Here is a 57671-nt window from a genome sequence, read left to right as displayed (position 1 = left end):
GGCTGCGCGTCGCCAGAATTGCTGGACGGCAAGAATCGCTTTGTGAATAAATGGCGCGTTCGCCAGCGAAGCTGCCGCGCGATTTATCGCTTCAATTCGAAGATGCTGTCGATCTCGACCGGGATGCCCATCGGCAACGTATGCACGCCGAGCGCGCTTCGAGCGGGAAGCCTGTCTTGTCCGAACAATGTCAGCAAGAGGTCGCTGGCGCCGTTGGCCACTTGCGGATGTTGCGTGAACGACTGTTCGGCGCGCACGTAGACCGTCAGCCGGCTGCATCGCTCGATGTTGTCCAGACCGCAGGCTTGATCGACGCAAGCCAGGATCATCAGCATCGTCAGATGCGCCGCGTGGCGCGCCGTTTCGACAGACATGTCGCCGCCGACCATTCCGACGATTGGCTTGCCGTTTTCGAAAGGCCCGAGACCGGAAACATAGACCTGACTGCCCGCAATCGACACCGTTCGATAGGAGCCGAGCGGCGCGATGGGCGCCGGCAGTTCGATCCCCGCTTGTGCAAGGCGTTCGGATACGTTCATGTTCGGCTCACCGTGATGTGATCAAAACACTAGCGTAACCCGGTCAATATCCTCGGCTATCGCGATCGCGATTTGTATTTCCAGAAGGGCGGCCCGTCCTGCGCGTCACTGCTTCGCTCCGATTCCCTCGATGCGCCACAACTGCGTCTCGAGGCGGGGGCCTGTCTCGGGCTTGAACCAGCTCATGTCCTGGATGTGGGAACTCGTAACGTAGAGGGTCCCGTCGGGGCCCTCGGAGAACGTATCGGGCCAGCGCAGCCGCTTGTCCTGCACGAGGGTCGTGATGCGATCCCCGTCACGGACTCTGACTGCGTCCTGCTCGATCGCGCTCAGATAAAGTCGCCCGCGCTCATCGATCCAAAGACCGTCGGTCGGCTCCGTCTCGGCGACACGCTCCACGCGCGCTTCGAGGTCCTTCTCCGACAGACGCGGGTTCTGCAATGCGTTTGTCGCGATGCGATAGAGCGTGCGACCGGTCAGTGCTTTCCAGTAGAGCGTGCGCCCATCGCGCGAAAGCGCGAGGCTGTCGGCGGCAAATTCGACTCCGCGTCCGTCGGGTCGGCGTAGCGGCTGCCCGTCGATCCTGACGACCACGTCCTTTTCCGGCTGCGTGCTCGGATGGCCGCCGAGCACGCGCCTGGCCTTGCCGGTCTGCAGATCCACGACCACGAGCGCTCCCTTGGCCCCGGCATCGGTCAGGTAGGCATAGTGACCATCCGGCGAAAACCGCACATCGTTCAGATAGCTTCCCTGAGGCGCGACGCTCTCGTCGAAGCGGATCACCTGCGCGACCTGGTTCGCCTTGAGGTCGATCTTGACGAGCTTGGGTCCGCCCGGCACGAGCGATGCCGTGGCTGGCGCGGCCGGATCGACGACCCAAAGATTGCCGTGTGCATCGGTCACGACGCTCTGGACGCACACGAAATGATCTCCGGCGGACATCTGGTTCTTCTTCTCGTTGCGCCATGCATTCCACTCGTCGTCCGGGTAGGGTTTGATCTGGCCGTCGCGCGTCACTTCTGCAACCGAGACCGGCGCATCTTCTGTCCAGCGCGGAAAATTGACGAAGATGCGCCCATCCTTCGAAACGGTCACGCCCGTAACCTGGTGCTCGAATTTTGCGACCTGTTGCAGTTGTGGCGTATCGGATGTAGGCCCCGCGTGCTGCTGTGCGATGGATGCATTGGCGAGAAGCGTCATCGCCACGATGGCGGACGCGGCTGCGATTCGGATCATGGTCGTTTCCTTTGCATGGCGGCACTCGGGATGCGCGGCGAATTTACGGCGCGAACACGGCGCGGACGCAGCCGTCGGTCTTGTGCTTGAACATGTCGTAGCCGCGTGGCCCGTCCTCCAGCGAGAAGCGGTGAGTGGCGAGGTAAGCAGGGTTCAGCTCGCCTTTCTGCGCGTGCGAGAGCAGCCGATCCATATAGGCTTGCCCGTGCTGCTGCGCGCTGCGCACCGTCATGCCCTTGTTCATGATGGCGCCCATCGGGAACTTGTCGATCAGCCCGTAGACGCCGAGCACCGACAGCGTGCCGCCTTTGCGGCAGGCCATCACGGCCTCGCGCAGCGCCTGGCCGCGGTCCGTCTCCAGACGCAGCGCCTGTTTGACGCGGTCATACGCGTATTGCGGCCCGGTGCCGTGCGCTTCCATTCCTACCGCGTCGATGCACGCGTCGGGGCCGCGCCCGCCGGTCATCTCCATGAGCGTTTCGAGGACGCTGTCGACCGCCGTATAGTCGATCGTCTCGGAGCCGGCGTGCTCGCGCGCCATCTGCAAGCGCTCGGGAAAGCGGTCGATCGCGATGACGCGCTCCGCGCCCATCAGACGCGCGCTTTGCTGCGCCATCAGCCCTACGCCGCCGCAGCCCCAGACCGCGACCGTGTCGCCCGGCTGGATGTTGCAGAAGTCGGCGCCCATGTAGCCGGTCGGCGCCGCATCGGAGAGGAACAGCGCCGTATCGTCCGCGACGCCGTCAGGGACTTTGAAGCAGTCGTTGTCGGCAAACGGTACGCGCACGTATTGCGCGTGCGCGCCCGCATAGCCGCCGAACGCGTGCGTGTAGCCGTAGATGCCTGCGGTCGTATGTCCGCCCAGAAGGGGTGCCTGTAGCTCGGGCTTGGGATGCGTGTTGTCGCACAACGAGTAGAGCGAGTGCTGGCAATACCAGCATTGCCCGCAAACGATGAATGAAGGAACCACGACGCGGTCGCCCTTTGCGAGGCGCTTCACCTCGGGGCCGATCTCCTCGATCACGCCCATGAACTCGTGGCCGATGACATCGCCCGACTTCATCGTCGGGATGTAGCCGTCGATGAAGTGAAGATCCGAGCCGCAAGTCGTCGACAGACTGACGCGCAGGATCGCGTCGCGGGGATTGATGATCTCCGGGTCTTTCACAGTCCCGACGCGCAGGTCGTTTACCCCGTTCCAGTACAGTGCTCGCATGTTCACTCTCCTTAACGCGTGGTTGCGCGAGCAGCGGGCTGCCGCTCAGTGGTGGGAATCTCGCCGGTCTCGACGAGGCTCTTGAAGCGCCGCAGCGCGTTGTCCGCGACCAGATTCAGCGGCGTGGTCCCGAGAAGTTGCAGCAGGCCTTCACCGAGCGCGCCGCCGGGCGGGTCGAACCGGACGTGCAGCGTCGCCACGGTGCCGCGGTCGTTCGGGGCGGCGTCGAAGCGGACGGATCCCTCGTTCGGAATGGCGGCGCCAGGCAGCGAGCGCCAGCCGACGCCTCCGCCGGGGCCGTCGACGATCTCCGATTCCCATTGGTAGGCGCGACCGAGCGGCGTCCTTATTTCCCAGCGCATGCGGCCGTCGCCCGCCGGGTGCAACGTCGCGAAGCCTGCCACGAGTTGCGGGAGCGTCCCGGGCGCAAGCCAGAGCCGACGAAGCTCGTCCGCAGTCTTGCCGATGGTGATTGCGCGCTCCACCTCCGGCGTCGCGCCGGCGGTCCCACTTCGCCCCTTGTTGTCTGCCCGTCCGCGATGGAGCGGGACACCGTACCCGGCACTCGCCGCTGCCATGCCCGCGCAGGCAGTGAGCGCGAGAGCCACGGCGCCTTTCTTTCGTCCGGCGAGTCCGGACACGATCAAGGCCGCGCTGAGCGCGACGGGGATCCAGCCAATGCCCTGCATGGCTTCTCCGGCCGACACGCCCGAAGAATGGCCGCCGCGCCTCAGTGATTCGCGCGGCCGGATAGCAAGAATGTTGCTTGCCATAACAAATGCTCCAAAGGTTACTGATCGCCGTGGTGCCCGCTGCGCTGTTCGTACCGTGCAGCGGGATCGACGAGACATGTTGGCGACGCTCGAGCCCATTGCACGCGTGGCAATGATTGAGCGATGAGCCCGAGCGCTCATGCAACCACGATCGCTGCGTCGCTTCGCTAACCTCCCGGATGCAAGACCACCTTGGTCCAGCCGTGGTCGCGCACGTCGAAGTGCTGATAGGCGTCAGGCGCCTGGTCGAGTTTCAACTCATGCGACACGATGAACGATGGCTTCGCGCGGCCCGCGTGTATCAGATCGCGCAATTGCCGGTTGTATGCCTTGACGTTGCACTGGCCCGTGGCGATGTGCTGCCCCTTGAACCAGCACTTGCCCCAGTCGAACGCGATCTGACCTTTCTTCGCCAGTTCGTCGTGCGCGCCCGGATCCTCGGGAATGAACACGCCCACCACGCCGATCCCGCCGGTGAACTTGACCGACGACACGAGGTTGTTCATCGTGAGATTGGGGTTCTCGTGGCGTTGCGGAGCCGGATCGTGGCACTGGTAGCCAACGCATTCGCATCCCACGTCCGCGCCCATGCCTTGGGTGAGATCCATGACCCGCTGCACCGGATCTTCCTTCGAATAATCGATCGCGATCGCGCCGATGGACTCCGCGAGCTTGAGCCGGTCGGGATGGCAATCGACCACCATGACGCTGCGGGCGCCCTTGATCATCGCCGAGTGCGCGGCCATCAGACCGACGGGGCCGGAGCCGTAGATCACCACGGCGTCGCCGGGCCTCATGCCGGCGAGTTCGGTCGCGTGCCAGCCGGTCGGGAAGATGTCGGCGCACATCACGTAGTCGGTCTGCTTCTGCTGGGCGTCAGGCGGCAGCTTCAAGGACATGAAGTCGGCCCAAGGCACCCGGAGATATTCGGCCTGTCCGCCCGGCCACGGACCCATGTCCGCAAAGCCGAATGCGCCGCCGGCGATTCCCGGCTGGTTCGCGCTCAGGCAAAACGCCGTGAGGCCGCGCTCGCAGTTCATGCAGTGGCCACAACTTACATTGAATGGCAGGCACACCCAGTCGCCGGGCTTGATCCGCTCCACGGCAGGCCCGACCTCCTGAACGACGCCCAGATTTTCATGACCGAAGATGCGGCCTTGCTCGAAGTCGGTTCGGCCCTCGTACATATGCAGATCGGAACCGCAGATGTTGGTACTGGTGATTCTGACGATGGCGTCGGTCGGACGCTCGATCTTGGGATCCGGAACATTCTCGACCGTAACTTCACGAGGACCGCGATACACAACGGCTTTCATATGTTTCTCCCGAGAGTTCAACTGCGAAGAGCCTGAGCCGCGAAACCTTCGGCGGCTGTCGGCGTCGACAAACCCGCAGACCCACCTGCGGTACGTCCCTCTCTCATGCAGACCGGCACTTTGCAGACAGCGTCTGCTATTGCTGGTTGAAGCCGGACAATCTATCGCCATCCTAAATAGTGAGTGCCATGCGCTTCCGGATTCTTGGTGACGGTGCGCGATGTAAGGGCAGCTATCCGCGTGCCCGATTCGGGTCGACAGAGGCGACTCGCGGATGAGCATCGAGATCCAGTGCGATTGATACGGCTATCTAATCGATGCGTGGGGGTGACGTGTAATCGCGTAGTCGCGGAGAACTTGCACCGGGCTGCAGATCTTGCAAGAGCGGCCTGGTTCGAGAACCGGAAGGGTCGCTATTCGGTCAGTTGACTCGCGGGCTTAACCTGCATCGCCGGTCGTTTGTCGAAGCGATTGTCCATGACAAAAAAGCTCGGCGCGCCCGCAGATCGGACACGGCAGCGCATAAGGACACTCATTGACATGGACACCGATGCAGGACCAGCGACTCCCGATTCCCGGCCGGCGTCGATGGCCCGATGGCCAACCAACGATGCGGGCAAGACAGCATGCGTTGAACGGAACGTCGAATGCTGTTTGCGTGGCGGTTGCCGCGTTGCTGTGAAGCGAAGAGGATGCCGCGCGATACAACCGCTCACTCACAATGGAGGCTAGCGATGAGAGCGCTCATCTGGGAAGGCAAGAAGGACATCCGGTGCGAGTCGGTTCCGGACCCGGTCATAGAACATCCCCGCGATGCGATCATTAAGGTAACGACATGTGCCATCTGCGGCTCGGACTTGCATCTGTTCGATGGGTTCATGCCCGGCATGGAATCCGGCGACATCATGGGCCACGAATTCATGGGCGAGGTGGTGGAAGTCGGCAACGCGAATAGCATGCTGAAGATCGGCGATCGGGTCGTCGTTCCCTTCACGATCATCTGCGGCGAATGCGAACAGTGCAAGCGCGGCAACTTTTCCGTCTGTGAGCGGAGCAATCGGAACCAGGACGTCGCGAACAAGGTGTTCGGCCACACGACTGCGGGCTTGTTCGGCTATACGCATCTCACAGGCGGCTATCCGGGCGGTCAGGCCGAATACGTGCGCGTACCGTATGCGGACAGAACGCACGTGAAGATTCCCGACGGCCTCACCGACGAGCAGGTGCTCTTCCTCGGCGACATCTTTCCGACCGGCTGGCAGGCGGCGGCTCAGTGCGACATCGAGCCGACAGACACCGTTGCGATCTGGGGGGCAGGGCCCGTCGGCCAGATGACGATTCGCAGCGCCGTTCTGCTCGGCGCGAAGCAGGTGATTGCAATCGACCGGGTGCCCGAGCGTCTCGCCATGGCACGTGCGGGCGGGGCCACGGTCATCAACTTCGAAGAAGAGAGCGTCCTCGAGCGCTTGGCCGATCTCACACAAGGCAAGGGCCCCGAGAAGTGCATCGACGCGGTCGGCATGGAGTCGCATGCGACGCGCTCATTCGATTCCCTGTACGACCGGGCGAAGCAGGCCGTGATGTTGGAAACGGACCGGCCGCACGTATTGCGGGAGATGATCTACGTCTGCCGTCCGGCGGGCACGCTGTCGGTTCCAGGCGTGTACGGCGGTCTCATCGACAAGATTCCGTTCGGCGCTTCCATGAACAAGGGGCTGACATGGCGCATGGGCCAAACACATGTGAACCGCTGGACGGACGACCTGTTGCGGCGCATTCAGGAAGGGCAGATTGATCCGTCGTTCGTCATCACGCACACGGTGCCGCTCGATCAAGGACCCGAGATGTACAAGACATTCCGCGACAAGGAAGATGGCTGCATCAAGGTCGTGCTGAAGCCTTAGTCGGGAAGACGGCGGCTTGCCTGAATCCGCTGGTGCGGACGTTCCGCCGCGACCGTTGAAACGGTCGCACGATCATGGACGGAAGCACCCCGAATGTCACTGCCGCAAGCCGCCTTCTTCTATGGCGCGGCGACCGCACTGTCGACGGCTTGAGTCAGTTGCGCGATATCGACCGGCTTCGTGAAGTGAAAATCGAATCCGGCGTCTGTTGTGCGCGCCCGGTCCTGTTGCTGACCCCAGCCGGTGACGGCAATGAGCGTCACGTCGTGCGTCGAGGGCGTTGCCCGTATGCGGCGCGCGACGTCGAGCCCGCTCATGCCCGGCAAGCCGAGGTCGAGCAAGATCACGTTCGGGTTGTATTCGCCGAGGAGTTCGATCGCCTCTTCGCCGGAATAGACTGTTCGTACATCGTGTCCCTGCATCTCCAGAAACGCCGTCATTGCGTCCGCTGCATCGACGTTGTCGTCGACGACCAGGATCCGGCGCTTCGGGGCCGACGCGTGAACGGCAAGCGCAGCGCGTGTTGGCGCCGGCATAGGCAACACGCGCGACGTCGCGGGCAGATGAATGGCAAAGCAGCTCCCCCGATCCTTTCCGCCACTCGACGCGGTGAGTCGGCCTCCATGCAGCTCGATGAGCGATTTGGACAGCGCGAGTCCGATGCCAAGACCGCCCTGCCGATGCTGATCTCGATTGACCTGGGAAAACATCGCGAAGATCGCCGACAGTTTGTCCGGCTCGATGCCGATACCGTTGTCCGTGACCGACAGGACGATCTCGGCGTCGTCAGCCGTCGCCGCGAGTTCGATGCGCCCGCCCGGTGGCGTGTACTTCGCCGCGTTCATCAGCAGGTTGGCCAGCACTTGCGCGAGCCGGAGCCGGTCCGCCTCGATATGCAATGGTCTGACGGGCGGCTTGATGACGAGCTCGTGCCCCTTGCCTGCGAGGATCGGTCTCGCGATTTCGACCGCTTCGTCGACGACTTCGCGCATCGCCACGGCCTCTTTGCGCAGCTTGAGCGCGCCGCGCGTGATGCGCGACACGTCCAGCAAGTCGTCGAGCAGAAGCGCCATCGCGGCCGACTGCCGGCGCAGCACGCTGATGCACCAGATCCTGCGCTCTTCCGTCAAGTTCGGCTGTTCGAGTATCTCCGCGACGTGTCGGATCGGCGCGAGCGGATTACGCAATTCATGTGCGAGCGTCGCGAGAAACTCGTCCTTGCGGCGGTCAGCCTCCGAAAGGGCCTGTTCGGCCCGCACGCGTGGCGTCACGTCTCCGAACCACGCCACGACCGAACCGTCCAGAGACGCCGCGACGACGTGAAACCACTGCTCGCCGTTTTCACCCGATACGCGTATGTCGAAGGCCTCTCTTCCCGGGCGCTGGGCGAGCGGTGTGAGCCGCTCGAGCAGCATGTTCGCCTCCCACCCGGCCGGACGCACATATGCCGTGGAACTGCCGATCACGACTGCGGCGTTCTGATTGAAAAGCTGGGCGGCCGCCTTGTTCAGATAGTCCCATCGAAACTCGGCGATGCGGCCCTCGCGAACGACCGGGGTCAGGATGACGAACGGGACGCCTGCGCTGTCCAGGGCCACGTCGAACCGGTGTCGCGCCTGGCGCTCGACCTGCAGAAGGCGATCCGTGGCCTCCTGCGTAGCGGCTTCGGCGCTTCCTGCACGCCGCGCCACCTTGGCGAGTTGCTGCCCGGCCGCCACCAGAAATGCCCCGACCAACGCGTATGCCACCAGCACGATGCGGTCGTCGTGTTGCAGAACGGCCAGACTGCCGACGGGCGGCATCCAGAGCGCGCCGAAGGCCATGCCGCTCACGAGAAGCAGCGATCCCGACCACGCGCCGAACAGCACCGTGATCAACGGAAGCGTCGCGCTGAAGAAGAGGAATGTCAGCCGTCCGTGGGCAACCATCGTCAGCGCCTGCTGAGCTGTCACGATAACGGCGGTAGCTGCAATACCGAAGACCAGGCGCTGTTTCGGTGGATATTGGGCGATGCGTACGATCATGGTCGTGACTCGATTGGGCTGGTTGTTATCCTGTCCACTGTGCAGTCTTTGTTCCTATCTTCTCGCGACTTGCAGAGCGTTGGAATCCGCTGCCGGCGGAACTCGGTGCCCCTCGCTCGGTCAGCGAGTCGGGTCCGAGTCGCCAACAAAAAAGCGCCGACTCCATTACGGGGGCGGCGCTTGAAAGTCCGTCAAAGAAGCGAGATTCCGACGAACCTGAGAGACCTGAATTCTAGGCAGAAAGGTCCACCGGTTCTAATAGCATCGCGTGATGGCTCGGATAAAACTTTCTTATATCGGGATTACACAGGATGACTCTTGCCTTTCTTTTTGGTGCCTTGGCTCGGCACGACGAAGCCGGCCCGCCACCCGCCATCACCGCAGCGGCGCGATCCCGTCCGCGACGCCGGCTGGCATGCAGATATGCTTGAGCTCGGTGAAATCCGCAAGGGCATCATAGCCATGAAGCCGTCCCAGCCCGCTTTGACGATAGCCGCCGGTTTCCGCCTCGGCGAATAGCTTGTTGTGATCGTTGATCCACACCGTCCCGTTGCGCAGCGCCCGCGCCATGCGAAACGCGCGCGGACCATCGTTCGTCCACACGCTCGCGGAGAGGCCGAAAACCGTATCGTTGGCTTTCAGAATCGCTTCCTGCTCGTTCTCGAACACCTCCAGCGTGACGAACGGACCGAATATCTCGTCCTGACAGAAGAACGCCTTGGGGTCGGCATGCTCGACGAGCGTCGGCGACAGAAACGCATGTCCCGATGGAGCACCGCGCAGCAGCAAGCGATCGGCAGTCGCGCACGCACGTTCGATCGTGTGCTCGACGGAATCGCGCGTGGCGGCGTCGATGAGCGCGCCGATATCCGTCGCCGGATCGATGCCCGGCCCCACCTTCAGCGACGCGAGCGCCGACGCGAGCTTCTCGCGCATGTCCGCCGCCCGCGACGCATGAACCAGCACGCGGCGCGCCGCGGTGCATTGCTGACCCGAGATGATCGTCGCGGCCCGCGCGAGACGCGGCGCGATGGCGTCGATATCCGCATCGCCGAACACGACGCAGCACGACTTGCCGCCGAGTTCGAGCGACAGCTTCTTGATGCTGTCCGCCGCCGCGACCATGATCTTCTTGCCCGTCGCGGTCGATCCCGTAAAGCTGAGGACATCGACGCCGTGTGAATCCGCGAGCCGCTCGCTCGCCGCATATCCGCGCTCGTTGACGAGATTCACGGCGCCCTTGGGCAACGCGGTGAGCTCGAAGCAGCGCATCATCGCGGCCGTCACGAGCGAAGTCTGGGCGGCGGGCTTGACGATCGCCGTGCAACCGGCCGCCAGCGCGGGCGCGAGCGAGCGCACGAGCAACACGGCGGGCGCGTTCCACGGCACGATGATCGCGACGACGCCGGCCGCTTCGCGCAGCATCGTCGATATCGTGCCGGGCTCAGGCTCCAGCACATGCCCGGCGATATGGCGCGCAAGACCCGCGTAATAGCGCACCTCCGAGATGGCGCCCGCGATCTCGCCACGCGACTGCGCGATCGTCTTGCCGTTCTCGCGCGTGAGCAGCGTCGCGAGCGACTCGCGCTCGTGGTCCAGCGCCGCGGCCCACGCCAGCAGCACGTCCTGACGCAAACGCGCGTCCTGCGCCCACGTCGTGCGATCGAACACATGTCGCGCGGCGGCGATGGCTGCGTCGGCTTCGTGCGCGCCGCCGTCGGCATATTGGCCGATGGCTTCCCCCGTCGCGGGGTCGATGCTGTCGAGCGTCGGCCTGCCGGTCCATTCGCCGGCGATCCAGTGTCGTGCGTTCATGCGGAGCTTTCCTTGATTAAGGGGGAGGGTTCGTCACCCGAAAAGTTCGACGCCCGATGCAACTCGTCGCCGATGATCGCGATGAGCGCTTCGGCCGCCGCGCTCAACGGGCGGCGCGGATGGCTCACGCAGAGAATGTGTCGCACGATGCGCGGCGCAAGAATCGGACATGCGCGCAACGTGCCGTGCCGCGCGGCCCGCTCGACGACGATGCGCGGCAGGATCGTCGCGAAGCGCGTATTTTCGACGAGCTTGAGAATGGTCGACAGCACGTCGATCTCGAAGCGCGGCGCAAGCAGGATGTCTTCGTGCTGCGCGGCGCTGTCGAGCACGCCGCGCAGACCGTGGCGCTTGGTCGGCAGCACGAGTTCCAGTTCCGGCAGTTGCGCGAGTTCGATCGCGTGCGGCAGATCCGGTCCATGCGTCGCACTGGTGGCGAGCACCATCTCTTCGTCGAGCAGCGGGCGCGAGTCGAGCGAAAGACGCGCGCGCGGCTTGTTGATGATGGCGGCATCGAGCTGGCCGCCCGCGACCCAGTCGATGAAGGTGGCGCTGTAGCCATCGGCGACGGTGACTTCGACATCCGGGTAACGCGCGTGAAAGCGCGACAGCGAATCCGCGAGCACGCTCTCCGTCACCGATGCGATCAACCCTATGCCGACATGTCCCGTGACCACTTCGTCGCGCTGCACGAGTTGCTGCCGCGCGTGGGCCAGGTCCCGCATGATCGGCAAGAACAGGCGGTACATCAGCCGTCCCGCGGCGGTCGGCGCCATGCCGTGCGCGCCGCGCTCGAAAAGCTGCTGATGCAATTCGTCCTCGAGCTTCGCGATCTGCATGCTGAGCGCGGGCTGCACGATGTTGAGACGCTTGGCCGCGCGCGTGACCGAGCCGTCCTCGAACAGCGCGATGAAGTACTGGATTTGCTTGAGGTCCATGTTCCGTGGGGTATCAGCGATGCTAATAGGCGACCGCACCGTTATCAGACTGCTTCGATGGACCGCGCCGGGCGTTTGTTCAGGCTTGCTGCTCAAGCGCCCATTCGCGCGTGCTCCATTGATACGTGACCGTAACAACCGTGTCATCCGGGCTAGCACCGATATAAGCACGAATGATTCGGCGCATCAATAAACAGTATTAGCCGTTATGGGGCGATCTCGCTACGCTTCATCCAATGCGCTGGCTTTGGCAGGCGCGCCCAGATGGAGACGCTGATGAACACACGCGATGCCGCAACGAACGGCAATCCCGCATTCTCGTGGGCCCCGGATCGCACCGATACCGGCTCCCTTTCGCTGCGCGACTGGCTCGCGCATCTTGCGCGGACCGGCCGCGTCGCGACGATCGACAAGCCCGTTGCGCTCGAACATGAACTCGCTGCCATCGCCAAGCGCCTCGACGGCACGCAGGCGGCGTTCTTCACGCAGCCGGGCGGTCACGCGGTGCCTGTCGTCAGCGGCTTCATGGCGAAGCGTGCATGGATCGCGGAAGCGATGGGCGTCGACGAAACCGAACTGCTCGCCCGCTTCTCGGCTGCTGCTGCTGCGCCGCTTCCATCGAAACGCGTCGAGCGCGAAAACGCGCCGTGCCAGCAAGTCGTGCATACGAACGGCATCGACCTGCACGCGCTGTTGCCGATTCCGACGCATAGCGAACACGACAACGGCCCGTACATCACCGCGGGTCTCGTGATTGCACGCAATCCGCGGACCGGCGTGCAGAACGTTTCGATCAACCGCATTCAGGTGCATGGCCGCGACCGCATGGCGATCCTGCTGCTGCCGCGCCACCTCTATGCCTTTCAGCGCGCGGCGGAAGAAGCCGGCGATGCGCTGGATGTCGCCGTAGCCATCGGCGTCGATCCGCTCACGATGCTCGCTTCGCAAGCGATCACGCCGATCGATCACGACGAGCTGGAGATCGCGGGTGCGCTGCATGGCGCGCCGCTGCCCGTCGTCGCGTGCGTGACGAACGGCGTGCATGTGCCGGCGTTCGCGGAGATCGTGATCGAAGGGCGCATTCTGCCGGACGTGCGCGAGCCGGAAGGACCGTTCGGCGAATTCCCGAAGTACTACAGTGCAAAGGAAGCGCGCGAAGTCATCGAAGTGACGGCGGTGACGCATCGGCTCGATCCGGTCTTTCATACGATCGTGCCCGCCGAGATGGAGCATCTGCTGCTCGGTGCGATTCCGCGCGAAGCGACGTTGCTCGCGCACCTTCAACGCAGCCATCCCAACGTGAAGGACGTGCATCTTTCGGTGGGCGGCGTGTGCCGTTATCACCTGTGGGTGCAGTTCGACAAGAAGCGCGAAGGCGAAGCGAAGAACGTGATCCTATGCGCGTTCGGCGCGCATTACGACATCAAGCAAGTGGTCGTAGTCGATCCCGATGTGAACGTGCACGATCCCGCCGAAATCGAATGGGCCATCGCGACGCGTTTTCAGGCGGACCGCGATCTCGTCGTGATCGCGGGCGCGCAGGGTTCGCCGCTCGATCCGTCGACGACTGTCGGCCAGCCCGCCGATGCGCCCGCGCATCTGCAAGGCATGAGCACGAAGATGGGCCTCGATGCGACGCGCCCCGTCGTCTATGCCGAGCACGTCTTTACGCGCGTGCGCATTCCCGGACAGGACGCAGTCGATCTGGACGCGCTCGTCGCCGCCGACAACAGCGCACTGGACGCCTACCTGGCGCGCAATCATGGCTGAGCAGAAGAAGCGCCTCGTCGTCGGCATTTCCGGCGCGAGCGGCGCGGTGATCGGCGTGCGCCTGCTCGCTGCGTTGCGGCGGCTCGGCACGCACGAGACGCATCTGATCGTGTCGGCATCGGGCGCGGTGACGGCGGCGCAGGAACTCGGGCTGACGCGCGGCGACATCGACCAGCTCGCCGACGTCGTCCACAACGTGCGCGATATCGGCGCGTCGGTCGCAAGCGGATCGTATGTCAGCGACGGCATGGTGATTGCACCGTGTTCGATGAAGACGCTCGCGGCCGTCGCCAACGGCTTCGCCGACAACCTGCTCACGCGCGCCGCCGACGTGATGCTCAAGGAACGCCGCCGCCTCGTGCTCGTCGCGCGCGAAACGCCGCTCAATCTCGCGCATCTGCGCAACATGACGCTCGCCACCGAAATGGGCGCGATCGTGATGCCGCCGGTGCCCGCGTTCTACGCGCATCCGAAGAGCATCGACGATGTGGTCGATCACACGGTCGGGCGCATTCTCGATCTCTTCGGCATCGAGCATCAGGAGATCGCGCGACGCTGGAGCGGCCTCGCCGATGCATTCGGCCGCCGCGCGCAAGATGAGGAATGATGCGATGAATCAGCGCGATACCGCCTTCGCAGATATCAATGCACGCGTCGCCGACGACGCCGTTGCCACGCCGCAGCGCCACGTCGGCCGCGCCATGCAGCGCCTCGAAGATCCGGCGATTCTCACGGGCCGCGGCCGTTACGGCGATGACATTGCCGTGAAACCAGGCACGCTGCACGCCGCGATCCTGCGCTCGCCGCACGCTCATGCCGACATCGTTTCTATCGACACGGACGCCTCGTTGAAGCTGCACGGCGTGCATGCGGTGCTCACGCGCGACGATCTGCGTGCGTGGTCGCGTCCGTTCGTCGTCGGCGTGAAATCGCCGATGGAACAGTGGGCGCTCGCCATGGACCGCGTGCGCTATGTGGGCGAGCCGGTCGCGGTCGCCATCGCGGATTCGCGTGCCCTCGCGGAAGACGCGCTCGATCTCATCAAGGTCGAATACGCGACGCTCGATCCGGTCACGTCGATCGAGCAGTCGGTGCGGGACGACGCGCCGTTGCTGCACGAGCGCGTCGGCAGCAACGTCGTCAGCGACCGGCATTTCCGCTACGGCGAGCCGGAAGCGGCGTTCGAGAACGCGCCGCATCGCGTGAAGCTCGTCGCGCAGTATCCGCGCAACACCTGCGCGCCGATCGAGTGCGGCGTCGTGATCGCCGAATATCTGTCCGGCGACGAAGGCTACGACGTCACGTCGAACTTCATGGGGCCGTTCTCGCTGCACGCTGTCATGGCGATGGCGCTGAACGTGCCCGCGAACCGTCTGCGTCACAAGGCTCCGCGCGACTCGGGCGGCAGCTTCGGCGTGAAGCAGGCCGTGTTTCCGTATGTCGTGCTGATGTGCCTCGCGTCGCGCAAGGCGGGCGCGCCGGTGAAATGGGTCGAGGACCGGCTGGAGCACCTGAGCGCGGCGACCTCCGCGACGGCGCGCCTCTCGACCATCGAGGCGGCGGTGCAAAGCGATGGCCGCATCGTCGCGCTGTCCTACGACCAGCTCGAAGACGTCGGCGGTTACGTGCGCGCGCCGGAGCCCGCGACGTTCTACCGGATGCACGGCTGTCTGACGGGCGCGTATGCGATCCCGAATCTGCTCGTGCGCAATCGGGTCGTGCTCACGAACAAGACGCCGACCGGCCTCGTGCGCGGCTTCGGCGGACCGCAGGTGTACTTCGCGCTGGAGCGGCTGATTCAGCGCATTGCCATCGAACTGAAGCTCGACGTGCTCGACGTGTATCGCCGCAACTTCGTTCCCGCCGATGCGTTTCCGTATCGCGCGGCGGCCGGCGCGCTGCTCGATTCAGGCAACTATCAGGAAGCGCTGCGCCGCTCGATCGACGAAGGCGGCTACGCCGAACTCGTCGCACGCCGCGATGCCGCGCGCAGGGAAGGGCGGCTCTTCGGCATCGGCTTCGCGGCGATCGTGGAGCCGTCGGTATCGAACATGGGCTACATCACGACCGTCATGCCCGCCGACGCGCGCCGCAAGGCCGGGCCGAAGAACGGCGCGATCGCGAGCGCCACAGTCAGCGTCGATCTGCTGGGCGGCGTCGTCGTGACGATCGCATCGACGCCCGCGGGGCAGGGGCACATGACGGTGTGCGCGCAAGTCGTCGCCGATGTGCTCGGGCTGGACCCGAAGGACATCGTCGTCAACGTCGAATTCGATACGCACAAGGACGCGTGGTCCGTCGCGGCGGGCAACTATTCGAGCCGCTTCGCGGGCGCGGTGGCGGGCACGGTGCATCTGGCCGCCACGCGCGTGCGCGAGAAGCTGTCGCGCGTGCTCGCGAAGCAGTTCGGCTGCTCGCCCGACGAGATCCGCTTCGAAGGCGCGCGCATCTTTCCTGTGCACGCCGAGGATCGCGCGCTGCCGTTCGCGCGCGCCGCGAGCAATGCGCCGCACTGGGCGCCCGCGCTCCTGCCCGAAGGCGAGGAGCCGGGCCTGCGCGAGACTGTGTTCTGGTCGCCGCCGCACATGGACGCGCCCGACGAGGCCGACCGCATCAACACGTCGGCGGCGTATGGCTTCGCGTTCGACATGTGCGGCGTCGAAGTGGACCGTGCGACCGGGCGCGTGCGGATCGACCGTTATGTCACCGTGCACGATGCCGGCACGATCCTCAATCCCGCGCTCGCCGATGGCCAGATTCGCGGCGCCTTCGCGCAGGGCGTCGGCGCGGCGCTGATGGAGGAGTTCCGCTACGGCGCGGACGGCAGCTTCCAGTCCGGCACGCTCGCCGACTATCTGATGCCGACGACCTGCGAAGTGCCCGATCCGGTGATCGTGCATCTGGAGACGCCGTCGCCGTTCACGCCGCTCGGCGCGAAAGGGCTCGGCGAAGGCAACAACATGAGCACGCCGCCGTGCATCGCGAACGCGGTGGCCGATGCGCTCGGCGTCGAAGACATTCGCTTGCCGCTCACGCCGTCCAGGGTCATGGCGATGATCGGCATCGACGATCCGGAGCCGTCGCGCCCCGAATATCGCGAAGCGCCGGCGGCGAAGCCCGCGACGCCGGGCGGCGGACGCGCACTGACGGCGCAGGGAAGCGTCGATCTGCCCGCGACGCCGGAAGCCGTGTTCGCCGTGCTGCTCGATCCGAAGGCGCTCGCTAACGTGATTCCGGGCTGTCATGCGCTCGAAGAAACCGCGCCGAACCAGTATCGCGCGGACGTGACCGTGGGCGTCGGCCTCATCAAGGCACGTTTCGAGGCGCGCATCGGCTTGTCGGAGATCGACGCGCCGCATCGTCTGCGGCTGGCGGGCGCGGGCACGTCGCCGCTCGGCAGCGCGCGCGGCAGCGGTCTCGTCGAACTGAAGCCGCAAGGCAGCGGCACGCGGCTCACGTACGACTACGAAGCGCAGGTGTCGGGCAAGGTCGCCGCGGTCGGCGGCCGCATGCTCGAAGGCGCGACGAAGGTCGTGCTGAATCAATTGTTCGAATCGCTCGGGCGGCAGGCGGCGGGCAAGCCCGTGCAGACGCGCGGATCGTGGCTCGCGAGATTCCTCGCACGTTTCAGGAGGCGCGCATGAAGCCCGTAGCGTTCGATTATCTGCGCGCGCCGACCACGCAGGACGCGCTCGACGCCCTTGCGCAATACGGCGAGGACGCGCGCGTGCTGGCGGGCGGACAGTCGCTGATGGCCGTGCTCAACATGCGGCTCGCGCAGCCGAAGATGCTCGTCGATATATCCCGCACCGCCGAACTCAGTGCCGTGCGCATCGACGAGAAAGCGGGGCGGCTCGTCGTGAGTGCGGCCGCGACGCAAGGCAGCGTCGAATGGCGCGCGACGCTCGCAGAAGAAGTGCCGCTGCTCGCGATGGCCTTTCCGCATATCTCGCATTTTCAGATCCGCAATCGCGGAACGGTGTGCGGATCGATCGCACATGCGGACCCGAGCGCGGAACTGCCGCTCGTGCTCTCGGCGCTCGGCGGCGACGTGATGCTGCGCTCGAAGAAGAAGCGGCGCACGCTCGCCGCGCAGGATTTCTTTCAGGGCATGTTGATGACCGCGCGCCAGCCGGACGAACTCGTCGAAGCGGTGCGCTTTCCGCTGCGAAAAGCTGGCGAGCGCTACGCGTTCAGCGAATTCTCCGGGCGTCACGGCGATTTCGCGATCGTCGCGTGCGCGGCGGTCGTATCGGACGATGCGATTCGCATCGCGGTGGGCGGCGTCGCCGACAGGCCCGTGGTCGAAAGCTGGCCGCGTCTCGCAGGCGACGACCTGCGCGGCGCACTGAACGATTTGAGCTGGAAACTGAACGCGCAGGACGACGCGCATATCAGCGCGAAATATCGCCGGAATCTGGTCCGGCAACTCGGATGGCGTGTGATCGAGGAGGCGAAGTGAGCGACATGTCGGCAAACATCATGCGGCGGGACGAACGGCAGCGCATCGCGCTGACGCTCAACGGCCGCGAACGCAGCGGCCATTGCGAGCCGCGCGAACTGCTGTCGGATTTCATCCGGCACGAACTGGGCGCGACCGGCACGCACGTCGGCTGCGAACACGGCGTCTGCGGCGCATGCACCGTGCACGTCGATGGCGTCGCGGCGCGCGCGTGCCTGATGCTCGCGGTGCAGGCGGACGGACGGCGTATCGATACCGTCGAAGGTCTCGCGCCCGAGCAGACGCTCGGCGACCTGCAGCAGGCGTTCCAGCGGCATCACGCCTTGCAGTGCGGCTTCTGCACGGCGGGCATCCTCATGTCGTGCGCGGATTATCTGCAACGCGTGCCGAATCCGACCGAGGAGCAAGTGCGCGAAATGCTGTCGGGGCATATCTGCCGCTGTACGGGCTACACGCCGATCGTGGCGGCGGTGCTCGACGTGGCGGCGCGCCGCCGGACGCAAGCGGACACGAGCGAGGTCGAACATGCTTGATCTCGGCCGCACCTTTCTGCAAAGCGTCGAGCGCAGTCCGAACGCGCTCGCGCTCGTCGATGGCGAACTGCAACTGACCTATGCACAGTGGCATCGCGTGATCCTGAATGTCGCCGATGGCCTGCGCGCGCTCGGTCTCGAACGCGGCGACCGGCTGCTCGTCGTGCTGCAGAACCGCTGGGAAATGGCGACGCTGCATTGGGCGGGACAATTCGCCGGCATCGTGATCGTGCCGCTCAACTGGCGCGCGAAGCCGGACGAACTCGACTATTGCGTGACCGATGCCGGCGTGAAGGCGATCGTCTACGAGCCCGTTTGCGCCGATGCCGTCATCCAGAGTCCGGCTGCGCAGAACGTGCCGCGCATCGGCCTCGACGATGCGCCCGGCCGCAACCTGGGCTTCGATGCGCTCGTTGCCGACCGCAGCGAAGCGCGCCACGACGCGACGACGCGCGCCACCGCCGACGACATCTCGCTGATCCTCTACACGTCCGGCACCACCGGCAAGGCCAAGGGCGTGCCGCGGCGTCATCGTCACGAACGCGCGGGCGCGCTCGCGCATGTCGCGCAGAACCTGTATCGGCGGGGCGAGAGAACGCTCGGCGTGATGCCGCTCTATCACACGATGGGCGTGCGCTCGCTGCTCGCGATGGCGCTCGTCGACGGCCTGTTCGTCTGCGTGCGCCGCTGGAACGCGAAGCTCGCGCTCGAATCCATCGCCGCGCACGGGCTCACGTGCCTCTACCTCGTGCCGACGCTCTATCACGACCTGCTCGCCGACAAGACGTTCGCGGCCACGGACACGTCGTCGGTCAGGAAGCTCGGTTTCGCGGGCGCGCCGATGAACGACGGCCTGCTCAAGCGCCTGTCCGCCGCCTTCGAGCCGGAACTCTTCGTCAATCACTATGGCTCGTCCGAGGTCTATACGTTCAGCATCGATCAGGACGCGACGAAGAAGCCCGGCAGCGCGGGGCGCGCGGGCATCAACACGCGGCTGCGCGTCGTGAAGCTGGATGCCGTATCGCCCGATCAGATCGCCGCTGCCGGCGAGGAAGGCCAGATCATCGCGGACCTGCTCGGCGACGAGGCTTTCGAAGGCTACTGGAATCGCCCGGACGCGAATGCGAAGTCGCTGCGCGAAGGCTGGTACTTCACCGGCGACACCGGCTACTTCGATGCCGACGGCGACCTGTACGTCACCGGCCGCGTCGACGACATGATCATCAGCGGCGGAGAAAACATCTCGCCCGTGGATATCGAATCGGTGCTGTCGCTGCATCCGGCCGTCGACGAAGTCGCGGTCGCGGGCGTCAAGGACGAGCGATGGGGCCAGCGCGTCGTCGCGTTCATCAAGCGCCGCGAGTTCGTCGATGCAGAAGCGCTCGACGGCTGGTGCCGTCAGTCCGATCTCGTCAACTTCAAGCGGCCGCGCGAATACGTGTTCGTCGACGACATACCGAAGTCTCCGGTCGGCAAGATCCTGCGCCGCAAGCTGCAGGCCGGCGAATACGCGAGCGAGACCCACGCAACCTCTACAGAGACCACCAAGGAGTAACCGAACATGAGCGATTTGAACCATCGCGGCCAGACGCTGCTGCAAGACCTGGACGGCTTTTCAGTCGAGATCGACGCCGCCCGCGAGCGCGCCGACATCATCCTGCATCGCCCGCCGTTCAACGTCATTTCGATGCACGCCCGCGACCAGTTGCGCGCTGCATTCGAGGCGCTCGACGAGGACGACCGCGTGCGCGTGATCGTCGTGCGCGCCAGGGGCGAGCACTTCTCGAGCGGCGGCGACATCAAGGGCTTTCTCGAGGCATCGCCGGAACATGTGTCGAAGCTCGCGTGGAATATCGCGGCGCCCGCGCGCTGCTCGAAGCCGGTCATCGCGGCCAATCGCGGATTCTGCTTCGGCGTGGGCTTCGAGTTGTCTCTCGCGTGCGATTTCCGCATCGTCACCGATACGACGTTCTATGCGCTGCCGGAGCAGAAGCTCGGGCAGATTCCCGGCTCGGGCGGCTCGGCGCGCTTGCAGTCGATGGTCGGCATCGGCCGCACGAAGGACATTGTGATGCGCTCGCGCCGCATTCCCGGCAAGCAGGCGTACGAATGGGGCATCGCGGTGGACTGCGTGGCCGACGCGGAACTCGAATCGGCGACGGATGCGCTCGTCGACGAACTGCGCGCGTTCTCGCCGCTGGCACAGCGCACGGCGAAGAAGCTGCTGAACGACTCGGAAGACGCGCCGCTTTCGATCGCGATCGAACTCGAAGGCCATTGCTATAGCCGCCTGCGCTCGTCAGACGATTTCCGCGAAGGCGTCGAAGCGTTCCACGGCAAGCGCAAGCCGGTGTTTCGCGGGTCCTGATCCCGCGCTTTTCACAATAAAAGGAGACAGGCGATGGAGCGCTTCGATGTCGTGATCGTGGGCGGCGGCTCGGCGGGATGCGTGCTGGCGCATCGGCTGTCGGCGGTGCCGTCGCTGCGCGTCGCGCTGATCGAGGCGGGCGCGGATACGCCGCCCGGCGCCGTGCCCGAGGCCATTCTCGACAGCTATCCGATGCCGGTCTTCTGCGGCGATACCTACATCTGGCCCGACCTGAAAGCGAAGGCCACGAAGGATGCCGCGCCGCGCGTGTACGAGCAGGGCCGCGTGATGGGCGGCGGCTCGAGCATCAACGTGCAGTCGGCCAATCGCGGCCTGCCGCGCGATTACGACGAATGGGCCGCGAACGGCGCCGATGGCTGGGCGTGGCGCGACGTGCTGCCGTACTTTCGCAAGCTCGAACGCGACGTGAACTTTCCCGGCGGCGAGATGCACGGCAGCGACGGCCCGGTGCCGATCCGCCGCATCATGCCCGACGACTGGCCGGCGTTCTGCCACGCGTTCGCAAAGGGTCTGCGCGAGAACGGGGTTGCGCAGTTGCAGGACCAGAATGGCGAGTTCGGCGACGGGTTCTTTCCCGGCGCGTTCTCCAATATCGACGATCGGCGCGTGTCCACGGCCATCGCCTATCTCGACGAGGCCACGCGCAGGCGTCCGAATCTCGCGGTCTACGCGAAGCTGCGCGTGGAACGCATCGTGATGGACGGCGCGACGGCGCGCGGTGTCGTCGCGATTGCGGAGAACGGCGAGCGCGTTCAGTTCGATGCGGACGAAGTCGTGCTGAGCGCGGGCGCGCTGCAGTCGCCGGCGATGCTGATGCGCGCGGGCATCGGCGATGCGCGCGAGCTCGCGGCGCTCGGCATCGCGTGCGAAGTGGACTTGCCGGGCGTCGGACGCAATCTGCAGGATCATCCGTCGCTGACGTTCTGTCATTTTCTCGAGCCGCGCTTTCGCATGCCGCTCGCACGACGCCGCGCCAGCATGATGGCCGCGCGTCTGAGTTCCGGCGTCGCGGACTGCGATGCCTCGGACCTGTATCTGTCGAGCGCGACGCGTGCGGCGTGGCATGCGCTCGGCAACCGGCTCGGACTCTTCTTTCTGTGGTGCAACCGGCCGTATTCGCGTGGCCGCGTGCAGCTCGCATCGCCCGATGCGGCCGCCGCGCCGCGCGTCGATCTCAATCTGCTCGACGACGAACGCGATGTGCAGCGCCTCGCCGCGGGCGTGCGGATGCTGGCGAGCGTGGTCCACGCATCGGGACTCGGGCGCAGTTCGCGCCACTTCTTTCCGGCGGCGTTTTCTGCGCGCGTGAAGGCGCTGAGCCGGGTCGGCGAGGGCAATGCGCGCCTCACGTCCGTTCTCGGCGTGCTGCTCGATGCGCCCGCGCCGGTGCGCCGTTTCCTCATCGAACGCTTCTTCACGCGCGGACTGAAGATGGACGCGCTGCTCGCCGACGACCGCGCGCTCGCCGCGTTCATCCGCGCGAACGTGTTCGGCGTGTGGCACGCGAGCGGCACATGCCGCATGGGCGGCGCGGAGGATCGCGATGCCGTCACGGATACCGAAGGGCGCGTGCACGGCGCGCGCGGCTTGCGCGTCGTGGATGCATCGCTGATGCCGAGGCTGCCATCGGCCAATACGAACATACCGACCATCATGATCGCCGAGAAGATCGCCGACGCGATGGTCGCGCAGCGAAGCGCGAGCATGGCACCGCCGCTCGCCGCCGCGTACTGACACTGCTCGAGCAATTTCGTTTTTCAATCGTAACAAGAGCACGCATCCATAAAAGCGTGCCTGCGGTAATCCAAAGGAGATACACATGTCCGTAGCAGCGCAAGACGGAGCCGCCGTGCTTCCGGCAAATCAGCGGCAGATCATGGGTGCAGTGATGGCGTCGTGCATCGGCTGGGCCCTCGATCTGTTCGACTTGTTCGTGTTGTTGTATGTGGCGCCGGTTGTCGGGCGTCTGTTCTTCCCGTCCGAACACGCGATGCTCTCGCTCGCGGCGGTCTACGCTTCATTCGCGGTGACGCTGCTGATGCGTCCGCTCGGCTCCGCGCTCTTCGGCTCGTATGCGGATCGTCGCGGCCGCAAGGGCGCCATGATCTTCGCGGTCGTCGGCGTCGGGTTGTCCACTGCGGCTTTCGGCGCGCTGCCGACGGTCGCGCAGGCCGGCATCGTCGCGCCGATCCTCTTCCTGCTGCTGCGTCTCGTGCAGGGCGTGTTCGTCGGCGGCGTGGTGGCGTCGACGCATACGATCGGCACCGAATCGGTCGCGCCGAAATATCGCGGCGCGGTGTCGGGGCTGATCGGCGGCGGCGGCGCGGGACTCGGCGCGCTTCTGGCATCGCTCACCTTTCTCGCGATGTCCGCGCTCTTTCCCGGCGATGCCTTCGACGTGTGGGGCTGGCGCTGCATGTTCTTCACCGGGATCGTGAGTTCGGTGCTCGGTCTCTTCGTCTTCAACAGTCTCGAAGAGTCGCCGCTGTGGAAGAAGCTCGCCGCCGAAAAAGCTGCGAAGGCCGCGGCGAATACCGAGCGCGCAAAGGCCGAAGTCGTGCGCTCGCCGATCCGCACGCTGTTCTCGCGCGAGTACCGCGGCGTGTTGTTCGTGAATCTCCTGCTGACCATCGGCGGCGGCAGCGGCTACTACCTCACGTCGGGCTATCTGCCGACGTTCCTCAAGGTCGTGAGCCACGCGCCGAACGGGGCGGCCGCCGCGATCCTGATGATCTGCAGCGTGGCGGTGGTGATCGCATCGGTTTTGGCGGGGCATCTCAGCACGTTCATCGGGCGCAAGGGCGCGTTCATCTGGATCGGCATCATCCGGCTCGTCGCCTTGCCCGGCCTCTTTCTGCTGTTGCCGACGGCAGAAAGCATCACGATGATCGGCGTCTATGCGGTGTTGTTGTCCGCGCTCGGCAGCGCCGGTTACGCGCCCATACTGATCTTCCTGAACGAGCGCTTTCCGACCGCGATTCGCGCGACCGGAACGGGCCTCTCGTGGAACATCGGCTTCGCGATCGGCGGGATGATGCCGACCTTCGTCTCGCTCGTCGCGAAGGATGCGAGCCAGTTGCCGTCGACGCTCGCGATTTTCGTCGGCGCGATCAGCGTGATCTTTCTCGTCGGCGCGTTCGTGGTGCCGGAGACGCTCGGCAAGCTCGAGAACGGCAACGCGGGCAGTCCTTCGTGACCTTCACGGCGCGCGTCATTCCGGCGCGCGCGTCGTCACGCGTCCGATCTCCTCGGCGATGATCGCGATCAATGCCTCGGCGGCCGGCCCGATCGGCCGCTTCGGATGCGTCACCTGAATGATGTGGCGCACGATGGGCGGCGCCGAGATCGTGCGTATGCGCAAGCGGCCTTCGTCCGCTTGCGCCTGCACCACGACGCGCGGCAGGATCGTCGCGACGCTGCTCTGCTCGACGAACTGCACGATGGTACTCAGCAGATCGATCTCGAACTTCGGCTGGATGACGACATCGGCCGCCATCAGGGCGGCATCGAGCGCGCCGCGCAGACCGTTGCGCCGCGTAGGCAACACGAGCTCGATGTCCGGCTGCCCGGTCAGATCGATCGTGCCGGGAAGCTCGGGGCCGTGCAGCGCGCTCGTCACCAGCACCATTTCTTCGACGAGCAACGGCTTGACGTCCAGCATCAGGCGTCCGCGCGGCTTGTTGATGATGGCCGCATCGAGCCGGCCCGATTCGACGGCGTCGATCAGTTGCGCGCTGAAGCCATCGGCGACGGATACTTCGACTTGCGGGAAAAGCGCATCGAAGCGGGCGAGCGATTCGGGCAATACGCTCTGCGCTTCCGACGAGACCATCCCAAGCGACACGCGGCCCGTCACGATGACATCGCGACGGCTCAGGTGCTCCCTTGCGTGGTCGATGTCGCGCAGGATCGGCGTGTAGAGGCGGTACATCAATCGTGCGGCTTCGGTGGGCGCCATGCCGTGCGGCCCGCGCTCGAAGAGCTTCTGCCGGATCTCGGATTCGAGTTTGGCGACCTGCATGCTGAGCGCCGGCTGCGCAATGTTCAGCCGCTTTGCGGCACGCGTGACGGTGCCTTCCTCGAAAAGCGCGATGAAGTACTGAATCTGCTTCAGTTCCATGAGACGGGGTGTGCGGGACGGTCCGTGAACATAGTACCGCGCGCCGTCTTTCAGGGGGCGGCGTCGCGTCGCCAACCGGAGAATCGAGTCGCCGGTTGCCTGCAACGAGACCGCCCCGGCCGCCGTCAGCTCATCGCGATGACGGCGATCTCCACCAGCAACGCAGGCGACGCGAGCTTCGCTTCCACGGTCGCACGCGTCGGCGCGCAGCCTTCGGGAACCCACGCATCCCACACTTCGTTCATGCCCGCGAAATCACGCGCGATATCCGACAGCCACACTTGCGCCGACACGAGACGGGTCTTGTCGATGCCCGCCTTGTCCAGGAAGCCATCGATCTTTTCGAGCACCTTTGCCGTCTGCAGCTTGATATCGGGCGTCTGATCCGCGGACGTCTGCCCGCCGATGAACACGAGTCCCGCCGCCTTCACGACGCGGCTCATGCGCTGATTGGTGTCGATGCGAACGATATCGCTCATTACTTGTTCTCCTTACGAAAGGGTTGGGGAATACGGATCAGTGCGTGACGAGCGGCAACGCATCGGCGGCTGCCGACGTGGCGCGCGCATGGAAACGGTCGATGGCGAATGCATCGAGCGACAGCGACGGCTCGCCGTCGAGCATGAGTTCGGAGACGAGCTTGCCGCAGCCCGGCCCGAGCTGAAAGCCGCTGCCGCAATAGCCGAACGAGTAGTACAAATTCGACGCCGTGCGGCTTGCCGAAATCACCGGCAGTTCGTCTTCGGTAAATGCTTCGACGCCCGCCCACGCGCGATTCACGCCGAGATGACGCAGATGCGGAAAAAGATCCGTGACCGTCTGCGCGCTTTTCACGAGGCGCATGAAATCGACTTCGCCGTGACGGTTCGCCAGTTCCGCGATGCCGATCAGCTTGCCGCCGATCACGACCGTGCCGTTGTCGAATTGCTTGAAGGACAGCGGACGGCCCGTCGCGCCGAGCGTCGCGCGGCAGAAGGGCGCGACCCGGTGCGTGACCATCAGCATCAGGCCTTCGGGATGCACGGGCACCGGCTCGCCCGCCTGCTTCGACAACTCGCCGGACCACGCGCCCGACGCGATGAGCATCTTCTGCGCGCCGAACGTGCCGCGCGGCGTCTGCGCGAACCATCGCTCGCCGCGCTGTTCGATGCGTCTCACCGGCGTGCCTTCCAGAAAGCGCACGCCCAGACGTTGCGCCGCGAGCCTGAAGGCAGTCGTCGTGCGGTACGGCAACGCGTAGCCATCGCGCTCGACCCAGATGCCGCCGGTCACGTGCCTCGCGAGCGCCGGTTCCAGTTCGAGCACGGTTTCGCGATCGATGATCTTCTCGTGCGTGAAGCCATGCGACGCCAAAAGCGCGACGCGTTCGCGGCAGGTTTCGAGCTCGGCTTCCGTTTCCGCGATCTTCAGTTGCCCCGACGGCACGAAGCCGCCATCCTCGCCCAGCAGATCGGTCATGCCGTGCCATATTTCGCGCGACATCAGCGCGAGCGGAATTTCGGGCAGCGGACGCCCGAGCGTGCGCACGCCGCCCGCGTTGACGCCCGACGAATGACGCGCCACGTAATCCGCTTCGAGCACGATGACTTTCACGCCGCGCTTCGCCAGATGCAACGCGCTGCTGGTGCCGTGCAGACCGCCGCCGACGACGATCACATCGGCTTCGCTGATTTCATTCACCGGCGAGTTCTCCGAGCGTGAGCGGTTTGATCGGCGGGCGAATGCGGTAATAGCCGACCTCGGCAGGCGACACGCGCCGCGCATCCGCGATGACTTCCGTCACCGTCAGCCCGCACATGCGGCCTTGGCACGGTCCCATGCCGCAGCGCCCGAACGACTTCGCCTGGTTCGGCCCGACGCAGCCCAGCTCGACGAACTTGCGCAACTCGCCCGCGGTGACTTCCTCGCATCGGCAGACGATGGTTTCGTTCTTCGGAATGCGGTTCACATCGCGCGGACGATACAGCGAATCGAGGAACGGACGGATGCGCAGAGCGCCCGCGAGATCGCGCCTGAGCGCCATCGCTTCGAGATCGCGCTTGCGGGTATCGATCGCGCCGAGTTGCGCCGCCACCGCGACGCCCGCGAGCGCGCCCTGCAAGGCCGCCGCCTGCGCGCCGCCGATCCCCGCGCCGTCACCCGCGACGAAGATGCCGGGCACGTCGAGCTCGCCCCATGCGTCGGTCTTCGGCGTGAAGCAGAGTTGCGCGTTATCCCAGCGATGCGTCGCGCGCAACGCCTGCGTGAACTGCGTATTCGGCACGACGCCCTGATGCAGCAGAATCACGTCCGCTTCGATGCGGTGCGCCGCGCCCTGCGTCGTGAAGCCGAGCGCGCTCGCATGCTCCACGCCGTCGGCGCCGGTGCGCGATTCGACGCGCAGGTCGTCGGCGGCCTCGAACATCGGCACGCCCGCTTCGCGCAGCGTGCGCATCAACTGCAGTCCTTTGCTGAGATACGGCCACGCGCGCAAGGCCGACAGCATGTGACGCTTCGCGCGCCAGCGGTCTTCGTGGCGCGTCGTGTCGACGAGCGCGCGAATCGGCACGCCCGCGCGGATGTACTGCCAGCCGAGCAGATAGAGAAGCGGTCCGCATCCCGCGAGAATCGGCGGCGCGGCAGGCACTTCGCCCGCGCTCTTGAGCAGGATTTGCGCGGCGCCCGCCGTCAGCACGCCGGGCAGCGTCCAGCCGGGAATCGGGAAAGGCCGCTCCATCGCGCCGCTCGCGAGAATCACGCGCTGGGCGTCGAAGCTGCCGATCCTGCCGTCCTTCAGATAGTTGATGCCGCGCTCGCGCGTGACCTGCCACACGGTCGCGCCCGTCAGATGCCGCGCGCCCGATGCCGCGAACGCCTGGGCGATCGCGCCGCCCGCCGCGTAATCGGGACCGAGAATCTCCTTGCGGCGCGCGTCCGCCCGGCCGATGCCGCGATAGATCTGTCCGCCGGCGGCGTCCTGTTCGTCGATCAACACGGTCTTGAGGCCCGCGCGCGCGGCACGCGTCGCGGCGCTCATGCCCGCGGGACCGGCGCCGATCACGACGACATCGACAGCTTCGGCATGCGACGAAACGAGTTCAGCGGCCATGTGCGTTCTCCAGCGATGCGTCAGCGGTATCGGTGCCGATCGAAGGGGGCAGATCGCGCGCGCCTTCCTGCGACCGGATGCGCATGCCGGCTTTCACTTCGACCATGCAGCTCTGGCGGCTCGGCACGCCGTCGATCTCGACGAGGCATTCGAAGCACGCGCCCATCATGCAGTAAGGCGCGCGAGGTGCGCCCGAAACCGGCGTCGCGCGAAACCGCGACACGCCCGCCGCGAGCAAAGCCGCCGCGACGGAGCGTCCGCCTTGCACGGTTAGCGCCCGGTCGTTGAAGAAGATGTCGATGCTCGCGCCGTCCGCGCCCGGCAGCGGCTTGAAAAGCGTAGGTGTCGATGAAGTCATGTCGTGCGTGCTCAATGTGCGGAGATGAGTTCTTTGGCGTGCTCGAAGCGGCGCGCGGAGAAGGTGGGCAGTTCGTCGGGAACCGGTGCGCCGAGAATCCACGGGGCGACGCGCATGGCGTGCGCGGCGGCGAGCGTCACGCCGCTGTGGCAGGTCACGACGAACGCGCCGGGATGCCGCTCCGACTGGTCATAGACGGGAAAGCCGTCGGGGCTGTAGACGCGCAACGCGGCCCACATGCGGACGAGGCGCACATGCTCCAGCAGCGGGAAGGCGCGCACCGCACGCCGGGCGATATCGGCGAGGACGGGCGTGGTCGTGAAATCGTCGAAGCCCACTTCTTCCATCGAATCGCCGAATTGCAGGCTGCCTTCGTCGGTCTGACGCACGTTGAGCGTCGGATAGTGCAGGAACGGTGCGACGCGCTCGCTTACCAGCACTTGTCCGCGATTGGGCGCGACCGGCGCATTCAGCCCGACGAACGGTGCGAGCGTGCGATTGCCGAGACCCGCCGCCAGCACCACGCGTCCCGCGCGATACGTGCCGCGCTTGCCCTGCACGACGAAGCCGTTCGCTTCGGGCACGATGCGCTCGGCGCGCTCGCCGGAAACGAGGCGCACGCCGCGCGTCTGCATCGACGTATGAAGGCCGCGCAGCAGTTTCAGCGGATTCACATGGCCGTCCATCGGCGTATAGCTCGCGCCGATCACCTTCGGCCCGACTTGCGGAATGCGCTCGCGCACTTCGGCGCCGGTGAGGATCTGATACGGGTAATCGCCGAGTTCGGCTTGCAGCGTCGAAAGGCGCTTTTCGCGGTCGGCGAGTTCGGCGTCGTTGAAGCAGAAGTGGAAGCCGCCGGGCTGGCGCAGCGCCACATCGACGCCCGATTCGGCGTGAAGCGACTCCGCGAGCGCAGGCCAGCGCACCGCCGACGAACGCGACCAGCGCGCATACGGCGACAGGCCGTAGCCCTTGCCCTGAATCCACACGAGGCCGAAGTTGCCGCGCGAGGCACGCAAGCCGCCGTCGTCTTCATCGAGCACGGTCACGCGCGCGCCTTCGCGGGCGAGACCATAGGCGACGGCGGATCCGACGAGGCCGCCGCCGAGAACGAGTACGTCGGGACTAGCAGAAGTCATCGGGCTTCTCCGATCAGAATACGGTCGAGTCCGACCATGCGGTCGAGCAGAATCATCAGGAGCACCGTGCCGACGATCAGCACCGCCGAGACGCTCGCGACCAGCGGATCGATCGTCTGCGCGATCTGGTTGTACATGGCGACCGGCAGCGTCGTGGTGCCGGGCGTGGCGACGAAAATCGTCATCGTCAGTTCGTCGAAGCTCTGGATGAAGGACAGCACCCAGCCGCCCGCGACGCCGGTGCGGATCATCGGCAACACGACGCGGCGAAACGCGGTGAAGCGGCTCGCGCCACAGGACAGCGCCGCGCGTTCGGCATCGCGGTCCAGGCCGACCGCCGACGAGAGCGCGAGCCGCAGCGCATACGGCAGTACGATCACCACATGCGCGCACACGAGCGACCAGAACGATCCCGACAGGTTCAGCATCGACAGGAAGCGCAGGAACGCGATGCCGAGCACGACGGCGGGAATCATCATCGGCGAGAGGAAGAAGCTCGTGAGCGCGGCGCGGCCGGGAAAGCGGTAACGCGCGATCGCCAGCGCGGCCGGCACGGCGAGCAGTACGCCGATGGTCGCCGCCGCGAACGCGAGCTTGATCGACAGCCAGAACGCCGACACGATGTCGCCGTTCTCGATGATCGCGTGGAACCAGCGCAACGATGCGCCGTCGAAGGGCATCGAAATGAAGCCCTTGTCGGTGAACGAGACGAGCATCACCATGACGAGCGGCGCGAGAATGAAAGTCAGGAAAAGCGCGTTGAATACGAGCGCGAGCGGGCCGTTCTGCTTCATGTGCGTGTCCTCGCGGTCAGTCGAAAATGTGCTTGAAGCGGCGCTCGGCGAGACGGCTGCATCCCATCACGATGGCCACGTTCGCGATCAGCAGCAACACGGCGATGCTCGCGCCGAGCGGCCAGTTCAGCGTGCCGAGAAACTCGTCGTAGGCGGCGGTCGCGACCACCTTGAGCCGCCGTCCGCCAATGAGCGCGGGCGTAGCGAACGCCGACGCCGACAGCGCGAAGACGATGATCGATCCCGACAGCACGCCCGGCATGATCTGCGGCAGCACCACGCGGCGAAACACCTTGAGCGGCGATCCGCCGAGCGAGCGGCCCGCCCATTCCACTTGCGGGTCGAGCTTCTGCATGTTGGCCCAGACGGACATCACCATGAACGGCACCAGCACGTGCGTCAGCGCGATGATCATGCCGGTCATCGTGAAGACGAGGCGGATGGGTTCCTCGGTGATATGCAGGGCTTGCAGCACGTTATTGAGCACGCCGTTGTTGCCGAGCAGAATCTGCCAGCCGAGCGTGCGCACGACGACCGAGATCAGCAGCGGCCCGAGCACGATCAGCAGACACAGCGATTGCCACGGCTTCTTCATGCGCGCGAGGATGATCGTCTCCGGCACGCCGAGCACGATCGACAGGAGCGTCACGCCCGTTGCGAGGCCCGCCGTGCGCAGAAAGATCGTGCCGTAGTACGGGTCGCTCACGACTTCCCAATAGTTCGACAGCGTGAACGCGCTGGTGATGCCGGCCGTATCGCTGAAAACGCGGAAGGAGAGGACGAGCGTGAGGATCAAGGGCACCAGCAGCAGGCCGGTGAACAGCAGCAGCGCGGGGCCGGACAAGAGCCACGGCGCAGCGCCGGGGCGAGCGTCGTCAAGCGTGGCCATGCAGCGTCTCCTTGCCGTCTTGCGTGAGCACGCGCAGGTCGTCGTCGGTCCAGTCGAGACCCACTTCGTCGCCTTCTTGCGGCGGCGGCGCGCCGTGGTTCGGCTGCGCGATGCGCAACTTGCCGAGCGCCGTCTCCACTTCGAGCAGCCATTGATTGCCGATGAACACACGCGTCGCGATACGTCCTCTGATGCGCGCATCGCCGTTGGCGAGATGCACTTTCTCCGGGCGAATATAGACATTCACCGCGCCATCGACGTGACGGCCTTCGTGCGGCACATGCAGTTCCGTCCCGGCGACGTTCACGACCGCGCAACGCGGATTGCGCTGCAGCACTTCGCCCGCGAACGCATTCGTGCGGCCGAGAAAGGTCGAAGCGAAGGGCGTCGCCGGACGCTCGTACGCATCGTAGGGCGTGGAGAGTTGCGCGATCTTGCCGCCATGCATCACCGCGATGCGGTCGCTCATGGTCATCGCTTCGACCTGATCGTGCGTGACGAGGATCGTCGTGATGCCGAGACGCTTCTGGATCGCGCGCAATTCGATGTGCATTTCCTCGCGCAGCTTCGCGTCCAGATTGGACATCGGCTCGTCGAGCAGCAACAGTTCCGGCTGCATGGCGATGGCGCGCGCAATCGCCACGCGCTGCCGCTGCCCGCCCGACAGTTCCTTCGGATAGCGATGCCCGAGGCCCTTGAGCCGCACCAGAGCGAGCGCCTCCTCGATGCGCTCTTCGCGCTCGCGGCGCTTCACCTTGCGCATCTCCAGCCCGAAGCCGACGTTGCCCGCCACCGTCATGTGAGGAAACAGCGCGTAGCTTTGAAACACCACGCCGATGCCGCGCTTCTCCGGGCGCTCGTTGGTGATGTCGCGGCCATCGAGCAGGATGCGGCCGCTCGTCGGCGTGACGAAGCCCGCGACCATCTGCAGTGTCGTGGTCTTGCCGCAGCCGGACGGACCGAGCAGCGAGAGAAATTCGCCGCGTTCGACGGACAGATCGACATGTTCGATCGCCGTGAAATCGCTGTAGCGTTTGGAGATGCCCTGAAGCGTCAGGAATGCCATGCGCGTGACTCCTTCGACAGATGCGGATGCGCGGCTTTAGCGCTCGACCGAACGGTTCCAGCGTTCCGTCCATTCCGTGCGATGCTGGTTGATCGTCGCCCAGTCGACGGCGGTGAGCTTCGACACCTGCTCGGGACCGTAAGGCACGCGCGCGGCGACTTCCGGCGCGAGCTTCACGGTCTTGTTGACCGGCCCGAGACCGATGTTCTGCGCTTGCAGCAGTTGCACTTCGGGCGTCAGCAAGTATTGAACGAATTCCTGCGACAGCTTGGGCTGCGCGTTTTCCGCGAGCACGCACGCCGCCACTTGCAGCGCGACCGCGCCTTCCTTCGGATAGACGAACTTGAGCGGAAACCCGGTGTTCTGCAACGCGACCGCGCGACCGCTGCCGTAGGGCGCGAGAATCACGTCGCCGGATTGCATCTGGCCATCCATTTCGCCGGGCGTCGGGGCCCACGAGAGCACATTGGGCGCGACTTGCTTGGTCATCGCCGTGAAGCCGGGGTCGATGTTCTTCTCGCCGCCGCCCGAGAGACGCGCGAGCATCACGAGGGTATGCAGGCCGTAAGTGTTGGTGATCGGCGGAACGCCGAGCTTGCCCTTGATGCGCGCATCGGTGAGCACTTTCCACGAGTCCGGCGGCGGCAGGCCGGCCTTCTTGAACGCTTCTTCGTTATAGCCGATGCCCGTCGCCACCATGCCGACGCCGATCGCCGTCGGGCCGAGTTTCGCGAGCGGATACACGTCGTTCATGATGGGCGCGTCGTCGAGCTTCGCGCACAGGTTCATCTGCATGGCCTGATACATCGGGCCGTCGTCCATCACCGCGACATTGATCTGCTGATGGCCCTTTTGCGCCTGCAACTTCGCGAGCGTGTCGCTCGAATTGCCCGCCACATAGACGACCTTCACGTTGTGCGCCTTCTCGAACGCCGGAATGATTTTCTGCCGATACAACTGTTCGTTCGAACCGCCGACATTGGCGACGTACAGCGTCGTGTCGGCCTGCGCGAGCATCGGCGCGGCAACGGCCGCCGAGAACGCGAGAGCGGCGATGACGCGACGTGCGGGAAGAGCGGACGGACGGCGATGCAACGCTTTTTTCATGACGAGGATCTCCATTGCGGGGGCGTGGGCGGGTGGGATTTGGAAGACATCTGGCCCATCGACGGATCGAGTGTCGCGCTGTCAATTCATATCGTCCAATACAAATAAAATACCTACCTATACATGGTTGATATACATTTCATCGTGTCATGGTGACTACTTAAGGGAAAGCGCGCATGAACCTGAAGCACATCGAGGCGTTTCGCGCGGTCATGGTTTCCGGGTCGATGACGGCCGCGGCCAAGGCACTCTTCACATCGCAGCCGAACGTCAGCCGGCTCATTTCGCAACTCGAACGCGACACCGGTTTGCAGCTTTTCCAGCGCAGCGGCGTGCGTCTGATTCCGACCAGCGAAGGCACCGCGTTCTTTCGTGAAGTGGAGCGCGCGTTCGTCGGCTTGCAGGGTCTTGCGAATGCGGCGGCGCAGATCCGCAATCTCGGCAGCGGGCGGTTGCGCATCGCGGCGATGCCATCGGCCGGCATGACGCTCGTGCCCCATGCGATCAAGCGATTTCATGCGCTGTTTCCCGACGTGACGGTCTCGCTGCATGTCAATACGTCGGGGACGGTGAATCACTGGACGGCATCGCGCTTTTGCGATCTCGGGGTCGCGGTGTATGTGAGCGAAGCGTCCGATTGCGAGGTCGAGCAGTTATCGAACGTGGCCGCCGTGTGTGTGATGCCGGCGAATCATCGGCTCGCGGCGAAGCGCAACATTCGGCCGAAGGATCTCGAAGGCGAATCGTTCATCTCGCTCTGTCACGGCGATGGCACGCGCGCCGTGATGGATGAAGTCTTTCAGCGCGCGGGCGTGCAGCGCGTGCTGGCCATCGAGGCGCAATACACGGCCATGTGCTGCGAGATGGTTCGGCACGGCATGGGCGTGACGCTCGCGCATCCGATCGTGGCGCGAGACTTCGTCGGACCGGACATCGTCATCCGGCCGTTTCAGCCGGTCACGCGCTTTCCGACGTATCTGCTGTTTCCGCCGCATCGGCCGCGTGAGCGGCTTGCATCCGCGTTCGTGGAGGTCCTGCGCGAGCTGCACGACGAACTGCTCGATGGGATCGTCTAGCCGTCGAACGGTGCTCATCGGCTCGGCGTATTCACCGCAATCCTTTCACGAAGTACGCGGTCGCCTTTCGCAAGAATCTCGATACGGGGTCTTGCACTGTCCGGCCACGCCGTGACGGCGTTTGGCTCCGCGGCACGCGGCATGCTGGCAATCAGCATTCCAGAAAGGAGATTCCATGAACACCACACCGACTGCGACGGCCCTGGACGTGGGCGCGCCGCATGCGCAGCGCGTCGCCTGTACGCTCTCGATCAACGGCGGGACGCAGACCTTCGACATCGAGCCGTGGACGACGCTGCTCGATCTTCTGCGCGAGCGGTGCCAGCTCACCGGCACGAAAAAGGGCTGCGACCACGGGCAGTGTGGCGCTTGCACCGCGCTCGTCGATGGCCAGCGCATCAATACGTGTCTCGCGCTCGCCGTTTCATACGACGGCGCGGAAATCACGACAATCGAAGGGCTCGCGAGCGGCGACACGCTGCATCCGATGCAGCAGGCGTTCATCGACTGTGACGCGTTCCAGTGCGGCTACTGTACGCCGGGCCAGATCTGCTCGGCGGTCGGCATGCTCGCGGAAGGACATGCACACGACGCCGCGGAAGTGCGCGAGGCGATGAGCGGAAACATCTGTCGATGCGGCGCGTATCCGAACATCGTGCAGGCGATTCTGCAAGTATCGAGCGCGAACGGCGTCGATGAGACCGCCGTCGAGAACGGGGAGACGCACTCATGAACCGGTTCTCCTACACGCGCGCGAACGATGTCTCCGCGGCGCTCGAAGCGCACCGCGCACCGTCGGCGCCGTTTCTCGCGGGCGGCACCAATCTCGTCGATCTCATCAAGGAAGGCGTCGCGCGTCCCGAGCGGCTCGTCGATATCCGCCGCCTGCCGATAGCGGCGATTCAGCCGAGCGCGGACGGTGGCATCGAAATCGGCGCGCTCGCCACGAACAGCGCCGTGGCCTACGACGAACGCATCCAGTCGCGCTACCCGCTGCTGTCGAAGGCGATTCTGTCCGGCGCTTCGGCGCAGATTCGCAATGTCGCGACGGTCGGCGGCAATCTCCTGCAGCGCACGCGTTGTCACTATTTCTACGACACCGCCACGCCATGCAACAAGCGCCGGCCCGGCAGCGGCTGCGGCGCGATGAATGGCGTCAACCGCATTCATGCCATTCTCGGCGCGAGCGAGCATTGCATCGCCGTTCATCCGTCCGATATGTGCGTGGCGCTCGCCGCGCTCGACGCCTCCGTGCGCGTGACAGGCGGCGAAGGCGAGCGCGTCGTGCCGTTCGACGCGTTTCACCGGCTTCCCGGCGATGCGCCGCATATCGATACGAACCTGCGCGACGACGAGATCATCGTCGCTGTCACGTTGCCCGCCGAGGGCTTCGCCGATCGCTACGCCTACGTCAAGGTACGCGACCGCGCGTCGTTCGCGTTCGCGCTGGTGTCGGTCGCGCTCGCGCTCAAGCTCGACGGCACGCGCATCGAAGCGGTCCGCTGCGCGCTCGGCGGCGTGGCGCACAAGCCGTGGCGCGATCGCGATGCCGAAGCCGCGTTGCGGGGCAAGACGCTCGACGCTACGACGGTGCGCGATTTCGCGAGCGCGATGATGCGCGACGCGCGCGGCCTGCCCGGCAACGCATTCAAGATCGAACTGACCGCGCGCGCCATCGAGCGCGCTTTCGAGCAGGCATCGGGGATCAGCCTCGCCGCCAGAGAGGACGACGCATCATGAACTTTCCAAACGAACTGGAACGCATCGCCGAACGGGGCGCGCATGTCAGCGGCAAGCCCGTCAGCCGGGTCGACGGCAGGAAGAAGGTGACGGGCGAGGCCCGCTACGCAGCCGAATTTTTTTCCGATGCAATGACCTACGGCTTCGTGCTCCCGAGCCGCATCGCGAGCGGGCGCATCGTGTCGATCGAGTCGCGGCGCGCGCTGGAATTGCCGGGCGTGCTGATGGTGCTCACGCACGAGAACCGGCCCGAACTGCCGCTGCGCGACGCGGCGTGGCAGGACCAGTCCGCGCCGGGCGGCATGCCGTTTCGGCCGCTCTGGGACGACCGCATCTGGTACAGCGGCCAGCCGGTCGCGCTCGTCGTCGCGGAAAGCCATGAACTGGCGCGTCATGCCGCTTCGCTGATCGAAGTCACCTACGAGCGAAGCAGCCACTGCACGGATCTGCGCGAGGTGGAAGCCGAGAGCTATCCGCCATCGACCGAAAAGGGCGGCTTCGAGCCTCCGCCGCCGCCTCGCGGCGATGCCGACGGCGCGCTTGCCGCAGCCGCCGTGAAAATCGACAGCCGCTATTCGACGCCGGCCGAGTATCACAACCCGATCGAATTGCACGGCTGCACGGTGATTCCCGAAGCCTCCGGCAAGTTCGTCGTGTACGAGAAGACGCAGGGCGTGCTCAACACGAAGCAGTATCTGACGAAGCTCTTCGGCTTCGACGACGACGCGCTCGAAGTCGTCTCGCCGTTCGTCGGCGGCGCGTTCGGCTCGGCGCTGCGTCCGCAATATCATCTGCCGCTTGCCGTCATGGCCGCGCGCGATCTGAAGCGGCCCGTGCGTCTCGTGCTGACGCGGCAGCAGATGTTCACCTTCGCGCATCGGCCGATGAGCCTGCAACGCGTCGCGCTCGCCGCGAATCGCGACGGCAAACTGCAGGCGGTCATCCACGAGGCGGTGTCGGAAACCTCGCAATACGAGGACTATTGCGATGTCATGGTGAACTGGGCCGGACAGCTCTACGCGTGCGACAACGTGCGGATGGACTACAAGGTGAGCAAGCTCGACGTGCCGACGCCCGCCGACATGCGCGCGCCGGGCGCAGCGCAGGGGCTCTTTCCGCTCGAAATGGCGATGGACGAGCTCGCCGAGGCGCTCGACATGGACCCGCTGAAGTTGCGCCTCATCAACTACGCGGAGCGCGACGGGAACAAGAACCTGCCGTTCTCCAGCAAGGCGCTGCGTCAGTGCTTCGAAGAAGGCGCCGCGCGCTTCGGCTGGGACAGGCGCCCGCTCGCGCCGCGTTCGATGCGCGAGGGTAACGAGCTCGTCGGCTGGGGCATGGCGACGGGCATCTGGGACGCGATGCAGAACGAGGCTTCCGCGCTCGCGCAAATCGGGGCGGACGGACGTGTCGTCGTGGCGAGCGCCACGGCGGACATCGGCACCGGCACCTACACGGTGATGACGCAACTCGCCGCCGATGCGCTCGGCGTGCCGCTCGAGCACGTCGATTTTCGTTTGGGCGACAGCCGTCTGCCGAAGGCGCCGCTCGAAGGCGGATCGTGGACAGTGTCATCGGTCGGCAGCGCGGTGCACGCGGCCTGTACGCGTTTGCGCGGGAAGCTGACGGCGCTCGCGGCGGAACACGGCGGCGATGCGTTCGCTCGCGCGCAGCCCGACACGATGCAACTCGACGGCGAATACGTCGTTTGCGGCGAGGGCAAGGCGCAACGCGTGTCGCTGCGGGAACTGATGACGCGCGCCGGCCTCGACACGCTCGACGCGCAGGTAACGGTCACGCCGCACGACAGGCAGCAGTCGTATTCCATTGCCACGCACTCGGCGGTATTCGTCGAAGCGCGCGTCGATGCCGCGCTCGGCACGGTGCGCGTGACGCGCGTGGTCAGCGCGGTGGCGGCAGGACGCATCGTCAATCCGAAGACGGCGGCGAGTCAGATATCGGGCGGCGTGGTTTGGGGCATCAGCATGGCGTTGCACGAGCACGGGCAGTTCGACCACGAGCTCGGCCGGCAGATGAACCACAACCTGTCCGAATACCACGTACCGGTGAACGCGGACATCCACGACATAGATGTGTTCTTCGTCGACGAGCATGACGACATCGTGAATCCGCTCGGCGCGAAGGGCGTGGGGGAGATCGGCGTGGTCGGCGTCGCGGCGGCGGTCGCCAACGCGATCTGGCATGCGACGGGCAAACGCGTACGGGATTTGCCGATCACGCTGGAGACAGTCTTCGCATGATTGGCAGGCCGGCGATCCTCGCATGGCAGAAACCGCCGCGAAGCCGCTTTCTGCAGACAATTGTGCGACGGCGCACGTCAGGCCGGTGCGCCGAGCGTTAAGTTAGCGCTTCCAAAACTGATGCGTCCCAGCGCCGCGGTGGTCCGCGATGTCTCGGGGCAACGGACATGGCCCTCGTCAAGATCACCGCCCGCGAACTGCAAATTGGTACGCCGCTTCCGTTCGCCGTGTATTCCGCAGCCGGCAAGCTCCTTTTGGCGCGAGGATATCGGGTTCAGTCGGAGAGCCAGCGCGACCGGATTCTGGCGGCCGGGGGCTTGCGCAGCGAGGATGCGGTGACGAGTGCATCGAGCGAAAGCGCACCCCGGCCAGCCGGAATACTCATCTCGACTGCCAAACATGAAGAGGAATCGGGCGAGGCCATCCTCGACGAGCCCATAGCGAACACTGGAATGCTGCCGAAGACGCTGGACAGCATCCAGGTGACGGTCGACGGAAGCGGAACGCTTCGTTGTCAGACCGACTTCGTTGGTTCCATTACCGGCCGCGCGCTGCTCGTGACCGCTACGGACGGACACGAGTTGTTCGAAACCGGCGCCGAGGTCGCTTGCAGTGCGCTCAGAGGGCGTCACATCCATCAGTTTCGCAGCACCGTGATCGGACGAAGCGAGACGCCGGTACGCGTCATCTATCTCGCATGGCCCGAGTCCGTGAAGACTCAGGTCGTGCGCAACCATGTGCGCGTTTCGACGGAGATGCCGGGACGGCTCATTAGAAACGACTGTATCGCCGCCGGGTTCGACATTTCGGTCACGAACGTGAGTCTGGGCGGAGTCGCCTTCCGTGCCTCCGACGCCCTCGTCAACGTCGCCGAACACTTCCGGTTAGGACTGCGCCTGCGCGCCGGAGGTAAGTCTCACGCGGTCGTGTTCAACTGCATCGCGCGCAATGTCAGGCGCGTCGACGGCGGCGTCCTGATAGGCGCCGAGTTCAGCAGCCAACAGGCGGATACCATGGCGCTTCTGAGGCATCACATGTTCGAAGCCGCAACGGGCAGTGCGGCGCAGTTGCGCTGAACACGACGCGAATCGCGGAGCGCCGCCGACATCGACGTATCGCGCCGCCTGGGTCATCGATGAATGATGCGCGTCGCCCGAAACGGCCGACGAGCCTTGCCGCTCGTTCGCATCGGCATGAAACCAATGCAGGGCTTTTCGGTCGACCCTATGTCGATCGATAACGCGCGTCACTGCGCACGTACCTGGAAAGGCGAACCATTCACATCATGGACAAAAGAGCACTCATCATCGGAGCCACCGGCATCGTCGGCGGCAATCTGGCCGACCATCTGCTCGCATCCGGCGACTGGCACATCACCGGACTCTCGCGCGGACGTTCCGCCTTGCGTGACGGTGTCGAATCGATTACGGCGGATCTCACATCGGCCGAATCGGTGCAGCGCGCGTTGAGCGGGAAGCAATTCACGCATGTGTTTTTCACGGCATGGTCGCGACAGGCGACGGAGCAGGAAAATATCCGCGTCAACGGCGCGATGGTTCGTCATGTACTCGAGGCGCTCGGACCTTCCGGCACGCTGAAGCACGCTGCGCTCGTCACAGGGCTCAAGCACTATCTGGGGCCGTTCGAAGCCTATGCGAAGGGCAGCGTGCCGCTGACGCCGTTTCGCGAGGAGCAGGGGCGGCAGGACGTCGATAACTTCTACTACGAGCAGGAGGATCGACTGTTCGACGCCGCCAGGCAGTTCGGTTTCGGCTGGAGCGTTCATCGTCCGCATACGGTCATCGGCTTCGCGGTCGGTAATGCGATGAACATGGGCGTGACACTCGCGGTGTACGCGACGCTCTGCAAGGCGAGCGGCGCGCCGTTCATATTTCCCGGGTCCGCAGCCCAATGGAACGGCCTTACCGACATGACGGATGCCCGCCTGCTGGCGCGTCATCTGGAATGGGCGGCGACGTCACCGAACGCCCGCGACGAAGCATTTAACGTGGTCAACGGCGACGTGTTCCGTTGGAAGTGGATGTGGTCGCTCGTCGCGAATTACTTCGGAATGGAGCCGGTGGAATTCGACGGCACGATGCGTCCGCTCGAAGATCGCATGCAGGATGCGGGCGAGGCGTGGCGTGAAATCGCCGCGCGCCACCATCTTGCCGAAGCCGATATCGGCAAGCTCGCGTCCTGGTGGCACACGGACGCCGATCTGGGGCGGCCCATGGAGGTGCTCACCGATATGAGCAAGAGCCGTAAGGCAGGCTTTCTCGACTATCAAAGCACGCCCGACTCTTTCATTGCGCTATTCGATCGTTTGAAGACGCTTCGCATCATTCCCAGCTGAAGCGTCCGATATGCCGGACGTCTCGTCGTCCGGTACAAAACCGCACCGAGCGTCCTGGTACTTTCCCTTACCGAATAGCTCAGTCCACATCTGAATTGCCATAGGCAATATCGCTATTGCATTCATTGCATTGCCAGAGTGTGCGCGGAATCGTATCTTCGTCTCCATTCGAGGAGACATGTATGAAGATCGCATTTCTGGGCGCGGGCGCGCTGGGCTGCGCCATCGGCGCCGCGTTGACCGAAGGGGGTCACGAGACGTGGCTCGTCGACAAGTTCGCGGCGCACGTAGAGGCCATGTCCCGCGACGGCCTGCAAGTCGACGACGAACGCGGCACGCGCCGCGTCAAGGTGCGCGCGACGATGAACCCCGCCGACGTCGGGCCGGTGGACGTCGTGATCGTACTGGTCAAATCCTTCCACACCGATTCGGCGATGCGCGGCGCGCTCGACCTCATCGGCCCCGAGACCCTCGTGCTGTCCCTTCAGAACGGCCTCGGTCACGAAGACGTGCTGAGCGATATCGTCGGACGCGAGCGCGTGCTTGCGGGCAAGACCTACGTCGGTGGCGTGTTGCGCGCACCGGGACACATCCAGTCCGGCGTAACCGGAAAGATCACCATCATCGGCGAACTCGACGGCCGCGTGACGCCTCGCGCCCAAGCCGTGGCGGAAGCGTTCGACAGCGCGGGGCTCACGACCACGGTCAGCGACAACATCCTCGGCACGATGTGGGACAAGCTGCTGATCAACGTCGCGACCGGTGCCATCACAGGCATCACGCGTTTGACGTATGGGCAGCTTTACAGCGAACCGGTGCTGAAGGCGACCTCGCTTGCCGCCATCGAGGAAGCGATGGCCGCGGCGAAGGCGGCCGGTATCGAACTTTCCATCACGCGTGCGGAAGACGCCTGGAACATGGCCGCCGAAGGACTGCCGGCCGCGTTCAAGACCTCCATGCTGCAAAGCCTGGAGAAGTCGTCCGTCACCGAAATCGACTTCATCAACGGCGCGGTCGTGCGATGGGGCGAACGGCTCGGCGTGCCGACGCCGGTGAATTCGACGCTCGTGGCGTGCATAAAAGGCATCGAGCGTGGCATGACCGACCGCCAGAATGAGGAGCGCGCGGCATGAGCGCAACCAAAGCCTATCTCGAACACGTCGCGATCTGGGTGAAGGATATCCACTGGCACATTCGCTTCTTCGAAGAAGTGCTCGGCATGACCATGCGCGAAGTGGACGGCCCGCGCGACGAGCCGCGTCAGTACTGGACACTCGGCGGACTCCAGTTCATCAGCGATCCGACTTACGACGGTCCCGAAGGCCGGCTCGCGCATCTGGGCGTGATGTGCGAGGACCTCGAAGCCGCGCTCGCCGCCGCGCAGCCGTTCGGCGTCACGGAGATGACGCAGGGCCGCAACTGGCTGCGTCTGCCCGACGGGCTCGCCGTCGAACTCATTCAGGCAAGACCCGCCACATGCGTCGCGCAGGCGCTGTCGATCAATCCACGCGCGGACGCGTGAGCATGAGCACCATCAACATCACCGAGAAATACTGGGACGATGCGCAGGAAGGCGACGCGTGCGTCAGCCCGACCTACACCGTCACGAAGGAACGCATTCTCGCTTACGCCGATCTCACGGGCGACCATACGCCGGTGCATGTCGACGAGGACTATGCCAACGCGAGCCACTTCGGGTCGATCGTCGCGCATGGCCTGTTCGGGCTGTCGATCGCCGATGGCCTCAAGACACAGAGCGACTATCGCTTCCTGCCGGGCATGTCGCTCGGCTGGACGTGGGACTTCGTGCTGCCGATCAAGGTCAACGACGTGCTGCATGTGAAGTTTCGCGTGACGTCCATGCGCGCGAGCAAGAGCCGTCCGGGCTGGGGCATCGTCGTGTTGCCGTCCGAACTGATCAACCAGAACGGCGAAGTCGTTCAACGCGGCGAGCATCGTCTGATGGTCCCGCGCCGTCCGGGAGCCTACTGATGCAAGCCCGTCCCCTCGAAGGCTTTCGCGTCGTCGACTACAGCCACTTTCTCGCCGGTCCCTATGTCGGACGCTGTCTCGCCGCGCTCGGCGCCGAAGTCATCAAAGTCGAGCGTCCCGGCAGCGGCGATGCAGGCCGCCAGCACGCGACGATCCTCGACGACCAGCAAAGCGCCTACTTCCTCCAGTTGAACATGGGCAAGCGCGGCGTGAGCGTCGACATGAAAGATCCGCGGGGCAAGGCGTTCATGCAGCGCCTGTGCGATTCGGCGGATGTGTTCATCGAGAACTATCGCCCCGGTGCGCTGGATAAGCTCGGCCTCGGCTATGCCGCGCTCTCCGAGCGCAATCCGGGTCTCGTCTATTGCTCGATCTCGGCGTATGGTCACACGGGTCCGGACGCGCATCGCGCAGGCTTTGGGCTGATCGCGGAAGCGAAGAGCGGCATCATGCAGATGATCGGCAACCCGGGGGAACCACCGCCGCTCATGCGGATTTCGCTCGGCGACATGTACACCGGCATTCATGCGGTGGCCGCGATCAACGCTGCCTTGCTCGGCCGCGTGAAGAGCGGACGCGGCCAGCATATCGACATGGCGCTGTACGATACGCTGTTCTCGATGCACGAATATGCCGTCCAGTGCTACACGATGCAGGGCGTGGTCCCCGAGCAGACCGGCCATGACATGCCGACATCGACTTTATACGGCGTGTTCCGCGCAAACGATGGCGACCTGGTCATCGCCGCGCAGGTCGACGAGTCGTGGAAGCGCTTCGCCGCGGCCGTCGAGCAAAATGGCGGCCCCGCGGGCTTCGCGACCGATGCGCGGCTGCACAGCCTGAACGGGCGCAATGCGAACCGCGAGGCCATTCTCGCGGTCGTGAAGCCGTGGGTCGCTGCACGCAACGTCGCCGATGTGCTCGCGCTGCTGGACAGCGTCGATGTGCCTTGCGCGAAGGTGCAACGCATCGACGAGGTCGTGGCCGATCCGCAGATCGTCGCGCGCGGCATGGTGATCGAACAGGAGCATCCGCGTCTGGGCACGCTGCGTCTGCCGAACCTGCCGTTTCGCTTCTCGGACTGCGATACGTCGATTCGCGAGGTCGGCCCCGATCTCGGGCAACACAACGAGGAAGTCGCGCGGTCGCTGGGCTTCAGCGCGGCCGAGATCGATGCGATGCAGACCGACGGCGTGCTGTTCTCGAAGCCGGGGGCATGATGAGCGATCGATACGCGGTCATCGGCAATCCGATCGGGCACACGAAGTCGCCGTTGATCCACGGCTTCTTCGCGCAAGAGACCGGCCAGGACATGAGCTATGGGGCCATCGAAGGGCCTGTGGAACCTGCCAGCGGCTTCTCCGATAGCGTCAAGCGCTTCATTGCAGCGGGCGGCCGCGGCATGAACGTGACCGCGCCGTTCAAACTCGCTGCATTCGCCATGTCCGATGAGCGCAGCGAACGAGCGCAGCTCTCGGGCGCGGTCAACGCGATGAAGTTCGAGGGCGGCCGAATCATCGCCGAAAACTTCGATGGCGTCGGACTCGTGCGCGACATCGAAGTCAACCTGCATCAGCCGATGGTCGGCAAGCGCGTGCTGATCCTCGGCGCGGGCGGCGCTGCGCGCGGCGCGCTGCTGCCGTTCGTCGCGGCACGGCCTGCCGAGCTCGTCGTCGCCAACCGGCATGTGGACAAGGCGCGTGCGCTTGTCGAACAGGTCGCCCGATCGAACACTGCTGGCGGATCGCTCACCGCGTGCGGGTATGCGGACCTGGCGGCACTGGGGCGCTTCGACCTCGTCATCAACGCGACATCCGCGAGCCTGACCGGGCAACTGCCGCCGGTGCCAGCGAGTGTCTTCAGCGCCGGCGGAAGCGCCTATGAACTCGCTTACGGGAAGGGGCTCACGCCTTTCTTGCGGCTGGCGCGCGATGCAGGGGTGGAAAGTATCGCTGACGGCGTGGGCATGCTGGTCGAGCAGGCTGCGGAGGCGTTCGCGTGGTGGCGGGGCGTGCGTCCAGAAACGCGCGCGCTCATCGAGCGGCTGACCGTTCCGCTCGATTGATCCGGCGAAAAGAGGCGCAGCGGTCGAGAAGACATCGGTGGAATGAACATTAACGGTCTGCAATTTGACTCGGACGAAAGAATGAAAACGTTTCTTATGCTGCATGGTGTCAACCACAACATGTTCGGCAAGCGAGATCCCGTTCAGTACGGCACGGCCACGCTCGCCGACATCGATGAGAAATTGCAGGCGCTCGCGAATCAACTCGGCGTAACGGTCGAAAGCTATCAGAGCAACAGCGAGGGCGACATGTGCGAACGCATCCATCAGGCGTTTGCCGACAAGGTCGATGGCGTGCTCATCAATGCGGGCGCATGGACGCATTACAGTTACGGCATCCGCGATGCACTCGCCATTCTGACCGTGCCCGTCGTGGAGATTCATATGTCGAACATCCATGCACGCGAGGCTTTCCGTCATCATTCGGTGTTCGCGGAAATCGTCAAGGGGCAGATATGCGGGTTCGGTATCGAAAGCTATTCCCTTGGTCTGCGCGCGGCGGTGTCCGCGGCAGCGTGACAAACAAAGTCAGGTCCGGTGTGCGTCATCTCTGATGCAATGGTCACAAGAGCGACATTGCGTTCTACAATGGATGCATGACCACGCCCGATCTGCCCGACCTCAAGCTGCTTCAGCTCTTCGATCTGCTCTATGACGTTCGCAGCGTCACGCGTGCAGCGGAGCAGCTTGGACAGGCCCAACCGACCGTTAGCATCTGGCTCGCGCGCTTGCGCGAACATCTGCAGGATCCCCTTTTCATTCGCACGCCAGGCGGCATGACGCCCACGCCTCAGGCGGATGCGCTGATCGGTCCGTGCAGGGAAATCCTCGAGTCGCTTCGCAGATTCTCGTCGTGGGAGATTTCTTTCGATCCGGTCACGGCGAAGCGACGGTTTCGCATCTGCATGACCGACGCGAGTCATATCACCTTGCTTCCGCGGATGCTGGCCTATGTGCGCGCCAAGGCACCGGGCATCCGTCTGGAGGCGGCGCGGATCGACGGCAACACCGAGCGCGCGCTCGAATCTGGCGAGGCCGATCTGGCGATCGGTCATGTTCCGTGGCTCGGCGGCGGAATGTATCAGCAACAGCTCTATATGCAGGATTGGGTGTGTCTCGCCAACCCGGACCATCCGCGCGTCCGCGCGAAGCTGACACTGAAGCAATACCGCAGCGAAGGGCACGTCATCATCGCCGCAGGCACGGGTGCGCAGTTACTCGAACAGGCATTATTGCGCGATGGAATCGAACGTGATGTCGTGCTGGAGCTTCCGGGAATGCTTGGGCTTGGATCGATTGTCAAATCAACCGACCTGATCGCGACGCTGCCGCGAAACATTGGAGAAACCTTGGCAAAAGTGAATGGCCTTGCGGTTCACTCTTGCCCGTTCCCGGTAGAGAAGTTCGCGGTACGGCAGCATTGGCATGCGAAGTATCACGACGAAGCGGGAAACCGCTGGCTTCGCTCTGTCGTCGCTGAGCTGTTCCTCGCGAAAAACTAGACGGGCGAATAGCAATCGTCGTTCCGCCGGGCGCAGGAACAACGGTTGCAGCAAATTCCTCTCCGGGGCGGCGTGCCCTGCCACGACCTAGGAGACGAATATGGCTCACTTGTGCGACGTATGCGGCGCACGGCCCGCGACCGTGCGCCTCGCAGTGCTGCGCAACGGCCGCCGTCACGTCATCGACGTGTGCGATTTTCACTATGCGCAGCTCACGCGGCACCAGCGCGCGCTCTCGCCGCTCGAATCGCTGTTCATGGGCGGCGCGCCCGGCGAGGCGTCCGCGCCCGAAAGTGCCGCACAGCAAGAACCGCGCGATGCCGGTGTGCGGCGCAACGAAAACGAAGGCGCGAACATCGACCGATACTTCAGCGACGGCGCGAAAGAGATGCTGATGCGCGCCGCCGAGCGCGCAGTGCAATCCGGCTGCTCGCAGGTCGACACGGAACATCTGCTCTACGAGCTTGCAAACAACGCCGTCATCGAGTCGATTCTCAAGAGCATCGGCATCGATGCGGCCGAAGTCCGCGGCTTCATCGACGCCAACGCGCAACGCCGCGAGCGCGCGAGCCCGCCGCCGGACGGCATGATCGCCGTGTCGCCTCGTCTGAAGAGCGCGCTCGACCGCGCTTTTCTCGCATCGCGTCAGCTGCGGCATAGCTACGTCGCGCCGGAGCATTTGCTGATCGGCCTTGCCGATGTACCCGACAGCTTCGCGGGCCAATTGCTCGGCAAGCTCGGTGTCGATCAGCAGGCGCTCAGGCAGCAGACCGCGCAGACGGTCGGCGCGGGCGGACCGCCGCGCGGCGACGGGCCGCCGTCACGCACGCCGCATCTCGACAAGTTCAGCCGCGATCTCACCGCGCTCGCACGTGAAGGGCATCTCGACCCCGTGATCGGACGCGCGCGCGAAATCGAAACCATGGTCGAAGTGCTCGCGCGCCGGCGCAAGAACAATCCGGTGCTGATCGGCGAGCCGGGTGTGGGCAAGACCGCGGTCGTCGAAGGGCTCGCGCAGCGCATGGTCAACGGCGATGTGCCCGAGTCGCTCCGCGACAAGCGCCTCGTCGAGCTGAACATCAACTCGCTGGTTGCGGGCGCGAAGTATCGCGGCGAGTTCGAGGAGCGCGTGAAGCAGGTCGTCGATGAAATCACCGCGAATCGCGAGAAGCTGCTGCTGTTCGTGGATGAAGTGCATACCATCGTCGGCGCGGGGCAGGGCGGCGGCGAAGGCGGACTGGATATCGCCAACGTGTTCAAGCCGGCGATGGCGCGCGGCGAGCTGAACATGATCGGGGCGACCACGCTTGCCGAGTATCAGAAGCACATCGAAAAGGACGCGGCGCTCGAGCGGCGCTTTCAGCCGGTGCTGGTCGCGGAGCCGACCGTCGCGCAGACCATCAATATCCTGCGTGGACTGCGCGACCGGCTCGAAGCGCACCACAAGGTCACGATCCAGGACGATGCGATCGTCGGCGCGGCGGAACTGTCGGATCGCTATATCACGGGGCGCTTTCTGCCTGACAAGGCGATCGATCTCGTCGATCAGGCCGCGGCGCGCGTGAATCTGTCGGCCACATCGCGCCCCGCCGATATCCTCGAACTGGAGTCGGAGCTCGCGCAATTGCGACGCGAACAGGACTATGCGGCATCGCGCAAGCAGTTCGACCGCGCGCATGCTTTGGACAGCGAGATCGCGCAGAAGGAAAAGCAACTCGGCGATGCCACGGATAGCTGGAAGCAGCGCGTCGGCACGAACACGTCGACGGTGACGGTCGCGCACGTCGCCGAGATCGTCGCGACGATCACCGGCATTCCCGTGACTCAACTGACCGAGGAGGAGCGTGCCCGTCTGCTGCAGATGGAAGAGCGCCTGCACAAGCGGGTGATCGGGCAGCAAGAAGCGGTCGTTGCGGTGTCGGACGCGGTGCGGCGCGCACGTACCGGCTTGCAGGGCCGCAACCGGCCGATCGCCGTGTTCCTGTTCCTCGGGCCGACGGGTGTGGGCAAGACGGAGCTTGCGAAAGCGCTGGCGGAAGTCGTCTTCGGCGAGGAAGACGCCATGCTGCGCGTCGACATGAGCGAGTACATGGAGCGTCACGCGGTGTCGCGGCTCATCGGCTCGCCGCCGGGTTATGTCGGCTATGACGAAGGCGGGCAATTGACGGAGCGCGTGCGGCGTCGGCCTTATAGCGTGATCCTGCTCGACGAGATCGAAAAGGCGCATCCCGATGTGTACAACGTGCTTCTGCAAGTCTTCGACGACGGGCGCCTGACCGACGGCAAAGGCCGCGTGGTCGATTTCAGCAACACGCTGATCATCGCGACGAGCAATCTCGGCTCTGACGTGATCGCCGGTCAGAAGCGCGCGACGCTCGGATTCACGACCAACGCGAGCGATGCGGACGCATCGGTTCAGAATGGCGTGATGAGCGTGCTGCGCCAGCATTTCAGGCCCGAGTTCCTGAACCGGATCGACGACATCATTCTGTTTTCCTCGCTCGGCCGCGATGAGGTGCGCCAGATCGTTCGGCTGATGCTCGATCAGGTGCAGCGCCTCGCGCACAGCCAGGACGTCGTGCTGGAGTTCGACGAATCCGTCGTCGATCATCTCGCGGACGTCGGCTACCGTCCCGAGTTCGGTGCGCGCGAACTGCGTCGGCAGATCAGGCAGTCGATCGAAAACCAGTTGGCGAAGGAAATGCTCAAGGGCGACGTTACCGAGGGCGCACAAGTGAAGTGCCACTACGACGCGGAGAACAAGCGGCTCGCGTTCGATGTGAAGCGCGCGGGACTGGCGAATCAGGCGGGCGAGGGCACGCCGCCCACACCTTGACCGCGAGCATCACTACGCCAAACCTCGCGTCTTTCAAGCCGACGGGCGACGGTCGCGTCATGATGCGGCAGGGTTATCCCCGATCCATTCGGAGAGAAAACATGTAATCATATATATGAATTCGATGGAGACGATCATGCAGGCCGATGGCCGCTTACCCCGTTATCAGCGCCTGCGGGATGAAATGGTTGCCCTGATCGCGGCTCGTGAATGGCGCCCGGGCGAAGCGATCCCGACCGAGCAGGCGCTTTCTCAAAGCTACGGCCTTGCTGTCGGCACAGTGCGAAAGGCCGTCGATCTGCTCGTCGCGGAAGGCATGCTCGAGCGCTTTCAGGGAAGAGGGACCTTTGTACGGCGCGCGAACTTCGACGGCTCCCTGTTTCGCTTCTTCCGCTTTCAAACACGGCAAGGCGAACGGCGCATTCCGGAGAGTCGCATACTGCGCCGGGACGTGGTCGATGCGCCATCGGCGGTAGCCGCGAGACTGCAGATATCGAGCACGGCGCGCGTGATCCAGATGTCGCGCGTGCGGCTGATCGACGGCGTTCCGATGCTCGCTGAAGAGATCTGGTTGCCCTACGCACGTTTTGCGGCGTTTGCGAAGATGGACGTGGGCGAGATCGGCGACCTCCTTTACCCGGTCTACGAGACGCAGTGCAATCAGATCGTGGCATCCGCCACGGAAACCCTTACCGTCGAAGCCATCGGCTCGCGACACGCGAAGCTTTTGAACATCGAGCCGGGGACGCCTGCCGTGGTCATCGAGCGTCTCGCCTTCGGCTACGATCGGCAGCCGCTCGAGTGGCGCCGTTCGCGCGGACCCGCCAGCGAATTCATGTATCAGGCGGAGATCCGCTAGCCAAAGAACCGCGATTGGGAGACGGCATGCGCAACCGGTTCAGGGCCGTTCGCCTGAAGCCGACGCGACCATGCTTCCCTTTCCGAGCACGATCGATTCACGAGCACGCTCGGCAAACCATTCCAAACCTAAGATTCATTCCATGACCAGTCTAGATATCGATTTGTTGCTGACCGCGCTGATCAGCGTGGTGCTGCTTGTCGCGCTCATCGTGTCGCGCATCAAGATGCATCCGCTTCTCGCTTTGCTCGTCGTTTCAATCGGCGTAGGGTTCGCAACCGGCATGGAGCCGGGAAGCATCGTCAAGCATCTGACCAACGGCGCGGGCAAGACGTTGGGCGCGGTGGGCGTCGTCATCGCGCTGGGTGCGATGCTCGGCAAAATCCTCGCGGATGCGGGCATTACCGAGCAGATTGCCGAGGCCATTCTGAGGCGCGCCTCCGACCGTATGATTCCCTGGGCGATGACCCTCGTGGCTTTCGTGGTGGGCATTCCGATGTTCTTCGAAGTAGGGCTGGTCGTCATGCTTCCCTTGATTTTCAGCGTGGCGCGCAAGCTGGAAAGCCATGCCCGGTTCAAGGGCTCGGCCTATGTGTACGTCGGCGTGCCCGTGATTTCGGCTCTTGCCGCAATGCACGGCATGGTGCCGCCCCATCCGGGTCCTTTGACGGCGATCGCCACGCTCAAGACTTCGGTGGGGCCGACCATGCTGTACGGCTTTCTGGCGGCCATTCCCGCGATGATTCTGGGCGGCCCGCTCTATGGCGCGTTCATCTCGCCGCGCATGAGCACCAGGCCCGATCAGGCCTTGCTGGACCAGTTCACCGTCGTCGAACAGTCCGACAATGGCCACCGCGCCGGGGTCGGTCTCGGCGTGCTGGCGGCCCTGTTGCCCGCCATCCTGATGCTGGTTCATGCGGTGGCGGAGATGGTGTTGCCGAAGAACGCACCGATGCTGCACGTTGCCAGCTTCCTCGGCAATCCGCTGATAGCCATGCTGCTGGGCGTACTGTTCGCAGTTGCGGCGCTGGTCCTCGCCCGGGGCGGCGATGCCGAAAAGCTGCGTCACGCGCTCGGCAACAGCCTCAAGCCGATTGCTTCCATCATCATGATCATCGCCGGCGGCGGCGCGTTTCAGGAAATGCTGACCAGTGCGAAGGTGGGTGAGGCGATCGTGCATCTGACGCAGCACTTCGCTTTTCCCCCGCTGATCCTCGGATGGCTGATCGCGATGTTGCTGTCCGTGTCTACCGGATCGGCGACGGTGGGAATCGTCGGCGCGGCGGGTCTGCTGGCTCCGCTGGCCGGCGCCGATCCGAGCCTTAACCTGCCTTTGCTGGCCTTGTCCATCGGCTGCGGTTCGCTGTTCTTCAACTATGCGAACCACGCCGGCTTCTGGATGGTGAAGGAATCGTTCGGCATGACGATGGGCGAAGCCACCAAAACGATCTCGGTGGTTCAATCCATCGTGGCTGTGGTTGGCCTGGTGATGGCGCTGATCTTCAACGCGGCAGTCCACGTTGGCTGAACTGCAGGGAACACGCCGGCAATCAGTCATCGGAGCGCTGACGACTCCAGACGAAGCGCGTGATCACCGCGCGTGCGCAGCTTCGTGACGGCCACGGCTACAACCGTGCCCAAAGCCCAGCCTAGGGTGGCCAAGCTGCCTAGGCCTCGCAGAATGGCAAGGGCGAAGGTCCAGGGATTGTCGCTGCCGATGTTCGGACCGCCGAAGCGAGCGCGTTGAAACTTTCGTTGCGGCACAGGCTCGTTGTCGTCGATGGTTTCGCAAGTCAGTGCGTCGCTTCGCTTACGGTGGGCATTCCAATGGTTCCGTCTTCCGTCCATCGCGCACCTCGGCGATTCCCAACGCGGCACGGGGCGCTTGGCGGCGTGCAGCATCGACGTATAGGCATCGACATAATTCTGCGCCATCCTGCTGGCGCTGAAGCGGCGCTCGAATTGCGCGCGGACGCGGGGGCGCGACAGCTCGTCGATCCGATGCAGTGCGCCGACCGCGTCTTGCACGTCTTCGCAGATGAAACCGGTCACGCCATGATCGATCACCTCGGGCACCGCTCCGCGCTTGAACGCAATCACCGGCGTCCCGCACGCCATCGATTCGATCATCACAAGGCCGAACGGCTCGTTCCAGTCGATCGGAAACAGTAGCGCCTTCGCACCCGACAGAAAATCCGGCTTCCGCGTTTCGCTGATTTCACCGATGAATTCGACGTGCGCCTGCGAAAGCAGCGGCTCGACAGTCGACGCGAAATACTTCTCATCAGCCTTGTCGACCTTCGCTGCAATCTTCAGCGGCAAGCCGCTTCGCGCCGCGATCTCGATGGCGAGATCGGCACGCTTTTGCGGGCTGATGCGGCCGAGGAACGCCAGATATTCCGGCTTCTTGTGCGGCTGCGGCGTGAGCAGGCCGTCAGGCAAGCCGTGATACACCGTCTTCAGCCAGTTTGCGCGCGGCAAGGGGCTACGCTGGTCGTCCGAGATCGAGATGATGTTCGCGTGCGTGAACGTCGCGAAGATCGCGCGCAGCTCGGGCAGATCGAGACGGCCGTGCAGCGTCGTGACGAACGGCGTATCGCTTTGAGAGAACAGCGGGAACGGCAGGTACTCGAGATGGAAGTGCAAGACGTCGAACTCATGCGCGCGGCGGCGAACGGTTTCGAGCAGCAGCATGTGCGGGGCAAGCGAACCGCGGATGCCCGGATCGAGCCGCAGGGCGCGCGGCCAGGCTGGTTCGAGCCTCGCGCGGGTCTGCGAATCGCCGCTTGCGAACAAGGTCACATCGTGGCCGAGGTCGACGAGTGCATCTGTCAGATACGACACCACGCGCTCAGTGCCGCCGTATAACTTCGGGGGAACCGCTTCGTGCAACGGTGCGATTTGTGCGATTCGCATAGGTTGGTTCTCCAGTGCGGCCCGCCTGCGGTTTCGTGCAATGCGAGTGCTCAGACATGCTCGCGACGCTCGCACCCATCCCTGCGGGACGTCCCCTCTCATGCAGACCGGCACCTTGCAGACAGCTTCTGCTATTGCGGGTTGAATCCGGACAATCTATCGCCATCCTAAACAGTGAGTGCCAACGACGAGCATTATTCGTGACGGTGCGTGATGAAATCGGCAGCTATCGGCGTGCCCGATTCATGTCGACAGAGTCGGCTCGCGGATGAGCATCGAGATTCGGTGCGATTGGTACGGCTATCTAATCGATGCGTGGCGCGCGACGTGTAATCGCGTAATCGCGGAGAACTTGCACTTGGCTGCAGATGTTGCAACAGCGGCTAGGTTCACGAGCCGGAAGGGTCGCCATTCGGTCAGTTGACGCGCACGCATAGTCTGCATCGGTGATGCCTCGTCATGAGCACCTGTCCAGGACGACGAAGCGCACCGATCTGGTGACGGGCCGCGGATCAGACACAGAGACGAGCCGTTTCGCGAAACGCTCACATCGCGTAGCACACGGAGATGCTTCCCCTGGCGTGGACACCAATGCAGAGCCACCGGCCACCCGTTGCCCGTGGTCGCGATGATTCAACGCGAAAAGAAGATCGGTGCAAGAGAGCAGGCATTTAACGGAACGTCGAATGCTGTCCGATACCACCGCTCACTCACGATGAACGTTAGCGATGAGTCAGGCATCCGTTTCATCGCGGCCGGCGAATTAGCCGACACGCCGCACGGAGGAACACGTTCGAAAGAGACTTGTCAGGAGATGCCCCTCGACACCCGGCGGTTCGAAAGAACTCAGCGCTGTGCGCCATAGGTATCGAATCGCCCCAACCGGAGACGATTGATATGCCAGCCCTTTGCGAGATTTGTCATGCCCGTCCGGCGGTTGCGCAGGTAACCGTCGTGCAGAACGGCCGCCGCAAATCGATGTCGATTTGCGAGTACGACTATCGCCAGTTGATGCGGCATCAAACCATGCTGAATCCTTTCGATTCCTTACTGGGCGGCGGAGGTCTGTCGCGTCTGATGGGTGACACGGACGGCACTGGCGAGGAAAACGAGGACGATATCGTCGCTTCGGTGCCGCGCGAGTCCGTCGACGTGACCGATGCCTTCAGCGAGCAGACGATGGAACTTCTGCAACGCGCCGCCGAAAAGGCGCACGAATTGCAGAAGACGGAACTCGACACCGAGCAGGTGCTTTACGTGCTGGCCGACATGGACGTCGTGCAGGCGCTCTTCAAGGAGTTGAAGCTTTCTGCCGACGACATCCGCCGCTATATCGACGAGCACGCGCAAAAGGGCAAAGCCGCGCCCGATACGCCGGTCGAAAAGATGACGATTTCGCCGCGCCTGAAGAAGGCTTTTCAGTACGCGTTCCAGGCCTCGCGAGAACTCGGCCATTCCTATGTCGGTCCCGAGCATGTGCTGATAGGGCTTGCGTCCGTGACCGACAGCATCGCCGGGGGGCTCCTCAGAAAGTACGGCGTCACGCCCGAGGCGCTTCGCCAGAAAGTGGTGAAGGTCGTGGGCAAGGGTGCGGAAGACGGCCGCGTCGATACGCCGACCGGCACGCCGACGCTCGACAAGTTCGGCCGCGATCTCACCGCGATGGCGCGCGCAGGCAAGCTCGACCCGGTGCTCGGACGCGCACAGGAAATCGAAAGTACCATCGAGGTGCTCGCGAGGCGCAAGAAGAATAATCCTGTGTTGATCGGCGAGCCGGGTGTGGGCAAGACTGCGATCGTCGAAGGGCTGGCACAGCGCATCGTGAACGACGACGTGCCCGAAGACTTGCGCAACAAGCGGCTCATCGAGATCAACATCAATTCGATGGTCGCGGGCGCGAAGTATCGCGGCGAATTCGAAGAGCGCGCAAAGCAGGTGATCGACGAGATCACTTCGAAGCAGGATGAACTCATCGTGTTCATCGACGAGTTGCACACGATAGTCGGCGCGGGTCAGGGCGGCGGCGAGGGCGGACTCGACATCGCGAACGTGCTGAAGCCGGCGCTCGCGCGCGGCGAGCTGAGTTTGATCGGCGCGACGACACTCAACGAATACCAGAAGCACATCGAGAAGGATGCGGCGCTCGAGCGGCGCTTTCAGCCGGTGCTCGTGCCGGAGCCGACGGTCGAGCAAACCATCGTCATTTTGCGCGGCTTGCGCGACAAACTCGAAGCGCACCATCAGGTCACTTTCGCCGATGAAGCGTTCGTCGCGGCAGCGGAGTTGTCGGACCGCTACATCACGTCACGTTATTTGCCCGACAAGGCTATCGATCTCATCGATCAGGCTGCGGCGCGCGTGCGAATCGGCTCGAAGTCGCGCCCGCCCGAAATGCAGGAGCTGGAAGCGGAAATCGCCCAGTCGAAGCGCGAGCAGGCCTATGCCTCGTCGCGCAAGCGTTTCGATGAAGCGAAGAACTTCGAGGAACGCATCAACGAGAAGCAGACGAAGCTCGACGACCTGACCGAGGCATGGCAGCGCAAGACCGGATCGGAGACGCTCGAAGTGACGGTTGCAGCGGTCGCGGAAGTGGTCTCGCGTCTCACCGGCATTCCCGTCACCGAACTCACGCAGGAAGAACGCGAAAGACTGCTCGAGATGGAGAGCAAGCTGCGCGAACGCGTGATCGGTCAGGACGAAGCCGTGGTCGCGGTGAGCGATGCGGTGCGGCTGTCACGCGCGGGCATGGGGCAAGCGCACCGGCCCATCGCGACGTTCCTGTTCCTCGGACCGACGGGCGTCGGCAAGACCGAGCTTGCGAAGGCGCTAGCGGAGACCGTGTTCGGTGACGAGCAGGCGGTGATCCGCATCGACATGTCCGAGTACATGGAGCGCCACGCAGTCGCGCGGCTGATCGGCGCGCCGCCGGGATACGTCGGCTATGACGAAGGGGGACAGCTGACCGAACGCGTGCGCCGCCGTCCCTACTGCGTGATCTTGCTCGACGAAATCGAGAAGGCGCATCCCGATGTGAACAATGTGCTGCTGCAAGTATTCGACGATGGCCGCCTCACCGATGGCAAGGGCCGCGTCGTCGACTTCAGCAACACCGTCATCATCTCGACCAGCAATCTTGGCGCGTCCATCATCATGGACAACCTCGAGAGAACCGAGAAGGACCGCGACACCGAGGCAGCCATGCGCGAGAAGCTCATGGCCGTGCTGAAAGGCCACTTTCGCCCCGAGTTCCTGAATCGCATCGACGAAATCATCGTGTTCCACGGGCTTTCGCGCGAGAACATCCGCTCGATCGTGCAGATACAGCTGGACCGCGTCGCGCGCACGGCGGCGGCTCAGGACATCACGCTCAGGGTGCAGGACCCGGTCATCGATCATCTTGCCGATGTGGGTTATCGGCCCGAATTCGGCGCACGCGAACTGAAACGCCAGATCCGCCAGCAACTGGAGACCCGGCTCGCGAAGGAGATTCTCGGCGGCAAACTCGCTCCGGGCGACACGGTAGACGTGAGCTACGACAAGGACAAGGACGCGATCACGTTCGCCAAGGTCGAGGGCGAAGCGAAGCCGAAACAAAACAAGTCCGGTCCAGCGAGCAAGAAGAAGAACGGGGCAAAGTCGGCGGAACGCAGCAAGGAGTCGGCCAAGAGCGAACATTGAACGCGGCCGTTGCCAATGCCGTCCGAAGCGCGCACGGTCGGGTTCGACCGGGCGCCCCGCGGCACGTACGGATAGACGATTCGCTAGCTGTCGCAATTCCAAGTACGACATTTCAATTGAGCCTCGGCATCAATTCCTGCGCTAATTTGCATTATGTCAATCACGATTAACTAATCGCTACACGCATCCTCCGACAACGATGGCAAACTGCGCAAGTTCCGCGCGTTGCCGCATTCAAAGCGGTACGCCGCTTGCGCTCAAAGCACGACCTGCCTTTTCGGCCCGAGTCCCCAAGCCGACCCACGTCCCGATGAACACACGCCTGCTCAGTCTCACCCGCATTCCGTTCTTCCTGCCGCTCTCCAGCGCGACCCTGATGCTCGGCGTCGCGATGTCGTTCACCGCGCCGTATCTGTCGCTGTTCAGCGTCGAACAGGCGGATATGAGCCCCTTGAAGCTCGGCGTCTTCATGACGGTCATCGCCGCGAGCGGCGTCGTGGCCAGCGCGTTTGCCGGAAAATGGTCCGACAGGCACGGCCATCATCGGGAATTGCTGCTCGCGGCGCTCATTGCTTCATCGCTCGGTTTTCTGTTGATGTGCGTCGTGCGCAATTACACCGCGCTGGTCGTGATCGGCATGCTGTTTCTCGGCGCAGGCGGCTCCGCGATGTCGCTCGTGTTCTCGTTCGCGCGCGCCGCGTTGCCCGTCGACGACGAAGCCGAGCGGTCCCTCGCGCTCGCCACCTTGCGAACCGTTCTTTCGATGGCGTGGGTCTTCGGGCCCTCCGTCGGCGCGCTGGTGCTAGCCGGCGCCGGCTTCTACGGCCTGTTTCTGTTCGCGGCGGCCTGTTTCGTCGCGTGCGGCGCGATCGTCTGGCGCATGCACGGCTCGCCCAGGGGCGACCCGCACAGCG

Annotated in this window: 46 protein-coding genes and 1 pseudogene (1 of these 47 only partly in view); 28 read left to right on the top strand and 19 right to left on the bottom strand. The window is 64.5% G+C overall.

Annotated features, from left to right (window positions below):
• Positions 1-83: 83 nt before the first annotated feature.
• The 5 genes from LDZ23_RS21835 to LDZ23_RS21815 form a co-directional block, all read right to left on the bottom strand.
• On the bottom strand, positions 84-539 hold the full coding sequence (locus LDZ23_RS21835; protein ID WP_008348110.1) for a RidA family protein: 456 nt from the start codon (positions 537-539) through the stop codon (positions 84-86).
• Between the two features lie 105 nt (positions 540-644).
• Positions 645-1775, bottom strand: a complete 1131-nt coding sequence (locus tag LDZ23_RS21830; RefSeq protein ID WP_034470935.1) for an SMP-30/gluconolactonase/LRE family protein — start codon at positions 1773-1775, stop codon at positions 645-647.
• Between the two features lie 43 nt (positions 1776-1818).
• Positions 1819-2991, bottom strand: a complete 1173-nt coding sequence (locus tag LDZ23_RS21825; protein WP_034470938.1) for a zinc-dependent alcohol dehydrogenase — start codon at positions 2989-2991, stop codon at positions 1819-1821.
• An 11-nt stretch (positions 2992-3002) separates the two neighbouring features.
• On the bottom strand, positions 3003-3764 hold the full coding sequence (locus LDZ23_RS21820) for an SRPBCC family protein (RefSeq protein ID WP_051996434.1): 762 nt from the start codon (positions 3762-3764) through the stop codon (positions 3003-3005).
• Positions 3765-3931: 167 nt separating this feature from the next.
• Positions 3932-5080, bottom strand: a complete 1149-nt coding sequence (locus tag LDZ23_RS21815; RefSeq protein ID WP_034470940.1) for a glutathione-independent formaldehyde dehydrogenase — start codon at positions 5078-5080, stop codon at positions 3932-3934.
• Positions 5081-5814: 734 nt separating this feature from the next.
• Here LDZ23_RS21815 and LDZ23_RS21810 point away from each other — a divergent pair.
• Positions 5815-6984, top strand: coding sequence for a zinc-dependent alcohol dehydrogenase (locus LDZ23_RS21810; protein ID WP_008348107.1), 1170 nt, complete (start codon positions 5815-5817; stop codon positions 6982-6984).
• A 119-nt stretch (positions 6985-7103) separates the two neighbouring features.
• On the opposite strand, the gene LDZ23_RS21805 is transcribed toward LDZ23_RS21810, so the two are convergent.
• The 3 genes from LDZ23_RS21805 to LDZ23_RS21795 all read right to left on the bottom strand — a co-directional run bounded on the left by LDZ23_RS21805 (position 7104) and on the right by LDZ23_RS21795 (position 11761).
• On the bottom strand, positions 7104-9008 hold the full coding sequence (locus LDZ23_RS21805; protein ID WP_008348106.1) for a hybrid sensor histidine kinase/response regulator: 1905 nt from the start codon (positions 9006-9008) through the stop codon (positions 7104-7106).
• Positions 9009-9383: 375 nt separating this feature from the next.
• The gene (locus LDZ23_RS21800; RefSeq protein WP_008348105.1) at positions 9384-10823 is read right to left on the bottom strand and encodes an aldehyde dehydrogenase family protein; all 1440 of its coding nucleotides are present in this window, start codon (positions 10821-10823) and stop codon (positions 9384-9386) included.
• Positions 10820-11761 carry a LysR family transcriptional regulator gene (locus LDZ23_RS21795; RefSeq protein ID WP_008348104.1) on the bottom strand — a complete coding sequence of 314 codons (942 nt, stop codon included), beginning with the start codon at positions 11759-11761 and terminating at the stop codon, positions 10820-10822. Before LDZ23_RS21795 ends, LDZ23_RS21800 begins: the two co-directional genes overlap by 4 nt.
• Before the next feature lie 276 nt (positions 11762-12037).
• On the opposite strand from LDZ23_RS21795, the gene LDZ23_RS21790 reads away from it, so the two are divergent.
• The 9 genes from LDZ23_RS21790 to LDZ23_RS21750 all read left to right on the top strand — a co-directional run bounded on the left by LDZ23_RS21790 (position 12038) and on the right by LDZ23_RS21750 (position 24111).
• A complete protein-coding gene (locus tag LDZ23_RS21790; protein WP_034471030.1) occupies positions 12038-13531 on the top strand; it encodes a UbiD family decarboxylase in 1494 nt (497 codons plus the stop codon).
• A complete protein-coding gene (locus LDZ23_RS21785) occupies positions 13524-14138 on the top strand; it encodes a UbiX family flavin prenyltransferase (protein WP_008348102.1) in 615 nt (204 codons plus the stop codon). Before LDZ23_RS21790 ends, LDZ23_RS21785 begins: the two co-directional genes overlap by 8 nt.
• A gap of 4 nt (positions 14139-14142) precedes the next feature.
• Complete coding sequence (locus LDZ23_RS21780; RefSeq protein WP_008348101.1) at positions 14143-17175, top strand: xanthine dehydrogenase family protein molybdopterin-binding subunit; 3033 nt, start codon at positions 14143-14145, stop codon at positions 17173-17175.
• Complete coding sequence (locus LDZ23_RS21775) at positions 17172-17993, top strand: FAD binding domain-containing protein (RefSeq protein ID WP_244808216.1); 822 nt, start codon at positions 17172-17174, stop codon at positions 17991-17993. The genes LDZ23_RS21780 and LDZ23_RS21775 overlap by 4 nt, the downstream gene beginning before the upstream one ends.
• Positions 17994-17998: 5 nt before the next feature.
• A complete protein-coding gene (locus tag LDZ23_RS21770; protein ID WP_085955302.1) occupies positions 17999-18526 on the top strand; it encodes a (2Fe-2S)-binding protein in 528 nt (175 codons plus the stop codon).
• Entirely contained in the window at positions 18519-20081 is a 1563-nt protein-coding gene (locus LDZ23_RS21765; protein ID WP_008348097.1) for an AMP-binding protein, read from the top strand. The genes LDZ23_RS21770 and LDZ23_RS21765 overlap by 8 nt, the downstream gene beginning before the upstream one ends.
• 6 nt (positions 20082-20087) lie before the next feature.
• Positions 20088-20894, top strand: coding sequence for an enoyl-CoA hydratase/isomerase family protein (locus tag LDZ23_RS21760; RefSeq protein WP_008348095.1), 807 nt, complete (start codon positions 20088-20090; stop codon positions 20892-20894).
• Positions 20895-20927: 33 nt separating this feature from the next.
• Positions 20928-22649, top strand: coding sequence for a GMC family oxidoreductase (locus LDZ23_RS21755; RefSeq protein WP_244808215.1), 1722 nt, complete (start codon positions 20928-20930; stop codon positions 22647-22649).
• 85 nt (positions 22650-22734) lie between these two features.
• Positions 22735-24111 carry an MFS transporter gene (locus LDZ23_RS21750; RefSeq protein WP_008348091.1) on the top strand — a complete coding sequence of 459 codons (1377 nt, stop codon included), beginning with the start codon at positions 22735-22737 and terminating at the stop codon, positions 24109-24111.
• 15 nt (positions 24112-24126) lie between these two features.
• On the opposite strand, the gene LDZ23_RS21745 is transcribed toward LDZ23_RS21750, so the two are convergent.
• From LDZ23_RS21745 to LDZ23_RS21700, 10 genes are all read right to left on the bottom strand, one after another.
• A complete protein-coding gene (locus LDZ23_RS21745; RefSeq protein WP_008348089.1) occupies positions 24127-25035 on the bottom strand; it encodes a LysR family transcriptional regulator in 909 nt (302 codons plus the stop codon).
• Positions 25036-25160: 125 nt separating this feature from the next.
• Positions 25161-25514: a RidA family protein gene (locus tag LDZ23_RS21740; RefSeq protein ID WP_008348087.1), complete on the bottom strand. Its 354-nt coding sequence runs from the start codon at positions 25512-25514 to the stop codon at positions 25161-25163.
• 37 nt (positions 25515-25551) lie between these two features.
• On the bottom strand, positions 25552-26715 hold the full coding sequence (locus tag LDZ23_RS21735; protein ID WP_008348086.1) for an NAD(P)/FAD-dependent oxidoreductase: 1164 nt from the start codon (positions 26713-26715) through the stop codon (positions 25552-25554).
• On the bottom strand, positions 26708-28123 hold the full coding sequence (locus LDZ23_RS21730; protein ID WP_008348083.1) for an NAD(P)/FAD-dependent oxidoreductase: 1416 nt from the start codon (positions 28121-28123) through the stop codon (positions 26708-26710). Before LDZ23_RS21730 ends, LDZ23_RS21735 begins: the two co-directional genes overlap by 8 nt.
• Entirely contained in the window at positions 28113-28481 is a 369-nt protein-coding gene (locus LDZ23_RS21725) for a (2Fe-2S)-binding protein (protein ID WP_033536269.1), read from the bottom strand. The genes LDZ23_RS21730 and LDZ23_RS21725 overlap by 11 nt, the downstream gene beginning before the upstream one ends.
• A gap of 11 nt (positions 28482-28492) precedes the next feature.
• Positions 28493-29620: an NAD(P)/FAD-dependent oxidoreductase gene (locus LDZ23_RS21720; protein ID WP_008348080.1), complete on the bottom strand. Its 1128-nt coding sequence runs from the start codon at positions 29618-29620 to the stop codon at positions 28493-28495.
• The gene (locus LDZ23_RS21715) at positions 29617-30414 is read right to left on the bottom strand and encodes an ABC transporter permease (protein WP_008348078.1); all 798 of its coding nucleotides are present in this window, start codon (positions 30412-30414) and stop codon (positions 29617-29619) included. The genes LDZ23_RS21720 and LDZ23_RS21715 overlap by 4 nt, the downstream gene beginning before the upstream one ends.
• Before the next feature lie 16 nt (positions 30415-30430).
• Positions 30431-31303, bottom strand: a complete 873-nt coding sequence (locus LDZ23_RS21710; protein WP_008348076.1) for an ABC transporter permease — start codon at positions 31301-31303, stop codon at positions 30431-30433.
• Positions 31290-32369, bottom strand: a complete 1080-nt coding sequence (locus LDZ23_RS21705; RefSeq protein ID WP_008348075.1) for an ABC transporter ATP-binding protein — start codon at positions 32367-32369, stop codon at positions 31290-31292. The genes LDZ23_RS21710 and LDZ23_RS21705 overlap by 14 nt, the downstream gene beginning before the upstream one ends.
• A 36-nt stretch (positions 32370-32405) precedes the next feature.
• Entirely contained in the window at positions 32406-33476 is a 1071-nt protein-coding gene (locus LDZ23_RS21700; protein WP_008348073.1) for an ABC transporter substrate-binding protein, read from the bottom strand.
• A gap of 176 nt (positions 33477-33652) precedes the next feature.
• Here LDZ23_RS21700 and LDZ23_RS21695 point away from each other — a divergent pair, with 176 nt between their 5' ends.
• The 16 genes from LDZ23_RS21695 to LDZ23_RS21620 all read left to right on the top strand — a co-directional run bounded on the left by LDZ23_RS21695 (position 33653) and on the right by LDZ23_RS21620 (position 51691).
• Positions 33653-34552, top strand: a complete 900-nt coding sequence (locus tag LDZ23_RS21695) for a LysR substrate-binding domain-containing protein (protein WP_008348071.1) — start codon at positions 33653-33655, stop codon at positions 34550-34552.
• 175 nt (positions 34553-34727) lie between these two features.
• Entirely contained in the window at positions 34728-35285 is a 558-nt protein-coding gene (locus LDZ23_RS21690) for a (2Fe-2S)-binding protein (RefSeq protein ID WP_008348069.1), read from the top strand.
• Positions 35282-36292, top strand: a complete 1011-nt coding sequence (locus tag LDZ23_RS21685; protein ID WP_008348067.1) for an FAD binding domain-containing protein — start codon at positions 35282-35284, stop codon at positions 36290-36292. The genes LDZ23_RS21690 and LDZ23_RS21685 overlap by 4 nt, the downstream gene beginning before the upstream one ends.
• The gene (locus LDZ23_RS21680) at positions 36289-38553 is read left to right on the top strand and encodes a xanthine dehydrogenase family protein molybdopterin-binding subunit (RefSeq protein WP_008348065.1); all 2265 of its coding nucleotides are present in this window, start codon (positions 36289-36291) and stop codon (positions 38551-38553) included. Before LDZ23_RS21685 ends, LDZ23_RS21680 begins: the two co-directional genes overlap by 4 nt.
• Positions 38554-38720: 167 nt before the next feature.
• A complete protein-coding gene (locus LDZ23_RS21675; RefSeq protein ID WP_008348063.1) occupies positions 38721-39629 on the top strand; it encodes a PilZ domain-containing protein in 909 nt (302 codons plus the stop codon).
• 209 nt (positions 39630-39838) lie between these two features.
• On the top strand, positions 39839-40909 hold the full coding sequence (locus tag LDZ23_RS21670) for an SDR family oxidoreductase (RefSeq protein WP_008348061.1): 1071 nt from the start codon (positions 39839-39841) through the stop codon (positions 40907-40909).
• Positions 40910-41091: 182 nt separating this feature from the next.
• Positions 41092-42042 (top strand): ketopantoate reductase family protein, encoded by a 951-nt coding sequence (locus LDZ23_RS21665; protein ID WP_008348060.1) that lies wholly within the window; start codon positions 41092-41094, stop codon positions 42040-42042.
• Positions 42039-42431, top strand: a complete 393-nt coding sequence (locus LDZ23_RS21660) for a VOC family protein (RefSeq protein WP_008348059.1) — start codon at positions 42039-42041, stop codon at positions 42429-42431. The genes LDZ23_RS21665 and LDZ23_RS21660 overlap by 4 nt, the downstream gene beginning before the upstream one ends.
• 2 nt (positions 42432-42433) lie before the next feature.
• Entirely contained in the window at positions 42434-42901 is a 468-nt protein-coding gene (locus LDZ23_RS21655; RefSeq protein WP_033536206.1) for a MaoC family dehydratase, read from the top strand.
• Positions 42901-44121 carry a CaiB/BaiF CoA transferase family protein gene (locus LDZ23_RS21650; protein ID WP_008348055.1) on the top strand — a complete coding sequence of 407 codons (1221 nt, stop codon included), beginning with the start codon at positions 42901-42903 and terminating at the stop codon, positions 44119-44121. The genes LDZ23_RS21655 and LDZ23_RS21650 overlap by 1 nt, the downstream gene beginning before the upstream one ends.
• Positions 44121-44966 carry a shikimate dehydrogenase gene (gene aroE, locus LDZ23_RS21645; RefSeq protein WP_008348054.1) on the top strand — a complete coding sequence of 282 codons (846 nt, stop codon included), beginning with the start codon at positions 44121-44123 and terminating at the stop codon, positions 44964-44966. The genes LDZ23_RS21650 and aroE overlap by 1 nt, the downstream gene beginning before the upstream one ends.
• Positions 44967-45047: 81 nt before the next feature.
• Positions 45048-45485, top strand: a complete 438-nt coding sequence (aroQ, locus tag LDZ23_RS21640) for a type II 3-dehydroquinate dehydratase (RefSeq protein WP_033536205.1) — start codon at positions 45048-45050, stop codon at positions 45483-45485.
• Between the two features lie 77 nt (positions 45486-45562).
• Positions 45563-46468 carry a LysR family transcriptional regulator gene (locus LDZ23_RS21635; RefSeq protein WP_008348049.1) on the top strand — a complete coding sequence of 302 codons (906 nt, stop codon included), beginning with the start codon at positions 45563-45565 and terminating at the stop codon, positions 46466-46468.
• A 100-nt stretch (positions 46469-46568) separates the two neighbouring features.
• Entirely contained in the window at positions 46569-49304 is a 2736-nt protein-coding gene (locus LDZ23_RS21630) for an ATP-dependent Clp protease ATP-binding subunit (RefSeq protein ID WP_008348047.1), read from the top strand.
• 136 nt (positions 49305-49440) lie between these two features.
• Entirely contained in the window at positions 49441-50163 is a 723-nt protein-coding gene (locus tag LDZ23_RS21625) for a GntR family transcriptional regulator (protein ID WP_008348046.1), read from the top strand.
• 142 nt (positions 50164-50305) lie between these two features.
• Positions 50306-51691 (top strand): GntP family permease, encoded by a 1386-nt coding sequence (locus LDZ23_RS21620; RefSeq protein WP_008348044.1) that lies wholly within the window; start codon positions 50306-50308, stop codon positions 51689-51691.
• Between the two features lie 341 nt (positions 51692-52032).
• Here the strand turns inward: LDZ23_RS21620 and LDZ23_RS21615 are convergent.
• Positions 52033-53079: pseudogene (locus LDZ23_RS21615) on the bottom strand (glycosyltransferase family 4 protein); the annotation flags it as partial.
• Between the two features lie 897 nt (positions 53080-53976).
• Here LDZ23_RS21615 and LDZ23_RS21610 point away from each other — a divergent pair.
• A complete protein-coding gene (locus LDZ23_RS21610; RefSeq protein WP_033536204.1) occupies positions 53977-56757 on the top strand; it encodes an ATP-dependent Clp protease ATP-binding subunit in 2781 nt (926 codons plus the stop codon).
• 310 nt (positions 56758-57067) lie between these two features.
• Positions 57068-57671 carry the 5' end (the start) of a sugar efflux transporter gene (locus tag LDZ23_RS21605; protein WP_008348039.1) on the top strand. It continues 692 nt past the right edge of the window, so 604 of the gene's 1296 nt are visible here — the first part of the coding sequence; its start codon is at positions 57068-57070; its stop codon lies off the right edge, out of view.

The organism is Caballeronia zhejiangensis, from assembly GCF_022879815.1.
In the GTDB taxonomy this organism is placed as follows: Bacteria; Pseudomonadota; Gammaproteobacteria; order Burkholderiales; family Burkholderiaceae; genus Caballeronia; species Caballeronia zhejiangensis.
The sequence above is the reverse complement of the archived record's forward strand: the minus strand, read 5'-3'. Positions and strand labels throughout refer to the sequence as shown.

Bases quoted from the DNA above. Each gene is read 5' to 3' on its own strand.
- LDZ23_RS21630 (WP_008348047.1), top strand. From the start codon at position 46,569: ATGGCTCACTTGTGCGACGTATGCGGCGCACGGCCCGCGACCGTGCGC.
- LDZ23_RS21820 (WP_051996434.1), bottom strand. From the start codon at position 3,764: ATGGCAAGCAACATTCTTGCTATCCGGCCGCGCGAATCACTGAGGCGC.
- LDZ23_RS21635 (WP_008348049.1), top strand. From the start codon at position 45,563: ATGACCACGCCCGATCTGCCCGACCTCAAGCTGCTTCAGCTCTTCGAT.
- LDZ23_RS21705 (WP_008348075.1), bottom strand. From the start codon at position 32,369: ATGGCATTCCTGACGCTTCAGGGCATCTCCAAACGCTACAGCGATTTC.
- LDZ23_RS21660 (WP_008348059.1), top strand. From the start codon at position 42,039: ATGAGCGCAACCAAAGCCTATCTCGAACACGTCGCGATCTGGGTGAAG.
- LDZ23_RS21780 (WP_008348101.1), top strand. From the start codon at position 14,143: ATGAATCAGCGCGATACCGCCTTCGCAGATATCAATGCACGCGTCGCC.
- LDZ23_RS21725 (WP_033536269.1), bottom strand. From the start codon at position 28,481: ATGACTTCATCGACACCTACGCTTTTCAAGCCGCTGCCGGGCGCGGAC.
- LDZ23_RS21755 (WP_244808215.1), top strand. From the start codon at position 20,928: ATGGAGCGCTTCGATGTCGTGATCGTGGGCGGCGGCTCGGCGGGATGC.
- LDZ23_RS21795 (WP_008348104.1), bottom strand. From the start codon at position 11,761: ATGGACCTCAAGCAAATCCAGTACTTCATCGCGCTGTTCGAGGACGGC.
- aroE (WP_008348054.1), top strand. From the start codon at position 44,121: ATGAGCGATCGATACGCGGTCATCGGCAATCCGATCGGGCACACGAAG.
- aroQ (WP_033536205.1), top strand. From the start codon at position 45,048: ATGAAAACGTTTCTTATGCTGCATGGTGTCAACCACAACATGTTCGGC.
- LDZ23_RS21610 (WP_033536204.1), top strand. From the start codon at position 53,977: ATGCCAGCCCTTTGCGAGATTTGTCATGCCCGTCCGGCGGTTGCGCAG.
- LDZ23_RS21650 (WP_008348055.1), top strand. From the start codon at position 42,901: ATGCAAGCCCGTCCCCTCGAAGGCTTTCGCGTCGTCGACTACAGCCAC.
- LDZ23_RS21710 (WP_008348076.1), bottom strand. From the start codon at position 31,303: ATGGCCACGCTTGACGACGCTCGCCCCGGCGCTGCGCCGTGGCTCTTG.
- LDZ23_RS21785 (WP_008348102.1), top strand. From the start codon at position 13,524: ATGGCTGAGCAGAAGAAGCGCCTCGTCGTCGGCATTTCCGGCGCGAGC.
- LDZ23_RS21805 (WP_008348106.1), bottom strand. From the start codon at position 9,008: ATGATCGTACGCATCGCCCAATATCCACCGAAACAGCGCCTGGTCTTC.
- LDZ23_RS21750 (WP_008348091.1), top strand. From the start codon at position 22,735: ATGTCCGTAGCAGCGCAAGACGGAGCCGCCGTGCTTCCGGCAAATCAG.
- LDZ23_RS21740 (WP_008348087.1), bottom strand. From the start codon at position 25,514: ATGAGCGATATCGTTCGCATCGACACCAATCAGCGCATGAGCCGCGTC.
- LDZ23_RS21715 (WP_008348078.1), bottom strand. From the start codon at position 30,414: ATGAAGCAGAACGGCCCGCTCGCGCTCGTATTCAACGCGCTTTTCCTG.
- LDZ23_RS21775 (WP_244808216.1), top strand. From the start codon at position 17,172: ATGAAGCCCGTAGCGTTCGATTATCTGCGCGCGCCGACCACGCAGGAC.
- LDZ23_RS21745 (WP_008348089.1), bottom strand. From the start codon at position 25,035: ATGGAACTGAAGCAGATTCAGTACTTCATCGCGCTTTTCGAGGAAGGC.
- LDZ23_RS21825 (WP_034470938.1), bottom strand. From the start codon at position 2,991: ATGCGAGCACTGTACTGGAACGGGGTAAACGACCTGCGCGTCGGGACT.
- LDZ23_RS21680 (WP_008348065.1), top strand. From the start codon at position 36,289: ATGAACTTTCCAAACGAACTGGAACGCATCGCCGAACGGGGCGCGCAT.
- LDZ23_RS21700 (WP_008348073.1), bottom strand. From the start codon at position 33,476: ATGAAAAAAGCGTTGCATCGCCGTCCGTCCGCTCTTCCCGCACGTCGC.
- LDZ23_RS21665 (WP_008348060.1), top strand. From the start codon at position 41,092: ATGAAGATCGCATTTCTGGGCGCGGGCGCGCTGGGCTGCGCCATCGGC.
- LDZ23_RS21655 (WP_033536206.1), top strand. From the start codon at position 42,434: ATGAGCACCATCAACATCACCGAGAAATACTGGGACGATGCGCAGGAA.
- LDZ23_RS21770 (WP_085955302.1), top strand. From the start codon at position 17,999: ATGTCGGCAAACATCATGCGGCGGGACGAACGGCAGCGCATCGCGCTG.
- LDZ23_RS21620 (WP_008348044.1), top strand. From the start codon at position 50,306: ATGACCAGTCTAGATATCGATTTGTTGCTGACCGCGCTGATCAGCGTG.
- LDZ23_RS21800 (WP_008348105.1), bottom strand. From the start codon at position 10,823: ATGAACGCACGACACTGGATCGCCGGCGAATGGACCGGCAGGCCGACG.
- LDZ23_RS21835 (WP_008348110.1), bottom strand. From the start codon at position 539: ATGAACGTATCCGAACGCCTTGCACAAGCGGGGATCGAACTGCCGGCG.
- LDZ23_RS21670 (WP_008348061.1), top strand. From the start codon at position 39,839: ATGGACAAAAGAGCACTCATCATCGGAGCCACCGGCATCGTCGGCGGC.
- LDZ23_RS21810 (WP_008348107.1), top strand. From the start codon at position 5,815: ATGAGAGCGCTCATCTGGGAAGGCAAGAAGGACATCCGGTGCGAGTCG.
- LDZ23_RS21730 (WP_008348083.1), bottom strand. From the start codon at position 28,123: ATGGCCGCTGAACTCGTTTCGTCGCATGCCGAAGCTGTCGATGTCGTC.
- LDZ23_RS21695 (WP_008348071.1), top strand. From the start codon at position 33,653: ATGAACCTGAAGCACATCGAGGCGTTTCGCGCGGTCATGGTTTCCGGG.
- LDZ23_RS21815 (WP_034470940.1), bottom strand. From the start codon at position 5,080: ATGAAAGCCGTTGTGTATCGCGGTCCTCGTGAAGTTACGGTCGAGAAT.
- LDZ23_RS21690 (WP_008348069.1), top strand. From the start codon at position 34,728: ATGAACACCACACCGACTGCGACGGCCCTGGACGTGGGCGCGCCGCAT.
- LDZ23_RS21765 (WP_008348097.1), top strand. From the start codon at position 18,519: ATGCTTGATCTCGGCCGCACCTTTCTGCAAAGCGTCGAGCGCAGTCCG.
- LDZ23_RS21790 (WP_034471030.1), top strand. From the start codon at position 12,038: ATGAACACACGCGATGCCGCAACGAACGGCAATCCCGCATTCTCGTGG.
- LDZ23_RS21830 (WP_034470935.1), bottom strand. From the start codon at position 1,775: ATGATCCGAATCGCAGCCGCGTCCGCCATCGTGGCGATGACGCTTCTC.
- LDZ23_RS21760 (WP_008348095.1), top strand. From the start codon at position 20,088: ATGAGCGATTTGAACCATCGCGGCCAGACGCTGCTGCAAGACCTGGAC.
- LDZ23_RS21685 (WP_008348067.1), top strand. From the start codon at position 35,282: ATGAACCGGTTCTCCTACACGCGCGCGAACGATGTCTCCGCGGCGCTC.
- LDZ23_RS21675 (WP_008348063.1), top strand. From the start codon at position 38,721: ATGGCCCTCGTCAAGATCACCGCCCGCGAACTGCAAATTGGTACGCCG.
- LDZ23_RS21625 (WP_008348046.1), top strand. From the start codon at position 49,441: ATGCAGGCCGATGGCCGCTTACCCCGTTATCAGCGCCTGCGGGATGAA.
- LDZ23_RS21720 (WP_008348080.1), bottom strand. From the start codon at position 29,620: ATGACTTCTGCTAGTCCCGACGTACTCGTTCTCGGCGGCGGCCTCGTC.